At 68.5% G+C, this 57,671-nt stretch carries 42 protein-coding genes (2 of these 42 only partly in view); 16 read left to right on the forward strand and 26 right to left on the reverse strand.

What is annotated here, in order from left to right:
* The 5 genes from POL25_RS33915 to POL25_RS33935 all read right to left on the reverse strand — a co-directional run.
* Positions 1–119 carry the 5' end (the start) of a proteinase inhibitor gene (locus tag POL25_RS33915; protein WP_272090451.1) on the reverse strand. It extends 1,255 nt beyond the left edge of the window, so only the first 119 of its 1,374 coding nucleotides appear in the window; it begins with the start codon at positions 117–119; the stop codon falls past the left edge of the window.
* A 339-nt stretch (positions 120–458) separates the two neighbouring features.
* A complete protein-coding gene (locus POL25_RS33920) occupies positions 459–1,223 on the reverse strand; it encodes a hypothetical protein (protein ID WP_272090452.1) in 765 nt (254 codons plus the stop codon).
* A 48-nt stretch (positions 1,224–1,271) separates the two neighbouring features.
* Entirely contained in the window at positions 1,272–1,958 is a 687-nt protein-coding gene (locus POL25_RS33925) for a hypothetical protein (RefSeq protein WP_272090453.1), read from the reverse strand.
* Entirely contained in the window at positions 1,955–3,064 is a 1,110-nt protein-coding gene (aroC, locus tag POL25_RS33930) for a chorismate synthase (RefSeq protein ID WP_272090454.1), read from the reverse strand. Before aroC ends, POL25_RS33925 begins: the two co-directional genes overlap by 4 nt.
* A 36-nt stretch (positions 3,065–3,100) precedes the next feature.
* On the reverse strand, positions 3,101–3,949 hold the full coding sequence (locus POL25_RS33935) for an alpha/beta fold hydrolase (protein ID WP_272090455.1): 849 nt from the start codon (positions 3,947–3,949) through the stop codon (positions 3,101–3,103).
* 117 nt (positions 3,950–4,066) lie between these two features.
* Here POL25_RS33935 and POL25_RS44660 point away from each other — a divergent pair, with 117 nt between their 5' ends.
* The 3 genes from POL25_RS44660 (at position 4,067) to POL25_RS33950 (ending at position 5,869) form a co-directional block, all read left to right on the forward strand.
* Positions 4,067–4,300 carry a SlyX family protein gene (locus POL25_RS44660; protein ID WP_272090456.1) on the forward strand — a complete coding sequence of 78 codons (234 nt, stop codon included), beginning with the start codon at positions 4,067–4,069 and terminating at the stop codon, positions 4,298–4,300.
* Between the two features lie 254 nt (positions 4,301–4,554).
* Complete coding sequence (locus POL25_RS33945; protein ID WP_272090457.1) at positions 4,555–5,295, forward strand: helix-turn-helix domain-containing protein; 741 nt, start codon at positions 4,555–4,557, stop codon at positions 5,293–5,295.
* Positions 5,296–5,488: 193 nt separating this feature from the next.
* A complete protein-coding gene (locus POL25_RS33950; RefSeq protein ID WP_272090458.1) occupies positions 5,489–5,869 on the forward strand; it encodes a VOC family protein in 381 nt (126 codons plus the stop codon).
* 306 nt (positions 5,870–6,175) lie between these two features.
* On the opposite strand, the gene POL25_RS33955 is transcribed toward POL25_RS33950, so the two are convergent.
* The gene (locus POL25_RS33955; protein WP_272090459.1) at positions 6,176–6,922 is read right to left on the reverse strand and encodes a PAS domain-containing protein; all 747 of its coding nucleotides are present in this window, start codon (positions 6,920–6,922) and stop codon (positions 6,176–6,178) included.
* Positions 6,923–7,728: 806 nt separating this feature from the next.
* Entirely contained in the window at positions 7,729–8,070 is a 342-nt protein-coding gene (locus POL25_RS33960; RefSeq protein WP_272090460.1) for a hypothetical protein, read from the reverse strand.
* 460 nt (positions 8,071–8,530) lie between these two features.
* On the opposite strand from POL25_RS33960, the gene POL25_RS33965 reads away from it, so the two are divergent.
* Together POL25_RS33965 and POL25_RS33970 are read left to right on the forward strand one after the other, a co-directional pair.
* A complete protein-coding gene (locus POL25_RS33965; RefSeq protein ID WP_272090461.1) occupies positions 8,531–17,815 on the forward strand; it encodes a Tc toxin subunit A-related protein in 9,285 nt (3,094 codons plus the stop codon).
* A gap of 31 nt (positions 17,816–17,846) precedes the next feature.
* Positions 17,847–25,349 (forward strand): SpvB/TcaC N-terminal domain-containing protein, encoded by a 7,503-nt coding sequence (locus tag POL25_RS33970; protein ID WP_272090462.1) that lies wholly within the window; start codon positions 17,847–17,849, stop codon positions 25,347–25,349.
* Positions 25,350–25,867: 518 nt separating this feature from the next.
* Here POL25_RS33970 and POL25_RS33975 read toward each other — a convergent pair.
* The 3 genes from POL25_RS33975 to POL25_RS33985 are packed head-to-tail and all read right to left on the reverse strand — an operon-like array spanning position 25,868 to position 28,055.
* On the reverse strand, positions 25,868–26,029 hold the full coding sequence (locus POL25_RS33975) for a hypothetical protein (RefSeq protein ID WP_272090463.1): 162 nt from the start codon (positions 26,027–26,029) through the stop codon (positions 25,868–25,870).
* A 47-nt stretch (positions 26,030–26,076) separates the two neighbouring features.
* Positions 26,077–27,171 carry an IS66 family transposase gene (gene tnpC / locus POL25_RS33980; protein WP_272090464.1) on the reverse strand — a complete coding sequence of 365 codons (1,095 nt, stop codon included), beginning with the start codon at positions 27,169–27,171 and terminating at the stop codon, positions 26,077–26,079.
* Positions 27,165–28,055, reverse strand: a complete 891-nt coding sequence (locus POL25_RS33985) for a hypothetical protein (protein ID WP_272090465.1) — start codon at positions 28,053–28,055, stop codon at positions 27,165–27,167. The genes tnpC and POL25_RS33985 overlap by 7 nt, the downstream gene beginning before the upstream one ends.
* On the opposite strand from POL25_RS33985, the gene POL25_RS33990 reads away from it, so the two are divergent.
* The 5 genes from POL25_RS33990 to POL25_RS34005 all read left to right on the forward strand — a co-directional run bounded on the left by POL25_RS33990 (position 28,021) and on the right by POL25_RS34005 (position 33,133).
* Positions 28,021–29,166 (forward strand): RHS repeat domain-containing protein, encoded by a 1,146-nt coding sequence (locus POL25_RS33990; protein WP_272090466.1) that lies wholly within the window; start codon positions 28,021–28,023, stop codon positions 29,164–29,166. The genes POL25_RS33985 and POL25_RS33990 overlap by 35 nt on opposite strands.
* Complete coding sequence (locus POL25_RS45070) at positions 29,111–29,581, forward strand: RHS repeat-associated core domain-containing protein (protein ID WP_373372139.1); 471 nt, start codon at positions 29,111–29,113, stop codon at positions 29,579–29,581. Before POL25_RS33990 ends, POL25_RS45070 begins: the two co-directional genes overlap by 56 nt.
* A gap of 563 nt (positions 29,582–30,144) precedes the next feature.
* A complete protein-coding gene (locus POL25_RS33995) occupies positions 30,145–31,527 on the forward strand; it encodes a transposase (RefSeq protein WP_272090467.1) in 1,383 nt (460 codons plus the stop codon).
* Between the two features lie 203 nt (positions 31,528–31,730).
* The gene (locus POL25_RS34000; RefSeq protein WP_272090468.1) at positions 31,731–32,042 is read left to right on the forward strand and encodes a hypothetical protein; all 312 of its coding nucleotides are present in this window, start codon (positions 31,731–31,733) and stop codon (positions 32,040–32,042) included.
* 809 nt (positions 32,043–32,851) lie between these two features.
* Positions 32,852–33,133, forward strand: a complete 282-nt coding sequence (locus POL25_RS34005; RefSeq protein ID WP_272090469.1) for a hypothetical protein — start codon at positions 32,852–32,854, stop codon at positions 33,131–33,133.
* A gap of 174 nt (positions 33,134–33,307) precedes the next feature.
* On the opposite strand, the gene POL25_RS34010 is transcribed toward POL25_RS34005, so the two are convergent.
* The 4 genes from POL25_RS34010 to POL25_RS34025 form a co-directional block, all read right to left on the reverse strand.
* Positions 33,308–34,117: a tRNA(His) guanylyltransferase Thg1 family protein gene (locus POL25_RS34010; RefSeq protein ID WP_272090470.1), complete on the reverse strand. Its 810-nt coding sequence runs from the start codon at positions 34,115–34,117 to the stop codon at positions 33,308–33,310.
* A 107-nt stretch (positions 34,118–34,224) separates the two neighbouring features.
* The gene (locus POL25_RS34015; protein ID WP_373372123.1) at positions 34,225–35,265 is read right to left on the reverse strand and encodes an inorganic phosphate transporter; all 1,041 of its coding nucleotides are present in this window, start codon (positions 35,263–35,265) and stop codon (positions 34,225–34,227) included.
* Positions 35,258–35,896 (reverse strand): DUF47 domain-containing protein, encoded by a 639-nt coding sequence (locus POL25_RS34020; protein ID WP_272090472.1) that lies wholly within the window; start codon positions 35,894–35,896, stop codon positions 35,258–35,260. The genes POL25_RS34015 and POL25_RS34020 overlap by 8 nt, the downstream gene beginning before the upstream one ends.
* Before the next feature lie 515 nt (positions 35,897–36,411).
* Entirely contained in the window at positions 36,412–36,885 is a 474-nt protein-coding gene (locus tag POL25_RS34025) for a hypothetical protein (protein ID WP_272090473.1), read from the reverse strand.
* Between the two features lie 134 nt (positions 36,886–37,019).
* Between POL25_RS34025 and POL25_RS34030 the strand changes: the two genes are divergently transcribed.
* Positions 37,020–37,865 carry a universal stress protein gene (locus POL25_RS34030; RefSeq protein WP_272090474.1) on the forward strand — a complete coding sequence of 282 codons (846 nt, stop codon included), beginning with the start codon at positions 37,020–37,022 and terminating at the stop codon, positions 37,863–37,865.
* Between the two features lie 100 nt (positions 37,866–37,965).
* On the opposite strand, the gene POL25_RS34035 is transcribed toward POL25_RS34030, so the two are convergent.
* Positions 37,966–39,549 (reverse strand): bifunctional 3-(3-hydroxy-phenyl)propionate/3-hydroxycinnamic acid hydroxylase, encoded by a 1,584-nt coding sequence (locus tag POL25_RS34035; RefSeq protein WP_272090475.1) that lies wholly within the window; start codon positions 39,547–39,549, stop codon positions 37,966–37,968.
* A 180-nt stretch (positions 39,550–39,729) separates the two neighbouring features.
* Here POL25_RS34035 and POL25_RS34040 point away from each other — a divergent pair, with 180 nt between their 5' ends.
* On the forward strand, positions 39,730–40,455 hold the full coding sequence (locus tag POL25_RS34040; protein WP_272090476.1) for a head GIN domain-containing protein: 726 nt from the start codon (positions 39,730–39,732) through the stop codon (positions 40,453–40,455).
* On the opposite strand, the gene POL25_RS34045 is transcribed toward POL25_RS34040, so the two are convergent.
* The 3 genes from POL25_RS34045 to POL25_RS34055 all read right to left on the reverse strand — a co-directional run bounded on the left by POL25_RS34045 (position 40,456) and on the right by POL25_RS34055 (position 44,434).
* A complete protein-coding gene (locus POL25_RS34045; protein WP_272090477.1) occupies positions 40,456–41,130 on the reverse strand; it encodes an RNA polymerase sigma factor in 675 nt (224 codons plus the stop codon).
* 98 nt (positions 41,131–41,228) lie between these two features.
* Positions 41,229–41,582 (reverse strand): hypothetical protein, encoded by a 354-nt coding sequence (locus POL25_RS34050; RefSeq protein ID WP_272090478.1) that lies wholly within the window; start codon positions 41,580–41,582, stop codon positions 41,229–41,231.
* Between the two features lie 119 nt (positions 41,583–41,701).
* Complete coding sequence (locus POL25_RS34055; protein WP_272090479.1) at positions 41,702–44,434, reverse strand: serine/threonine-protein kinase; 2,733 nt, start codon at positions 44,432–44,434, stop codon at positions 41,702–41,704.
* A 100-nt stretch (positions 44,435–44,534) separates the two neighbouring features.
* Here POL25_RS34055 and POL25_RS34060 point away from each other — a divergent pair, with 100 nt between their 5' ends.
* On the forward strand, positions 44,535–46,289 hold the full coding sequence (locus POL25_RS34060) for a caspase family protein (RefSeq protein ID WP_272090480.1): 1,755 nt from the start codon (positions 44,535–44,537) through the stop codon (positions 46,287–46,289).
* Entirely contained in the window at positions 46,286–47,170 is an 885-nt protein-coding gene (locus POL25_RS34065) for a CHAT domain-containing protein (RefSeq protein WP_272090481.1), read from the forward strand. Before POL25_RS34060 ends, POL25_RS34065 begins: the two co-directional genes overlap by 4 nt.
* A gap of 139 nt (positions 47,171–47,309) precedes the next feature.
* Here the strand turns inward: POL25_RS34065 and POL25_RS34070 are convergent, their stop codons facing one another.
* The 5 genes from POL25_RS34070 to POL25_RS34090 all read right to left on the reverse strand — a co-directional run bounded on the left by POL25_RS34070 (position 47,310) and on the right by POL25_RS34090 (position 51,035).
* A complete protein-coding gene (locus POL25_RS34070; RefSeq protein ID WP_272090482.1) occupies positions 47,310–48,197 on the reverse strand; it encodes a toxin-antitoxin system YwqK family antitoxin in 888 nt (295 codons plus the stop codon).
* Complete coding sequence (locus POL25_RS34075) at positions 48,197–48,802, reverse strand: hypothetical protein (RefSeq protein ID WP_272090483.1); 606 nt, start codon at positions 48,800–48,802, stop codon at positions 48,197–48,199. The genes POL25_RS34070 and POL25_RS34075 overlap by 1 nt, the downstream gene beginning before the upstream one ends.
* Before the next feature lie 32 nt (positions 48,803–48,834).
* A complete protein-coding gene (locus POL25_RS34080) occupies positions 48,835–49,935 on the reverse strand; it encodes a formylglycine-generating enzyme family protein (RefSeq protein ID WP_272090484.1) in 1,101 nt (366 codons plus the stop codon).
* The gene (locus POL25_RS34085; RefSeq protein ID WP_272090485.1) at positions 49,932–50,750 is read right to left on the reverse strand and encodes a formylglycine-generating enzyme family protein; all 819 of its coding nucleotides are present in this window, start codon (positions 50,748–50,750) and stop codon (positions 49,932–49,934) included. The genes POL25_RS34080 and POL25_RS34085 overlap by 4 nt, the downstream gene beginning before the upstream one ends.
* Positions 50,751–50,831: 81 nt before the next feature.
* Complete coding sequence (locus POL25_RS34090) at positions 50,832–51,035, reverse strand: YjzC family protein (RefSeq protein ID WP_272090486.1); 204 nt, start codon at positions 51,033–51,035, stop codon at positions 50,832–50,834.
* A 583-nt stretch (positions 51,036–51,618) separates the two neighbouring features.
* Between POL25_RS34090 and POL25_RS34095 the strand changes: the two genes are divergently transcribed.
* On the forward strand, positions 51,619–51,870 hold the full coding sequence (locus POL25_RS34095) for a hypothetical protein (protein WP_272090487.1): 252 nt from the start codon (positions 51,619–51,621) through the stop codon (positions 51,868–51,870).
* 160 nt (positions 51,871–52,030) lie between these two features.
* Here POL25_RS34095 and POL25_RS34100 read toward each other — a convergent pair whose 3' ends face one another.
* On the reverse strand, positions 52,031–54,592 hold the full coding sequence (locus POL25_RS34100) for a helix-turn-helix domain-containing protein (RefSeq protein WP_272090489.1): 2,562 nt from the start codon (positions 54,590–54,592) through the stop codon (positions 52,031–52,033).
* Between the two features lie 87 nt (positions 54,593–54,679).
* Between POL25_RS34100 and POL25_RS34105 the strand changes: the two genes are divergently transcribed.
* Complete coding sequence (locus tag POL25_RS34105; protein ID WP_272090490.1) at positions 54,680–55,255, forward strand: 2OG-Fe(II) oxygenase; 576 nt, start codon at positions 54,680–54,682, stop codon at positions 55,253–55,255.
* Positions 55,256–55,491: 236 nt separating this feature from the next.
* On the opposite strand, the gene POL25_RS34110 is transcribed toward POL25_RS34105, so the two are convergent.
* The gene (locus POL25_RS34110; protein ID WP_272090491.1) at positions 55,492–57,264 is read right to left on the reverse strand and encodes a monovalent cation:proton antiporter-2 (CPA2) family protein; all 1,773 of its coding nucleotides are present in this window, start codon (positions 57,262–57,264) and stop codon (positions 55,492–55,494) included.
* Positions 57,265–57,529: 265 nt separating this feature from the next.
* Positions 57,530–57,671, reverse strand: partial view of a hypothetical protein gene (locus POL25_RS34115; RefSeq protein ID WP_272090492.1) — the final stretch only. 266 nt of this gene lie beyond the right edge of the window; 142 of the gene's 408 nt are visible here — the last part of the coding sequence; its start codon lies off the right edge, out of view; its stop codon occupies positions 57,530–57,532.

Genomic DNA, 57,671 nt, shown 5'->3' on the forward strand with positions numbered 1-57,671 from the left:
TGCCCCAGCACCGTCTCCGGAATCAGCGGGTCCCCGCTCCGATTGCAGCCCCCGGCCACCAGCGTGAGCGGCGCAAAAACGAGCAACTGCAGGGACCAGGTCGAGCGGAGCGGCAGCATGGTGCTCGAGTGTGATAAAGGTTTGTTCAGGAGTCAAGGCGCGTTCAGGACGTTTGATAGGTAAAAATGATACGAATTCTAGCCGCTTTTGCGCACTATCGAGCAGGCGCGTACAAAGCATGAACAACCCGCCTGCAAGCGCCTCAGGCTTCCATGATCCAGTTCCTCCCGCCCCGCCACCCCCGTCGTTTCTATTGTCGAGTCGGCCGTGCTTCGAGCCGGGCCTCGCGCGATCGTGCCACCGGATTCATGTCTCTTCGGACAGGCCATCGACGAGTCGCTCGACGGCCTCGACCAGGGATCTCGCGAATCACACCATCGCCGCACCCTCGTGGCGAATCACTCCACCAGCGTGCGCACCACCGCTCGCTGCTTCACCTCGCACGTGAACGTCTCCACCACCGTGCTCCCCCGCAGCGCGCCGCTCCCGGGCGTCGACCACCAGTCAGCCTCCGCCAGCCAGGCGAGCACCGCCGGCCTCTCGCTCTCCGGCAGCGCGGCCGCGGCTTCGCCGGCGCAACTGCTGAACCCCTTGGCCCAGCCGCGGTGGATCGTACAAAGGTTGCACCAATGGGCCCACAGCCGCGGGCTCTCGCGCAGGCCCTGCAGCAGCGCGCGAATCGTGGCACTGGACACCGTCGACGTCCCCTCCACGGTCGGCGTCGTGATGCGCACCGTGCCGCCGGCAGCGAGCCCGCGGCGCGCCAGCAGACCGCTGGCGGGCGCCCCCGCCGGCGGCTTGTGATTGCGCGGGTTCTCGCCGAGCGCCGTCCCGATCTGCTGGACGTACGCCATCCCCAGGGGCCGCGCTGGCAGATACCCGGGCCCCTCCGCTGCCGCCGCGACGGCCGTCTGCGCCGTCCCCGACAGCGCGGGCGACACCTCGCGGAACAGCGCGCGCAACTCGGCGTCGCGGCCCCGTTGCAGGCTTGCGAGGTCCAGCCCCACGCGAAACTCGAGCGCGCTCCGAGCCTCGGCGTCGAGCCGCGCCGGGTCGCGTGCCAGGCGAGCGGCGACCAACTCGGAGATCACCGAGCCCGCCCCGGTCACCGCCCAGATCCACACCCCATACTCGCGCGCCGGCAGGGCCTCGTGCTCGATCACCCCATCCGAATACCACGACTCACCGGCAGCTCGTACCGATGCGCGCGCCTAACCCATGAAGCGCAGCGGATCGTCGGGCCGCTCCGCCTGGCTGCGCAGCGCCCCCTTGCGCTGCGAAGCGATCGCTGCCCGCGTGCGGTCGACCAGGCTCGCCGGCACCCGGATCTTCGAGAGCTTGCCGGTCAGCACCACCCCGCCGGTCAGCAGATCGCGACGGACCCGCTGCACCGCCGAGAATTGCAGCCGCTGCGGCTCTCCGCGGCGCGGCACCTCGAGCACCGCCGTATCGGTGACCAGGATCGCCCGCTGGCTGAATTGCTCGCGCACCAGCCACAGCAGCATCGGCGACAGCAGCACCGCGATCGGCCGCCACAGATCGGCGAACGGTTGGTCCCAGAACTCCGGCGCCAGCAGGCTCGCCACCAGCAGCACCGCCGCGCTGATGCCCCCGATCCACGCCAGCGGCCGCAGGTCGAAGCCTGCCTTCGCGTCCCACCACACCAGCGCCTCGCCGAGCCGCAGGTGCCGCGCGATCTCCAGCGGCGCCGTCCCCGGCGACGGCGGGGCCCCGGGCGCCAGCACACGTGGCCCTCCGGGCATGTCCATATAGACAGGTTCTTGCACCGCCTCGGGCGGCAGATCGTACACCAGCGGCCCCGGCGGCAGCGCCGGCCGCTCGCCCCCGGAGACCACCCGGAACGCCCGTCGGCGCGCCTCGGGGGACTCGTCCGTCATCGCCGCAGCCCGTCCATCGTCGCCAGGCGGGCCCGCAGCATGTGGTCGCACAGGACCAGCGCGGCCATCGCCTCGACCATCGGCACCGCCCGCGGCAGCACGCACGGGTCATGGCGCCCGCGGGCCTGGAACGTCACCGCCTCGCCGGCGCGATTGACCGTCTGCTGCGGCTGGAAGATCGTCGCCACCGGCTTGAACGCGACCGCCAGGCGGATCGCCTCGCCGTTGCTGATCCCGCCCTGGATCCCGCCTGAATGATTGGTGACCGTCCGGACCTGCCCGCGCTCGTCCTTGACGAATGGGTCGTTGTGCTGCGACCCGCGCAGCCTGGTCGACGCGAACCCGTCGCCGACCTCGAAGCCGCGGCTGGCCGGCAGGCTCATCATCGCCTTTGCCAGGTCCGCCGTCAGCTTGTCGAACACCGGCGCGCCCCAGCCCGCCGGCACCCCGCGCACCACGCAGCGGACCACCCCGCCGACCGTGTCGCCCTGCTTGCGCGCCGCCTCGATCACCGCCGTCATGTCCTCTGCGACATGTCCCTCGGGACAGCGAACCGCGCTGGCGTCGACCTGCGCGCGCGTCAACGTCGCCTCGTCGACCGCGGGCAGCACCACGTCGCCGACGGCCGCCACCCACGCCACGATCTCGATCCCGTGCAGCGCCGCCAGCAGGTCCTCCGCCAGCGTCCCCGCCGCCACCCGGCCGACCGTCTCGCGCGCCGACGCCCGCCCGCCGCCGGCCACCGCCCGCAGCCCGTAGCGCGCGTCGTACGTGTAATCCGCGTGCGACGGCCGGTACAGCGCCGCCAGGTCGTCGTAGTGGTGGCTGCGCGCGTCGCTGTTGCCGACCATCATCATGATCGGCGTGCCGAGCGTCAGCCCCGTCTCCGGCTCGAGCCCGCTGTACACCTGGACCGCGTCGGCCTCCTGGCGCGCCGAGGTCAGCTTGCCCTGGCCCGGCCGCCGGCGCGCCATCTGCTCGGCGATCCGCGCGTGCGGGAACGGATGCCCCGCCGGACAGCCGTCGACGACCACCCCGAGCCCCCCGCCGTGTGACTCGCCGAAGGTCGTGACCCGAAAGACATGTCCGAAGGTGTTGCCGCTCATGGTGTCCCCAAGAACATGTCCTTCACGCCAGGAAACTCAGACCAGGAACTCTTGCACGAGCGCGCGCCAGCGCTCGGCCGCCTCGATGGCGACGGTGTGACCGACCTCGGGCAGCACCACCGCGCGGGCCGGCCCCGCGAACGCCCCTGCCAGCGCCTCCAGCTCGCCCGCGGGCGCCAGGCGGTCGAGCGCCCCCGCCAGCAGCAGCGTCGGCGCCTGGACCCGCGGCGCCAGCTGCAGCGGCGTCCACGGCGAGTCCGGGGTGTCGTTCAACGTCTGTGCGAACAGGGCGGAGATCCCCGCGTACGTGTTGCGCTGGACCGTCGCCCTGACGAACGCCTCCAGCACCGCCTCGTTGGCCTCGAGGTAACGCGGCCCGAGCGTATCGCCCAGGCTCACCCACGCCAGCGCCTCGAGGTCGCCGGTGCGCAGCGACTCCTGCCACGCGCGGACGATGACGCGTCCGAGCACCCCCCGCCCCGCGCTCACGCCCGACAGCACCAGCCGCCGCACCCGCTCGGGCCGCTCCGCCGCGATCGTCAGCGCCACCCGCCCGCCGAACGAGAACCCGCACAGGTCGACCGGCTCCGTCACCCCGAGCGCGTCCAGCAGCCGCTCGAAATCACCGACGTGCACCGGCGGCGACACATCGGCCACGTCGAGCCGCGTCTGCCCCTGCCCGCGCGCCTCGTACACGATCACCGGCCGCTGCCCCGACAGCGGCCGCACCTGCCCGCCCCAGCTCGACAGCGTCTGCGTCATCCCGCCGAGGATCACCAGCGGCGGAGCCGCCCCGTCCTCCGGCCCCGCGCGCCGATCGACCCGGACCTGACCGACCAGGCCTGCACCGGCCACGGGATCGAGGATGTCGACGAACTCCGGCACGCGCGCCACGAGCCTAAGGCCCCGCGCCGGGGGATTCAACCCACCCGCACCCGCGCGCGCGCACGGCCGCACCCGCCCCCGCTTGCACGCGCCGCGCGCCCCGCGTATCCCCACGCCGTGCCCGCCCCCGACGCCGACATCACCAGGCTCGAACAGCGAATCACCGAGCTCGAGGTCAAGCTCGCCTTCCAGGAGCGCACCATCGACGACCTCGACGCCGTCCTCCGCCGCTTCACCGCCACCGTCGAGGGCATGCAGCGCGAGCTGTCCCGCCTCCGCGGCGACCTCGCGGACGACTCCCCCCCGAGCACCGCCGACGTGCTCGCCGCCCTCGACGACGAGACCGAGTGATTCTCACCAGCCGCCCGCGAGTGATTCTCACCCGCCGCCCGCGAGTCCGTCCCGTCACCCCTCCGCGAGTGATTCTCACCGCTCGCGAGCGTTTCTCGCCCGCCGCCCGCGAGTCCGCCTCGTCCCCCCTCCGCGAGTGAGTCTCACCGCTCGCGAGCGATTCCCGCCCGCCGCCCACGAGTCCGTCTCGTTCCCCTCCGCGAGTGAGTCTCGCCCGCGAGCTCGAGCCGCCCGACCCGCTACACTCGCAAACAGTGTACCGCGAGCACCCAGCCCCGCCCGAGCTCGCGGACCTCGTCGACGCCTTCTGGACCCGCACCGTCGACGCCCCCCAGCACGACCGCAGCTACCGCGTCCTCCCTGACGGCTGCATCGACGTGATCGTGCACCTCGTCGGCGCCCCGCGGATCGAGGTCGTCGGCACCATGACGCGCGCCCTCCTCGTCCCCGACACCGCCTCCGACATCGTCGCCGTCCGCTTCCGCCCCGGGGCCGCGCGCGCCTTCTTCACCGTGCCTGCCGACGCCCTCACCGACGCCCGCGTCCCCGTCGATGCGCTCGGCTGGCCTGCCGCCGCGCTCCTCGACGTCCTCGCCACCCTGCCCGACGCCCGCGCCCGCGTCCACCACCTCGCCCGCGTGCTGCTCGCGCATCGCCGCCACCCCCTCGACCCGCTCGTCGCCCGCGCCACCCGGGCCCTCGCCCAGACGCGACCTCCCAGCATCGCCGAGCTCGCCGACACTCTCGGCATCACCCGCCAGTCGCTCGCTCGCCGTGTGCGCCAGGCCGTCGGCGTCGGCCCCAAAGAGCTCGCCCGCGTCTTGCGCCTGCAACGAGCCGCCCTGGCCCTGCGCGCCGCCCCGCGCGACCACGCCGCCCTCGCCTGCGAGCTCGGCTACCACGACCAGGCCCACTTCATCCACGAGATGCGCGCCCTCGGCGGCCTCACCCCCGGCGCCTACGCCCGCACCCTGGCGCCGACCGACCCCTCGTGACCCCGCCATCACCTGTCCCCTCGGACAGCTCACTCGCGTCGCCCCATCACCTGTCCCCTCGGACAGCCTACTCGCGCCGCCGTCACCCCGCCACCCCGTTCTCCAGGCCCCCCGGACAGCCCTCTCCCGCGGCCGCACGCCCCGCGCACCATTTTTACAATCCCCGCCGCGCCCCCTGTGGCATCCCTCGGCCGTGCAGATCCATCGCATCACCCCCGTCCTCGTGGTCGAGTCCGTCGAGCAGTGCCTGCCCTTCTGGACCGACCGCCTCGGCTTCGAGAAGACCGCCGAGGTCCCCCACGAAGGTCGGCTCGGCTTCGTCATCCTCACCGCCGGCCGCACCGAGGTCATGCTGCAGAGCATCGCCTCGGTGCGCGACGACTTCGCCGGCAACGACGAAGGCCCGCACCGCGCCTCCCTCTTCATCGAGGTCGACGACCTCCCCGCCCTCCAGCGCGCCCTCGGCGACTGGCCCCGCCTCGTCGACCAACGCGACACTTTTTACGGCACCCGCGAGACCATCGTCCGCGACCCCGCCGGCAACGACCTCGTGTTCGCCCAGAAGCTCGCCTGAGCCTCGCCGCACCTCGAAGTGCCAGCATTCACCCGCAGACCGCCCCACATTGCGGGCAGGCGGTCTCCGGGCTCTGCCGCATCTCGGTCCTCCGCAGCGCGACCCCATCACCCGCTCACTCCCGCAACGCAATCGTCTCCGCGAGCAGCACCTGACAGCGGACGCCCACCAGCCTCATGTGTGCCTCCGAGGCGTGCCCCCGCGCGCCGCGCGATCCCTGCTCCGCAATCGCCTCTGCAGCGCCACCCTCGCAGCGGACGCCCGCCAGCCCCGCTCGCCTCCGACGCGTGCCCCGCGATCACCGGCTCACGCGCGCAACGCGAACGCGATCCCGTCCGCCAGCGTCGCCAGCGTTGCGATCCCGCTCAGGTCCACGCCGAGCGTCACAAGCGTCTGCGCCACCTCCGGGCTGATGCCCGTCAGCACCACGCGCGCCCCCACCAGTCGCGTCGCACCGGCCGCCTGGACCAGCGCGCGCGCCACCTCCGTATCCATCACGCGGATGCCCGTGATGTCGAGGATCGCCGTGTGCGCTCGATGTTCGCCGATCCCGTGCAGCAGATTGTCGACGATCTGACTCGCCCGCTCCGCATCGATCGCCCCCACCAGCGGCACCGCCAGCACCCCCGCCGCGATTGGCAGCAGCGGCGTCGAGAGCTCGCGCAGCGCCTCGCGCTGGGCCGCGATCATGCGCTGCTGCTCCAGCTCTTGCAGCTTGCGGTCGGTGATGTCGGTCATGAACCCCCCGATCCCGATCACCTTCCCTGACTCGTCGTACACCGGCAGTTTCACCGCCGAGAAGTGCCTACGCCCCTTCGGCGTCACCACCTCTTCCTCGTAAGCCAGCGGCACCCCGCTCTCCATCACCTTCAGCTCGTCCGCGCGGACCTGCTCCACGAACTCGGGCGGCATGATCACCTCGTCCCCGCGCCCGTACATGTCCGCCAGCGTCTTCCCGCTGTCGCGCGCGAACGTGTGATTGATGAATTGGTAGCGGAACTCCGTGTCCTTGAGAAACACGAGGCTGGGCACGCTGTTGACCAGCGCCAGCACCCGCTCGAGCGTCGCCTGCGGATCGGGCTCGCGGAGCCCCTCTTCTCCCGCGCGCGTCCCCTCGTCCGATCGGTCAGCCATGACACCCCTCCCGGGCCCTCAGTCCTACGCCAGCGACCGCGACGGAGCAAGCGCGCCAAGAGCGACCTCCCGCTCACGCGCCGACCGCCGACAAGAACACCGCTCCGCTTCAGCAGCCCCCCGAGGCGCAATCACCGTAACCGCGCGAACCCGCGCCGCTACCATCAATCCACATGTCGCCGATGACATGGCCGCGTTCCCCGCAACCTGCAATCGAGGTCGCCACGATTCACGGCCATTGACCTGAGAAGCGACGCACGCGCCCGCTCCGCACCGCACATTGCTGTAGCCGGGCCACCATCACCCGAGTCGCGATGCACGCGTCGCTTCCCCGCTCGAAGCGGGCAACCGAGCTCATCGATAACCCACTCGCCAGTCGCTTCATGGAAGGCACACCGGAATAGCGACAGCTACCCGGGACACGAGAACCCGGTCGCCAGCGCCGCAGACAACTCGAGCTCGTAACCCTCGCGAGTCATACTCGCCCTCGACCCCACGGCGCCCATCGGCGATGCCCCCAACCCGCATCGGGGGCACGGCCGTCGCTCACATGGGCGTTTCGAGCTCGCTGCGCGCCCTGCCGCGCCGACGCGATGATTCGCATTGGTGCGCCCCCCGACCCGTCTGATGCATCTCCGTCCCTACCCCATGCCGCCGTTCATCTCCCGTCCGACGATGAACGACCCGCCTGCCCCTCTTATTCCCGGCCTTCGACGCCTCGGACGTCACGGCACGTCGTGCTCGTACCCGAAGAAGTAGTGCCGCCCGCTGTTGAACGGCGTCTCGAGCACCATCGCTTCCAGCGGCCCGAACGCGATGCCGTTGGGGTACGTGACATGGCTGAAAAAGACCCCCGGTTCGAACACACGATTGAACGCGACCCGATCTGGCCCACGGCGGAGCCGCCCCGTGACCACCTGGCTGCCCTCGTTGACGAGCGTCCACGCCGTCAGCACGAATATCTTGCCCGCGGGAACCTCGTACACGGTCTGAATCGGTGTGGCTCCTGACTCGAAATAGATGTTTCGCAGCTCACCGGCGGTGACACAGCAATTCTCTGAAGGCATCGCGTCTCCTTTCATCCATCGGCTCGATGCGCGACCATCTGCGCTCGACACGCCGTGACCTTAACATGCCGCCACTCCCCACGCAATGCTTGTATCCGTCCACCACCACGCGCCCACCACGTTGTCTGAAGTTTGGCGACATAGCCCACCCAACTACGATTGGGGCCATCCATTTCTCTCTTCGTGGCCTCTATCGAGACCTGGTCCCATTCGTGCAACTCGCGCACTCCCTCGATCGGAGCCCTGAATGCTTCAGCAGCACCCGAGATTGCCCGACGGTCCACGCAACGCCCTCTAGAGTGGTTCTCTTCCGCCGCCGGCCGCTCTCGCACCAGCGACTCATCGCGCATCTCGGGCGAATTCAGACCTTGCCGACGGCTCGATCGAGATGCTATAGCCGTGCATCGACGAAAACGGGGTTCCTGCGGGGAGCCCGCGGTTAGGTGTACTGACCCTCTGAATGGGTCTGAAGGATGTATTGCGTATGACGAATGCGATCCGTGGGAAGGTCACGAGTTCCGGCAGTGGATATAGCCCCCTCACCAATGTGAGGGTGGAGATGGCGTTGGATGTCGGCCTGGAATTCGAACCTCGGCCGGCAGTAGGCCGTTCGTCGGGAGATCTCCCGCCCGGGATGGCGATGACCACATCCACCGGATTCTTTGCGATCCCTCTGGCCGATGAAACAGTCGAGACCCTCCTCGGCGACCGCCGCCACCGGGAAGTGTTATTCCGCGTCTACGACGACCAGGGGATCGTCATCGGCACACAGACGGTCTACGTCTCCCGTGCGTTGGTTCGCGGCAACCAGTCTGTCCACCTCACCGCCAACCCTACCTACACCCCCGTCACCGGGGCACCGATGTTCTCGGTCAGCGGCTTCGTGACGCAGGCCGACGGCATCCCGGTGATCGGGGCGAGCATCAAGGTCTACAAGAGGAAGCTGCGCGGCGAGGACGAAGTCGGCACAGGCACCAGCGGCTCCGACGGCCGGTTCATGATCCGCTATCCCGGCACTGCGGGCGGTCACTCCGATTTCGGAGACTTCACCATCTATGTCGAAGCCAACGCGATCGATGCGATCACCTCCGACTTCTGCAACCCGCCCGCCGACCTCACCGTCCGTCTGGTCCCGAACAACGCCCGTTACGTCGGAAAATCAAACTACGACCGCGACTACGCCATCCTGAGTGATCTGCTCCACTCCATTACCTTTGACGAGCTCAAACCTGATGACGTCCGATTCATGCAATGCCGGACCGAGCTCGATCGCTCAGTCGTCACCACGATGGCGCGCGCGCATGCCCTGAGTGAGAAGTACCCCACGCTCTCGCCCCAGGTCTTCGTCGCGTTCGCCCACGCAGGTATCCCTCTCTCGACCACCTCGGTCACCGGCCTCTCCGCGACCGAGATCACGCAGGCCATCACCCAGGCCGTCGCGGACAACGTGGTGCCGCCGACGCTGACGGCACAAATCCCTACGATCATCACAGAGCTCGGCGACGCTCGCGTCGATCGCGTCGTCCCAGAGGATGGCGAGTCATCCACTCCGGTCGGTGCGATCCTCATCGCGGCCGGGCTGCCTGAAGGTAAGCCCCGTGACTTCGCCCGTGCGTACGGGGCACACACCGGCACCGCAGAGCTGTTCTGGCAAGAACTACGGGTGCGCGACGGCTTTGACGACGCCCTCGTCGATAAGATCCAGTTTGCGCTACAAGTCGGCTCCATCTCCGGCGGCCATGAGCCATTGATCACGTACCTCGACGGTAAGCGCACCGCGGGCGATTTCAGCCGCGCCGCAGACCTCGCGCGACTGAGCGAAGATGAGTGGGTAACCGTGCTGGGGGAGACCGTCGGCAGCGGCCCTGTACACACACCCGACGGCGTTCCAGGCGACACCACCACCGCGCAACGGGAGAACTACGCCGCCGCGATGGCCCGTATGCTCGCGGATCTCTACCCCTCGGCGCATCTCGCCACCCGTCTTCCGGCAGGGTCGGTGACCTCCGACATCCCCAGGTTCCTGTCGAACAACCCGGACTTCAGCTTCGACCGCACGCACGTCAAATCGTTCTTGACGGACGCAAACGAGGTGCCGGAGCCGGGCCCTGAATTCAACGCCTTGCGGGAGGATCTGCTCAAGGTCCAGCGCGTCTTTGCAATGTCGCCCCGCTACGGCCGCACCGAGACCGCCGTCGCCCTGCTCTCCGAAGGCGTTACATCCGCCGCGCAGATCCGCAGCATGGGCTACGCCGCTTTCAAGGCTCAGTTCAGCGCCTCCCTGGACGCCAGGACCCTCGACGCGACCTATCAGAAGGCCGAGAAGATCGCCACCACCGCGGTCAACTCATGGCTGTTCACGCGGCCGGAGATGCACTTCCCGCCGCTCGCCGCCGTTCCGACGCCCCGCTCCAGCAATCCGGAAATTCAAGCCAAGCTGGACAGCCGCGACTACTGCGCCTGCCCCCCGTGCGAATCGGTGCTCGGGCCTGCGGCCTACTTCCTCGACATCATGCAATTCCTCTACCGGCGAACGCCGTCGGGTCCAGGCATCATGTTCTGGCTCGCCTCGCATCGCCCGGAACTGCTGTTCGTCGACCTGAGCTGCGAGAACTCCGACACGCCGCTCCCGACGCTGGACCTCATCAACGAGGTGCTGGAGTCGCGAGCCCACGGCCTCCTCGGTGTCTCCGGCTCGCCGAACAACGACCGCCAGACCGCGTGGAGCGCGGACGACCTGCTCGTCTATCCCGAGAACATCCACCTCGGCGTATACGCGAAGCTCGCCGACCCGGCCAAGGCCTGCTTCCCGCTCAACCTCCCGTTCGACCTGCCTCACGCAGAGGCCAAAGCGTACCTGCAGGCGATGGGCACCTCTCGCCTGGAGATCCAGGACGCGCTCGAGTGGTTTCAGGACCTCGACGCTCATCAAGCGTACCGGGTCGACGAGCGCCTCAACCTGGCTCCGGGCGCCGGCAACATCGTCCGCTTCGCCACCCTGCACGACGAGGACCTCGAGACCCTCTGGGGCTTCGCCCTCGGCGACGCGACGTGGCTCACCAAAATCAACAAGGTCGAGACCTTCCTCGAGCGGACCGGCCTCACCTTCGACGAGCTCAAGGAATTGCTGCTGACCCGGGACCTCGCCGGTAACGTCGAGATCTGGTTCGACACACCCTGCAGCTTGAAGAACGCGAAATTCGTCGACTCCGCCAACACGGAGAACAATGGCCTGACCTGGATCCGCCTGGAGATGCTGCAGAGCTTCCTCCGGCTCAAGCGCTCGCTCGGTTGGACCATCCCGGAGCTCGACGCGACGACCCGCGCGCTGTCCCTCCCCTTCATCTCCTCAGGCATGGACGGGCTCTCCAGCTTCCTGCGCTTGCGACAGCGCTTTCCGCAACTGCCCCTGCACGAGCTCCTCTCGTGGTTCGGCCCTCTCGACCGTATCAGCTACGGCGAAGGTAAGCCCTCGTACTACGACCAAGTCGTACGCCCGCGCGTGCTCCATCCGGCCTTCATCACCCTTGACGGAAGCACCACCCTCGGAGCGGTCAAGGACGAATTGCTTGCGGTGCTCCGCGTCGACGAAGCCTCGCTCGACGTGATCTACACCGCCACGGGTCTCACCGACGCCTCGGATCTCGACCACGCCAACCTCTCCAAGCTCTACCGTGTCGCTTCGATCGCGGCCGCAGTCGGGCTTTCGGTGCCCGACCTCGTCACCCTCACGAAGTACACGCCGAACCTCAATGCCGTACCGGGCGCCTTCGCGGGAACGCCGAGCGCGCTCGTCCGCGAGCTCATCGAGGTCGCCCTGGCCGTGAAGGCTTCCGGCTTCGCGGTCCCCGAGCTCGATTGGGTCCTTCGACACACCAACGCTCACACCTTCCACAGCGACGACATCAGCGTGATGCGGGTCCTGATCGGGCTCATCGTCGCGCTCCAGCAGGCCGAGAGCGCTCACAAGCAAAGCCTGCCGCCGGACCACCTGCCTCTGCTCGAGCAGATCGAGGCGATGTTGGTGCGCCCGCTGCCCCCCGAGCAGATCCGCGACGCGATGAGGTTCATCCGCAAGGAGACGAATCCGCTCCCCACGGATTATCAGGCCGTGCGCCGGGCGCTCCTGTTCTTCCTGCCTGATAGCAGCTCCGCTGCCGAGGAATTCGACACGAGCTTCGAGGAAGCCGAGAGCGTGGAGGCACGCGCCGAGCTCCTCGTCCCGGAGTTGAAGGCCTGGCTCCGTCGCCAGGTTCTGGAACGCGTCGTCGTCCAGCAGCTGTCCGTCGCTTGCTCGCTCGACGTGGCCGAGACCGACACCCTGTTGCGCAAGTTCGACGCGGGGAGCGCACTTACCACATTCACTTCGGATGTCTTCTTCGCCAAGGACTCGTTCGACTCCGACGCGGACGCACCGCTGGTCCAGGAGCGGACGTTCCCGCGGATCTTTCTCAGCCGAAGCGCGGTCTGGCCGGCGGCCGAGGTGTATCGCGGGCTCCTCAAGGTCGCCCGGATCTCGACTCGCTTCCGGTTGGGTCCCGATCTGCTCCGCTGGTTGCTGCTGCAGACCGACGCGCAGGTCGACCTCCCGAACCTCGTCAGTCTCAAGTCTGCCCTCGTCGGCTCCGCTCTGTACGACGGCTACGCCGGCTGGAATTGGCTGCGCCGCGCCGTCCGTCTGCGAGACTCGCTGCTGGCCGACAGCTCCGTCCTCACCGATATCCTGACGAAATGCTTCGCCACGAGCGGATTCGACAAGGCTCTCGCCCTCGAGACTCTCGCGCTGTCGGCCGGGTGGGATCTTACCCTCCTCCAGGCCTTCGAAGCCTCCGAAGCCATCACCCAGCTTGAACTCAAGCGCCTCGACCCCATCGAGGGGTTCGCCGCGGCCTTCCGGCTGTCCGCTCGGCTCGGTGTGCATCCTTCCACCTTGCGTGACTGGGCCAAGCAGCCGATCGACAGCGACAAGGCCGCCGCGATCCGCAGCGCAGCCCGGGCGAAGTTCGACGGACCCGCGTGGACCGGCGTGGCGCGGCCGATCCGTGACCGCCTGCGCGTGCAGCAGCGCGACGCTCTCGCCGACTTCATCGTGCACAAGCAGAGCCTCAAGAGCCGTGAGGATCTGTTCGGGCTGCTGCTCATGGACGTCGACATGGCGCCGTGCAACCGCACGACCCGCCTGCTGTTCACCACCGCGGCCGTGCAGCTGTTCGTCCAGCGCGCCCTGATGGGCCTCGTCGAGAACGTCATCCTGTCCGACGAGGACGCCGCCGAGTGGGCGTGGATGAAGCGCTACCGCGTCTGGGAGGCGAACCGGAAGATCTTCCTCTACCCCGAGAACTGGGTCCTGCCCGAACTTCGTGACGACAAGACACACCTGTTCAAGCAGTTCGAGGAAGCCCTGAGCCAGACCGAGATCGACGAGGCAGCCGTCGAGCGGGCCTTCGTCCGCTACCTGGAGGGGCTCCGCGACATCTCCCATCTCCAGCCGAGCGGCATGTTTCACGAGGTGGAAGCCGGCGTCCTCGAGCGCATGCACATCTTCGCCCACAGCCACGCCGACCCCTCCAAGCTGTTCTACCGACGACGCGAGAACAACGCCTACTGGACCGCGTGGGAGGAGCTCCCCTTCCAGGTCGACCACCAGGGCGTCCTCCCCATGGTCCTGAACCGCCGCCTCATGCTCGTCTGGCCGCACATCGACGTCCGGACGAAGCAGAAGCCGGAGATCGACAACAACGCGACGACCGTGCCTAAAACCACCGAACTCCCCGAGGTCAGTCTCCACTGGGTCGAGCGCATGAATGACGCATGGAGCGGCGTCTTCGTCTCTGATGACCGCGTGCTGCTCGACGTCTACCGACACGATGTGAACGATTTCACGGTTCACAGGTCGGACCTCCGGCTCTTCTCGGAGTTCATCGGTCGCGATGTTCTCATCTGGGCCACGGCGCCGAGTCTCTTGACCGACAAGCACTTGACCGCCCGTTTCACTCATATGCCATGCAGACAGACATTCCGCTCGATCGGAAAATGGCCCAGCAAAAAGCCGAAGACCAGGATCTCGGTAGAGAATGCTGACAACAGGTGGAGTTTTCAACATGTGTCGGTTCATCCGAAGACCATCAATTCTTCGCACGGACTCAAACTCCAGGGTCCGAACGGAGGGTATCGCCCGCCAGTCCTGAAGTGCCAGGATAAACTTTCGACCGTGCTGTTCCCGGCGCAACAGGCATTTCAAGACGTCACCCGGCCGTTCATCTTCGCCGACGAGGATGTCGCCCTGTATATCGATCATTTCGACCCTGGACACAGCGACGCTTCCCCCGACGCTCATCTCCTGAAGGGAGGCGGCCCTCACGGTCTCATCCCTTATTTCGGGGCCGCTGGGGTCACGACCGAGTACCAGCCGCCCCCGGTAGACACGGATGTGATCGACGAACTCTCCGGCGGCGACAACATCATCACGAAAAGTACCTGGACCTCGGACGACTGGGAAAACGGCTACGTCGCTGTCCCCTTCTATCACCCGTACGCCTGCCTCTTCATCGAGCGAGTGCGCCGGTTCGGCGTGGGTGGCCTCCTGGATCCGATCGTCGCTGCGCAGATCGGCAATGGCTCGTTGCTCTACCAGGCCATCGATCGTCCGTTGAAGGATGGTCACGACTACTTCGACGGCGTCACGACTCTGGAGACGCCCCTGCCCACCGCGACCATCGACTTCTCGGACCGCGGCGCCTACAGCGTCTACAACTGGGAGATCTTCTTCCACATCCCGATGCTCGTCGCCGACCGCCTCATGGCCGAGCGTCGCTTCGCCGAAGCTCAGCGCTGGCTCGGCTTCGTCTTCAACCCGCTGCGCAAGCCCACGGCGCTCGAGGATGACAAGGTGCATTTCTGGGGCTTGAAGCCGTTCCGCGAGGCCTCGGAGAATCACTCCATCGATTGGCTGCTGCAGCTCCTCCACTACGAGGGTTCGGACCCCGATCTCAAGGCGAAGAAAGCGGACATGCTCGTCCAGATCGAGCGCTCGCGGACCAATCCGTTCCGTCCGCACGACCTCGCACGGTCCCGGCCGACCGCCTACATGCGCTCGGTGGTGATGAAGTACCTCGACAACCTCATCGCCTGGGGTGACGACCTGTTCCGCCAGGACACGCGCGAGAGCACCCAGGAAGCGGCGCAGCTCTACATCCTCGCCTTGCAGATCCTCGGCCGCCAGCCGCGGAAACTCGATGACGAAGATCGGTCCGACAAAAACTGGAGCGAGGCCCAGGAGTCGATCGACGACTTCTCGAACTTCCTGGTCGAGCTCGAGAACGAGATGACCGGCATCAGCGGGAAGGATTCCATGATCCCGCACGACATGATGGCTCAGGCCGATTATCAGGCCAACTACATCGATGATTACAAATTCGTCTACGTCAATTCTCCCGTCTCGCAGTCGATCGTGAGCGAACCGCCGACCTTCACGCCCTGCCAGCCGATGTCCTCGCTGAACGCGTTCGCAGCCGGCCCCGACGACGGTCCGACGAACACCCGGCTCTACTTCTGCATCCCCCCGAACGACAAGCTCCTCGGCTACTGGGACACCGTCGCCGACCGGCTGTTCAAGCTGCGCAACTGCCTCAACATCGACGGGATCCGCCGCGACCTCTCTCTCTACGACCCTCCGATCGACCCGGCCCTGCTGGCCCGCGCGGTCGCCCAGGGCATCGATATCGGCACCGCGATCAGCAACCTCTACGCCCCGCTGCCTCATTACCGTTTCCTGCCCCACCTCTCGATCGCCAAGGACTTCGCCGCTCAGGTCAGCAACCTCGGCGCAGCCCTCTTGCAAGCGCTGGAGAAGCGCGATGCAGAGGCGCTGGCCATCCTGCGCAGCACCCAGGAGGTCGACCTCCTCAAGCTCGTCCGTGGCGTCAAGGAGCAGGCCATCCGCGAGGCGGAGGAGAACCTGGAGGCCCTGCGGAGGAGCCGCGCCGTCGCGGCGCACCGCGAGCAGCACTACAGCTCGCGCCAGTACATGAACGGTTTGGAGACCCGGGAGGTCGCGCTCTCCCTCGAGGCCTCCAACGACGAACAGGCGGCCGCCAAGCACCACCGCAGCGCGGCGAGGCTGGTCGCGCTGGTTCCGGGTGTGTCGGTGGGCTTCAGCGGCGCCTGGCCCACGGTCTCCTTCTCCAGCGGCGGCTCCGCCTTCGCCTGGCCGCAGCAGAAACAGGGCGACGACCGGGCCACGGACGCGCAGGCGAAGAGCCGCGAGGCCGCCCGCACCGCTACCCAGGCGTCATACGTCCGGCGTAAAGAGGAGTGGGACTTCCAGGCTGCGCAGGCGGCTGCCGACATGCTGCAGATCGACGCCCAGATCACCGCCGCGGAGATCCGCAAGCAGATGGCCGAGCTCGAGCTGGGCAACCACATCAAGCAAGCCGAGCAGGCCGCCGAGACGCTGGAGTTCATGCGATCGAAGTTCTCCAACGCCGAGCTCTACTCCTGGATGAGCAGCGAGATCGGCAAGGTCTACCACCTCGCCTATCAGCTCGCGCTCGACCTCGCCCGCCGCGCCGAACGCTGCTACCGCTACGAGCTCGCGGTCCAGGCGGATACGCCCGAATTCGTCCAGTTCGGCCACTGGGATAACCGGCGCCAGGGCCTCTTGGCCGGTGAAAGGCTCGCCCACGACATTCGCCGCATGGAGGCCGCTTTCTACGAGCACAACGTCCGCGAGTACGAGCTCACCAAGCGGATCTCCCTGGCCAGCCTCGACCCCGTGGCCCTGATCGCTCTGAGGAAGACCGGCGCCTGCCACTTCAACCTCCCGTCGGTCATCTTCGACCTCGATCACGCGACTCATTACCTGCGCCGCATCAAACTGGTCGGAGTCTCGATGCCGGCCGTCACTGGTCCTTACACCAACATCGGCGCCACGTTGACGTACGAGTCCGGTGAGATTCGCTACACCGCGGACGGCGTAATGGAAGCGGGGACCGGTGCATCACAGGCTGTCGCCATCAGCGTCAACCAGGAGGATACTGGTCTGTTCGAGCCGAACCTCCGCGACGAGCGATACCTGCCGTTCGAAGGGCGCGCGCTCGAGGACAGCAAGTGGCGCCTCGCTCTACCCGAGAAGCTGCGACAGTTCGACTACGAGACCATCTCGGATGTCATATTGACGGTGCGCTACACGGCACGGGAGGGCGGCTCGACGACCTTCGACCTCGTGAATCCGGGGCTGCAGGGCGCCCTGGACAACTTGACGCGCGAGGAATCGAGCGGGAACCTCGCGGGGCAGGTCCAGATCTTCAGCGCCCGGGCGGAGTTCCCGGAGGCATGGCGAGCCTTCGTCGCCGACGGAGCCAACGGCGAAGCCATCCTCGACCTCGATCTCGGGGAACAGCGCTTCCCTCACCCGCAGTCCCCCCTCGGCACGCGAACCATCCAGGGCGTCCTGCTCTTCGCGCGCTGGGCCTCCCACGAGGACATCGCGCCCGCTCCGGACTCCCCGATCTTCGAAGACTCCGTGCTCAAGGCCGGAAACACGCCGATCGGCGCTCCGTTCAGCTTCACCAACTTCCACGATGGAGAGCCCGGCGAGGGCGGCAAGCACAACTATCTCTGGCAGGCCGTCCCTAATCTCACACCGCCGCAAGCGCTCGGCGCCTGGAGCCTCACGGTTCCGGGTTGGTCCGGGGGACATGCTCCCGAGGATCTCATCATCGTCGTCGCACACAAGGTGAGCTGATTCAATCCAGCGGGCGGGGGAGGGTGAAATCATGGCAATGAAGCGCGACAACGACACTTCGGGCGGCCGCATGACCAATCCATCGGCCACCCAGAAGAGCGGCAACCAACCGACCGAAAGCGCGGCCCGCCCGAGCGGCCACCGAGCGGGCCCAGGGCCCTCGCCCGCCGTCTCGAGCAAGCCTCAAGAAACCCGCGAGGCCAGCCCCGGCGCCGCTGCTTCCGCCGGCACTGGCCAGCAAAACTCGCAATCACCCGCCCCCGCCGCCCCCAACCCCTCCGAGCTCGCCCCCTCGATCTCCCTCCCCAAGGGTGGCGGTGCTCTCAAGAACATCGGCGACAAGTTCGAGGCCAACGCCTTCAGCGGCAGCGGCGGTATGAGCATTCCGATCGCCGTCTCGCCGGGCCGCGGCCTCGCCCCGACCCTCGCTCTCGGCTACAGCACCGGCGCCGGCAATGGCCCCTTCGGCATGGGCTGGCAGCTCTCCGTCGCCTCGATCTCCCGCAAGACCGACAAGGGCCTCCCGACCTACGACGACGCCGCCGAGGCCGACACCTTCCTCATCTCCGACGCCGAGGACCTCGTCCCTCTGCTCGAAGAGGACGGCGGCGAGTGGACCCGCAAGGTCTTCACCCAGGAAGGCCACCGCGTCCACGCCTATCGTCCGCGCGTCGAGGCCGGCTTCGCCCGCATCGAGCGCTGGGTCCACCTCGGCACCGGCGACGTCCACTGGCGCACCTGGTCGCGCGACAACGTGCGCAGCACCTACGGCAGCGCTCCGACCAGCCGAATCGCCGACCCCGCCGACCCTGCTCGCGTCTTCACCTGGCTCATCGACCAGACCAGCGACGACCGCGGCAACATCGTCCGCTTCGAATACAAGCAGGAGGACCTCGACGACGTCGACCTCGAGAGCCTCGAGGAGCACGAGCGCCTCGCCGTCACCCAGGCCCAGGCCCAGCGTTACCTCAAGCGCATCTATTACGGCAACGCTACCCCCTACGTCGCCGACGATTGGCACTTCGAGGTCCTCCTCGACTACGGCGAGCACGACCCCCACGGCACCGAGACCGGCACCTGGCCGGCGCGCCCCGACACCTTCTCCAACTTCCGCGCCTGCTTCGACGTCCGCACCCGGCGGCTGTGCCGGCGGATCCTCATGCTCCACCACTTCGAGGAGTTGCCCGTCGATCCGTACCTCGTCGCCGCCACCGAGCTCACCTATTCCGAGAACCCGACCGCCACCCTCCTGACCGCCGCCAGGCACCGGGGCTATGTCTATTCCAGCGGCGCGTATTCCAACAAGACCTACCCCCCCGTCGAGTTCACCTACAGCACCGCCCAGATCGATCCGACCCTCCGCCTCGTCGACAACGACACATTAAAAGATGTCCCCGGCGCGCTGGGTGGTCGCTTCGAACTCGTCGACCTCGACGGCGAGGGCTTGCCCGGCCTCCTCACCGAGCAGGCCGGTCACTGGTATTACAAGCGCAACGAAGGCAACGGCACCTTCGGCCCCCTGCGCAGCCTCCCGAGCCTCCCGAGCAACGCCCGCCTCGGCAGCCAGCGCCTCCTCGACCTCGACGGCGACGGCGCCCTCAGCCTCGCCAGCTTCTCCGGCCCCGCGCCCGGCTTCTACGAGCGCCCGCTGCCGACCTGCGGCGCCGCTGCCGAGGACTGGCGACCGTTCCGCAGCTTCCGCGCCGTCCCCAACATCGACCTCAACGCTCCCAACGTCCAGCTCCTCGACATCAACGGAGATGGTCTCGCCGACATCCTCGTCTGCGAGGACAACCGCTTCATCTGGTACCCCTCCGAAGGTCACGACGGTTACGGCGAGCCCCGCGTCCTCTCGCGTCCCCGCGACGAGCGCGTCGGCCCCCAGCTGATCTGGACCGACCCGCAGCAGGCCATCTATTTCACCGACATGACCGGTGACGGCCTCGCCGACATCGTCCGCGTCCGCAACGGCTCCGTCGTCTACTGGCCCAACCTCGGCTACGGCCGCTTCGGCCGCCAGATCGGCATGCGCGGCGCCCCCGTGTTCGACCGCCCCGACCGCTTCCGCGCCGATCGCCTGCGGATCGGCGACATCGACGGCAGCGGCACCACCGACCTCGTCTACGTCCGCCAGGACGGCGCCCGCCTGTGGCACAACCAATCCGGCAACAGTTTTTCAAACGCCGTCCAGGTCGACATCCCGCCGGTCGACAGCCTCTCCTCCGTCCAGCTCGCCGACATCCTCGGAAAGGGCACCGCCGCCCTCGTCTGGTCGACCGACCTGCCGCATCGCCAGGGCACGCATATCGCCTTTGTCGACCTCATGTCGGCCGGCAAGCCCTACTTGATGCTTTCTTCAAAGAACAATATGGGCGCCGAGACCCGGGTCGAATATGCCCCATCGACCAGGTTCTATCTCGAGGATCGCGCCGCTGGCCGGCCCTGGAAGACCCGCCTCCCGTTCCCCACCCACGTCATCGAGCGCGTCGAGGTCCGCGATCACGTCACCGGCCACACCTTCGTCCAAAAGTATCGCTATCACCACGGCTACTTCGATGGCCCCGAGCGCGAGTTCCGTGGCTTCGGCATGGTCGAGACCGAGGACACCGAGTCCTGGGCCGACTACAACGCGCCCAAGCTGTTCCCCACCGGCCACCAGATCGTCGGCGAGGAATTGCACAGCCCGCCGGTCCTCACCAGGACCTGGTACCACACCGGCGCCTACCTCGGCGGCACCAGCCTCGCACACTGCTACAGCGACGAGTACTACAGCGACAAAACCCTCGAGAACCCGGCCGGGATCGCCATCGATCTGCACGAGACCCTGATCCCCGCCGGCCTCACCCCGGTCGAGAACCGCGAGGCCGTACGAGCCCTCCGTGGCCGTCCCCTGCGCGTCGAGGTCTACGGCCTCGACGGCAGCCCCGCCCAGGCCCACCCGTACAGCGTCGCCGAGAGCAACTTCGCCGTCCGCCTGCTGCAGCCCCGCGACGGCGACCAGCACGCCGTCTTCCTCGTCCACGACCGCGAGTCGCTCTCCTATCATTATGAGCGCGATCCATCCGAACCGCGGGTCTCGCACTCGGCCGTGCTCGAGGTCGACGATTTCGGCAACCCGGTCCGGTCGGTCAGCGTCGCCTACAAGAAGCCCGTCCTCCTCGGTTCTGAAGCCGAGCAGCTCGTCACCAGCGTCGTCCTCACCGAATCCGACCTCCTCAACGTCGACGACCAGCCCGACAGCTATCGCCTCGGCGTCCCGGTCGAGCTGCGTTCCTACGAGCTCCACGGCCTCGCAGGCGACCCTTCCGACCCCTTCACCCACGCCGAGCTGCTCGCCCACGCCGACGCCGCCACCGAGCTGCCCTATCACGGACTCGTCACCCCCGGCGCCAAGAAGCGGCTGCTCTCGCGCGCCCAGGTCTATTATTATTCCGACAACCTCGCCGCGCGCCTGTCCCTCGGGCAATGTGGTCTCCGCGCCCTGCCCTACGAGACCCTGACCCTCGCCTTCACCCAGGCCCACCTCGACCTCGTCTTCACGAACGGCGAGCTCACCGGCCTCGACCTCGAAACCGAGGGCGGCTACCGCGAGGACGGCGGCCGCTGGTGGCGCCCGAGCGGCCGCGTCCTCTTCGACGCCGCCCACTTCTACCGCGTCACCGAGTCCCGCGACATCTTCGGCAACGCCACGACCTTCACCCACGACGCCCACAGCCTCCTGATCGAGGCCGCCGAGGACGCCCTCGGCAATACCATCAGCGCCCACAACGACTACCGCCTCCTCGCCCCCGACCTCGTCACCGACCCCAACGGCAATCGTCAGGCCGTCGCCTTCGACGCCCTCGGCATGGTCATCAAGACGGCCGTCATGGGCAAGGTCAGCGACAGCGACGGCGACACACTGACCGACCCGACCGTGGAGATCGAGTACGACCTCACCGTCATCCCGTCGGTCGTCCACACGATCGTCCGCGAGAACCACGGCGCCGGCAACCTGGCCTTCCAGCACAGCTACGCCTACTCCGGCGGCCTCGGCCAGGTCGTCCTACAAAAGGCCCAGGCCGAGCCCGGCCTCGCGCCCAAGCGCGACGGCAGCGGCGACCTCGTGTTCGACGGCGGCGACCTCGTGTTCGAGGACACGTCTCCAAATCCGCGCTGGGTCGGCAACGGCCGCGTCATCGTCGACAACAAGGGCAACCCCGTCAAGCAGTACGAGCCCTTCTTCGACTCGAGCCCCGCGTACACCGACGAACAGGAGCTCGTCGAATGGGGTGTCACTCCGTTCATCCACTACGACCCCGTCGGTCGCATGATCCGCACCGACCTGCCCGATGGGACTTTTATTAGAGTCGCCTTCACGCCGTGGCAGCAGGTCGCGCACGACGCCAACGACAACGTCCTCGCCAGCGACTGGTACGCCGAGCGCGACGCCCTGGTCGGAGGCACGCCGCACAACGACGGCGAGAAGTACGCCGCCCTGCACACCGAGCCCCACGACGGCACCCCCACCGTCACGCTGCTCGACAACCTCGGCCGCCCCTTCCTCGTCATCGCCGACAACGGCCTCGACGAGAACGACGACCCGCTGAAGTTCGAGACGCGCACCAACCTCGACATCGAGGGCAACACCCTCGAGGTCGAGGACGCCCGGGGCAACACCGCCGAGACCAACACCTTCGCGCCCGGCGGTCTCCAGCTCAAGACCCACAGCCTTGATGCCGGCACCCGTCTCGCCCTGCCCAACGCCCTCGGCGCCCCGCTGCGCGCCTGGGACAGCCGCGACAACGTGCGCCGCTGGACCTACGACGTCCTGAGCCGCCCGACGCATGCCTATCTCGCGCACGCGGCCGACCCCGAGGTCCTCCAGCAGCGCATCGTCTACGGCGAGAGCCTCGGCGTCACCGCCGACACCACCAACCACCTCGGCCAAGTCTACCGCGTTTATGACAGCGCCGGCGTCCTCACCAGCGTCGAGTACGACTTCAAGGGCAACCTCCTCACCACCGAACGCCGCCTCGCCGAAGACTACACCACCGCGCCCGACTGGATCGACCTCGCCCCCGAGACCGACCCGGCCCTCATCCACGCCGCCGCCGCGCCCCTGCTCGAGGCCGAGACCTTCACGACATCCTGGACCTACGACGCCCTCAGCCGCGTCCGCACCCAGACCACGCCCGACGACAGCGTCACCACCCAGGCCTTCGGCGTCGGCGGCATGCTGCAGTCCGTCGCCGTCAACGTCCGCGGCGCCGTCGCAGCCACGGACATCGTCACCAACATCGACTACAACGCCCGCGGCCAGCGCCTCCTCATCGCGTACGGCAACGGCTCGTCCACTGATTACGCGTACGATCCTCTCAACTTTCGCGTCACTCGCATTCACACCACTCGCCCCAACCCCGATCCCGACCTTCGCACCGTCCAGGACCTGCGCTACCACTACGACCCCTCCGGCAACATCGCCCGGATCCGCGACCAGGCTCAGCAGGGCGTCTTCTTCGACAACGCCTACGCCGATCCCACCCAGTCCTTCGTCTACGACGGCCTCTACCGCCTCATCTCCGCCACGGGCCGCGAGCACGCCACCCTCACCATGCCCACCGCCGAGGGTTTCGCGCCCATTGCGCACCCGCAGGACATCCAGGCCCAGCGCAACTACACCCAGCGATACACCTACGACCCGGTCGGCAACATCCTGCGGATGAAGCACGAGTCCGGCATGTCAGTTGTCTGGGAGCGCGGTTACGCCTACCATCTCGGAGGAAACCGGCTGCAGGCCACCAGCGACCCCCTCGACGACATCGACGACCCGCTGAGCTACACCGTCCCTTACACGCACGACGCCCACGGCAACATGACCGCCATGCCCGCCATCCCCGGGGGCCTCACCTGGGACCACGACGATCGCCTGCAGAGCAGCGATTCCATCGGCGGCGGCACGACCTACTACGTCTACGACGGCGCCGGCCAGCGCGTCCGCAAGGTCCACGTCAACCTCTCGGGCTCCACCAGCAAGCAGCGCCTCTACTTCGGTAGCTGGGAGACCTACCGCGAGCACAAGAACATCAACACGACCAACGACCTTGACCTCGAGCGCGAGACCCTCCACGTCCACGACGACCACGGCCGCGTCTGCCTCATCGAGACCAAGACCGTCGACACGGGCGCCCCCGTCGTCACCCCCGCCAACGTCGCACGCTACCAGTACTCCAACCACCTCGGCACCGCCAACCTCGAACTCGACGAGGACGCCGACGTCATCAGCTACGAGGAGTTTCATCCCTACGGCACGAGCAGCTACCGGGCCGCGAACAGCGCCATCGAAGTCAGCGAAAAGCGCTACCGCTACACGGGTCAAGAGCGCGACGAAGAAACCGGCCTCGCCTACCATGGCGCGCGCTACTACGCCCCCTGGCTAGCGAGATGGACGGCCTCTGACCCGATTGGGTTGGGTGGAGGGATGAATAGGTACGCGTATGTGTGGGGAAATCCAGTAAGGCTGGTGGATCTGGAGGGCACCACGCCTAGCGAGCGAGGATATGTAGAGCGATTCTTTGACTGGGTCCTCCCCAAGAGCGTTCAAGTCAATGTCAATGCGCCATCGGCCCCGCCTCCCTCCGATCTGGGGGGTGCAGCAAGGCGAAACTTGGGGTGGCAGAGCTCGCCTGAACGGGGCCCGCACCCCGGTGACAGTGCTTGGGGGATGGGAAGGCATCAGTCTCCGCCAAGTCGGCATGAGGCGATAGCGAGGAGTCTGGCCCTGAGCCCGCTCGACGCAATCGATGCGTTTGTCAACACGCCCCATGAAATTGGGGTGGCATTGGATGGCGTGAACAGAGGAGATGCCAGAGCTGCCGTCCTTGGAGGTCTTGGAGCTGTCACCGGAGGTTTGGTTGCAGCGGGTGCTGGCGGCATCATGAGAAACATTCGCCTTCCACGCGGCCTTTCCAAAGGAAATGTATCCGGAGGCAAGAGGAGCGCCGACGTCGTCCCAGCCGGAGTTGCCGATAATGCGGAAGTGAAGGGCTCCGGAGCGTCCGATCCCCAGCGGGCGACTCTAAGCAAAAAGCACCCCACGCCTGCGGAACCGAAGTCGGTTACGCCTTTTTCACCCGAGAAGCTGAATCGAATAGTGGCTGCGCTCGCAAAACGCAATCCTCCTACTCGATTCGTACAAGGTGACGCGGCTAAAGCTTCCCTTAAGAAAGAGGGAGCCGCCGCGATGTATAGCCCCATGGAGGGCGGGCCTGGCGGCACCGTCTTTCTCCGCGACAACCCCTCCGCCCCTGAAGTCGTGGAGGAACTGATTCATTTGGGGCAGGCTCGGTCGATTGCACGTCAAGAGGGGCAATGGCGAAACTTTACGTACGAGGAGGTCCCAATTGTTGAGATTGAGGCGCAGCGCAAGTTGATCCAACTCGGCCGGACTCTGCGTTGGACCAAATACGAAGAGCAAATTACCAAGGCCAATCTGGTAGATTGGCGCGCCCTCGCGAGGCAGGATAAGCAGGCCGCAAAGGCAGGGAAGCCATGACAATGGTGACAAGGATCAAAATTCTGAACGCAGAGCGTGAGGAGAACAATGGCCGCGTCGAGTGGTCGGTATGGCTAACCCGTATCGAGGGGGGGGACATTCGGAGCGGCATGAAGTTTAGAGATTCTTCCGGAGAGATCTGGGTTCTGGGCAACATTTACACCTTTCCAGCTCGCATGCTGCGCGTATATCCTGGCGGCAGAGCCTACACAATGTTGCCTGCAACTAGGAACGCAGTTCTCCAGAAAGGAGACGTTCTGGCCTTAGTTCCTCCTGACGCGTTCTCGCCCGCGGAGTGACGATCAGGAACGCGATGGCCCGAGGCCGAGATCCAGGGGTTCCGAAGCTGACCGAGGTACTCACCGACCTCGACCAATGGCGGGAGATGTCTGAACGCTGGAAGAGCGGCGCGTCGGAGACTGACATCACGGGATAGAGAGCCTTGGCTCGCCGTCCTGTCGTGCTCACGCTCGCTCGTGATGTCTCGACGGCCGATGCAGCCGCGAGAGAGCGACCGGTCACAGCGGCTCGATGGTCACGTGCGCGACGCCGAGGCGGAGGAGGCCGGCGCCGAGGCGGCGCTCGATCACCCGCGCGGGGTCCGGGACGCCGGCCTGGGTGAACTGCAGGCGGATGCGGTGGATGCTCAGGTGGAGGTAGCCGGCGTCGACCTTGAGCATCGTATCCGTCCGATTGACTGCGTCTCGCTCGACCCGGGGCGGGTCGGCTACACCGAGAGCGGATGCTTGCCCAGCGCGATACGGCGGAAGACGTTGGCGTCGAGCCGCTGCTGAGCCTCTGGCTTCTGGAGCGTCTCGCGCCAGGAGACGGGGGCGAGCTCGAGGATGCGGGAGCGCGGCCACGAGGGCAGCAGACAGAGGAGGTCGCGGAGGTAGCCGAGCGGCTCGATGGCGTGCATCTGGCAGCTTGCGAGCAGGGACACGAAGACGGTGTTGGCACGTGCGCCGTCGTCGCTGCCGACGAAGAGCCAGTTCTTGCGGCCCACGGCCTCGCGGCGGAGCGCGCGCTCGGAGATGTTGTTGTCGAGCGGCAGCCGTCCGTCGTCGAGGAAGCGGCGCAGGGCCGCCCGCTGGTTGCGAGCGTAGGTCAGCGCGGCGGCCAGCGGCGAGCCGTCGAGGGCGACCTCGGCCTGCGCGTCGCACCACGCGAAGAAGGCGTCGACGATCGGCGCCGAGACCTTCCGGCGCACCGATTCGCGCTTCTTGCGAGCCTCCTCGGCGAGCTTCTCCTCGTTTTTGAAGAGCTTGCGGATCAGCCCGAGCGCGTGCCTCGCCAGCTCCGGTTCGGTGCCCAGCGCCTTATAATAGTAGCGCCGACAGTGGGCCCAGCACGCGACCTCGACGACGCTGCCACGGGCGTAGAGGTGATCGTAGACCGAGTGCGCGTCGGCGACGAGGTAGCCCTCGTAGCCCGCGAGCAGGCGATCGACGGCCTCGCTGTCGTGCTTGTGCGAGAATCGATACAGCACGTGCCGGCCGGGCGCGACCAGCACCCAGAAGTGAGCCCGCTGGCACTGCTCGGACGCCTGCACGAGCACCCCCGTCGCGTCGACGCAGAGGTAGGGCGACCGGAAGGCGTCGGCCAGCATCGCCTCGACCAGCGGTTCGACGAGATCGGCGAGCTGTTGGGGCCAGCTGCAGATCGTCTGGCGCGAGAGCACGAGGCCCTCGCGGGCGTAGATCGCCTCCTGGCGGTGGCTCGGCATGTGGTCCTGCCAGCGCTGGACGATCGTGTGCGCAAGGAGCCCGGGGCCGGCCAGGCCGCGCTCGATCGGCCGCTCCGGCGGCGGCGCGATCACCACGGTCGGGCTCGCGGCTGTCTTTTGGGCCAGTAGCCGGTCCAGTTGTCCTCGGCCTTGGGCTCGGACAGCGCGAGGTGCCACTTGACGTCCCGATCGCCACGCGCGTAACCCTCGACATCGAGGGTTACAGCCTCGTCGTCACCGACGCCAACGAGAACACCGCCGAGACCAACACCTTCGCCCCCGGCGGCCTGCAGCTCAAGACCGAGAGCCAGGACGCCGGCACCCGCTGGGCCCTCCCCAACGCTCTCGGCGCCCCGCTGCGCGCCTGGGACAGCCGCGACAACATCCGCCGCTGGGCCTACGACGACCTCAACTGCCCCACTCACGCCTATCTCAAACACGACATCGACGACGAGGTCCTCCAGCAGCGCATCGTCTACGGCGAGAGCCTCGGCGCCAGCGCCGACGATACCAACCACCTCGGCCAAGTCTACCGCGTTTATGACAGCGCCGGCGTCCTCACCAGCATCGAGTACGACTTCAAGGGCAACCTCCTCACCACCGAACGCCGCCTCGCCGAAGACTACACCACCGCGCCCGACTGGATCGACCTCGCCCCCGAGACCGACCCGGCCCTCATCCACGCCGCCGCCGCGCCCCTGCTCGAGGCCGAGACCTTCACGACATCCTGGACCTACGACGCCCTCAGCCGCGTCCGCACCCAGACCACGCCCGATGCCAGCGTCACCACCCAGACCTTCGGCCTCGGCGGCATGCTGGAGTCCGTCGCCGTCAACGTCCGCGGCGCCCTGACTGCGACCGACATCGTCACCAACATCGACTACAACGCCCGCGGACAGCGCCTCCTCATTGAGTACGGCAACGGCTCGTCCACAGATTACGAGTATGACCCCAGGAACTTCCGCGTCACTCGCATTCACACCACTCGCCCCCGACCCCGACCCCGACCTGCGCGCCGTCCAGGACCTGCGCTACCACTACGATCCCGTCGGCAACATTGCCCGGATCCGCGACGAAGCCCAGCAGGGTGTCTTCTTCGACAACGCATACGCCGACCCCACCCAGTCGTTCCGCTACGACCCGTCCTACCGCCTCATCTCCGCCACGGGCCGCGAGCACGCCACGCTCACCATGCCCACCGCCGAGGGTTTCGCGCCCATTGCGCGCCCCCAAGACATCCAGGCCCAGCGCAGCTACACCCAGAAATACACCTACGACTCGGTCGGCAACATCCTGCGGATGAAGCACGAGTCCGGCATGTCGGTTGTCTGGGAGCGCGGTTACGCCTACCATCTCGGAGGAAACCGGCTGCAGGCCACCAGCGATCCCCTCGACGACATCGACGACCCGCTGAACTACACCGTCCCCTACACGCACGACGCCCACGGCAACATGACCGCCATGCCCGCCATCCCCGGGGGCCTCACCTGGGACCACGACGATCGCCTGCAGAGCAGCGATTCCATCGGCGGCGGCACGACCTACTACGTCTACGACGGCTCCGGCCAGCGCGTCCGCAAGGTCCACGTCAACCTTTCGGGCTCCACCAGCAAGCAACGCCTCTACTTCGGCAGCTGGGAGGCCTACCGCGAACACAAGAACATCAACACGACGAACGATCTCGAGCTCGAGCGCGAGACCCTCCACGTCCACGACGACCACGGCCGGATCTGCCTCATCGAGACCAAGACCGTCGACGCCGGCACCCCCGTCGTCACCCCGGCCAACGTCGCCCGCTACCAGTACAGCAACCACCTCGGCACCGCCAACCTCGAGCTCGACGACGACGCCGAGGTCATCAGCTACGAGGAGTTCCACCCTTACGGCACCAGCAGCTACCGCGCCGCCAACAGCGCCATCGAGGTCAGCGCCAAACGCTACCGCTACACGGGCCAGGAGCGCGATGAAGAGACCGGCCTCGCACGGCGCCCGCTATTACGCCCCCTGGCTAGCGAGATGGACAGCCGCCGACCCGATCGGCCTCGGTGGAGGTCCGAACCGATATTTGTACGTCAAATGTGCTCCCACTAGATTTGTCGATCCGACTGGCACGATAGAGCGCCCGAGTACAGCTGAGATTCAGCAGTACGAAAAGGACGCGGCCGAACACAATTCAGCTGTGCAGGCATGGCATGCCGAACTGGCCACGTCTGACTCGAGCCAACAAACTGCGGCCCGGCTTGATCGGGAGAGGATCTCGCTTGTTGATCGGGAGAACGTGTTATTGGATCGATGGCAGGATTTGGCAATTCGAAATGTGCTCGCAGACTTGGAGGACATGCGCACCCGGGAGTATAATGAAGGCAATGGAGACTCTTGGACGCTCGCCGGACGTACGGTGACTCGGCTCAATGGTGCGTTGAACTTCGCAGCGGGTGTTGCTGCGATGTATGGAACCGCTGGGTTGCCTTACTACTTGAAGCAGACTTTGCTCAAGCGAGCCTGACACAAGCAATTACCGGCGACATGGCCAGCACGGGACTTCGCGCAGGGACTAAGATTATTTCGACAGGGTTATTCGGAGGTAGTGAGCAAGAGGGAGAGACACACGGAGACATCGTTGAGCTGCTGTTTCCGTTGGGCCTTGGTGTCTTCCAGGCGGGTCGCCGAATTGGCGCAGCGCCTCCCAACAGCCCCCCCTCTCGCGGGCTTCCTTCGGGGGCGCGCGGTAGCTCTGCTGGCGGCGCAGATAAGGGAGGACGAAAGGTCTACCGGCACCTGAACCCGGATGACGTAGAGAACCTCGCTGCGGGGCGTGGCCTTTCTCCGAAGGGTACTCAGACGGATATCAGCGCGCACATCGAAGGCCAGCCAACTGGAAATATCTCGGCCTCCCTAACGCCAGAGGCAGCGGCACGCTTTGATTCGGGCAATGGCCTGGTGGAGATCGACGTGGACCTAGCAGCCCGTGGTGGAAGTCGCGGTAACCACGCTGCGAGGAATCTAGCGAACAGCAGAGCGGCGTGCGATATCGCGCGCCGCTCGGGAAGCTGATAAAGTGGCTCTGCCATGGCGATGGGGCACGACAACGGGGAGCAGCCGACGCTGTTCATCACCTATGACAAGCTGCAGGGGCTCGGGCACCCGTTCTATGAAGCGCTCGACAAGCTGTTACGGAAGCACGGCTTCGACCGCTTCGCGGAGAAGCAGTGCCAGCAGTTCTACGCCGAGGTGATGGGCCGACCGGGCCTCGCGCCGGGGGTGTACTTCCGGTGCCTGCTGATCGGTTACTTCGAGGGGATCGGCAGCGAGCGGGGCATCGCCTGGCGGATCGCTGACTCGCTGAGCCTGCGGCGGTTTTTGGGGCTCGGCCTGGAGAAGCAGCCGCCCGATCACTCGACGATCTCGCGGACGCGACGCCGGCTGAGCATTGACGTGCACGAGCGAGTCTTTACGCGGGTGCTCGAGCTGGTGGCGGAGCATGGCCTGCTGCGCGGCAAGACGCTGGGGATCGACGCGACGACGCTCGAGGCGAACGCGGCGCTGCGCTCGATTGTTCGCCGCGACGACCGACGCGCGTATAAGGAGTACTTGACCGACCTGGCGGAGGCCGAGGGGATCGAGGAACCGACGCGCGAGGACCTGGCGCGGCTCGACCGCAAGCGGCCGAAGAAGGGCTCGAACGACGAGTGGGTGCACCCGCACGATCCCGAGGCCCAGATCATGAAGATGAAGAACGGCAGCACCCACCTCGCGCACAAGCACGAGCAGGCAGTCGACCTCGAGACCGGGGCGATCGTCGGGGTGACGGTGCACGGCGGCGCTGCGGGCGACACGAAAACCCTCGAAAAGACGCTGGAGGTCGCCGACGCCAATCTCGCGGAGGTACGCCAGGTGGGCTCGGAGAAGGCCAGGGAGCAGATCGCCGAGCGCGTCGAGGAGGTCGTCGCCGACAAGGGCTACCACAGCAACGACGTGATGACCTCTCTCGAGGGGGTCGACGTGCGCAGCTATATTCCGGAGCCCGCGCGAGGTCGTCGGCGGTGGGAGGGCAAGCAGGCCGAGCGCGACGCGGTCAGCCGGAACCGCCGCCGCATGAAACGGAGCAAGGGCAAGGAGCTGCAGAAGAAGCGCAGCGAGCTGGTCGAACGGCCCTTCGCACACATGCTCGACTCCGGCGGCATGCGCAGGGTCCACGTGCGGGGTCACGACAATATCCTCAAGCGACTGGTCATCCACGCCGCCGGATTCAACTTGAGTCTGATCATGCGAATGGTCCACGGAATCGGGAAACCGAGGGCCCTCCAGGGCCTTCGGGCCGCACTTTCTGCCGTACTCGTGGCCGTCCTCACGCTCCTGCGGTGGCTCGGAGCACTCTTCGGGCGCGGCTCGCAGCAATTTCCGCCGAAGGCTCGACCTCCCGAGTGCTTCGCTTACCCGAGGCTCACCTGAGCGATTTCGTCCCAACGACTTCTGCCTCGGGCTGCTAGCGATCGCAGGAGGCGCGAAGTTCATCGATCACAACAACGTACTCCAAGCCGCCAAGCGAAGTGGGAACTCCACCACCCTGCGAGACGCGAGGCGGGCACAGGAGGTCCTGTTTCGTGTCTTGATTCCATTCAATGCGATACGTCAGGTTAGATGAGGAGACGAAAATGCCTGCACTGAGCGAACACGTGAACGTTTGGCGATCGGCACTGAACATTCTTGCCGCAAAGGGTTACCAAGTTTGGGTGCAAGACGACGGCGAGACGTTTTGCGCAGAGCGTGACGGCTGGGATTTTATGGCCGACAGTCCGGTTTCTTTGCTCGGTCTAGTGTCCATGCTTGAACACCAAAGCCCCGAGCATTACGAAGAATACTGGTGGCGAACGCCTGGCAAGCTCGATGTTTCCAAACTGCCGTCCGAGCCGAAACCTTATGTATCGGTGGTCAAAGGTCCGAGGCAACGAGGACCTGCGGAATAGATAGTAGGGCGGCGCGTCATGGCAAACTTCGAGCACCGCCTCGTCGAGGGCTACACCGCCGGATCGACCTCGCTGGCGAGACCGACCCGGCCCTCATGCACACCGCGGCCGTATCAGGTCGTGCCGCAAAAAGTCCGGCCGAGCCCCCAAGCCCGACGGCACGGCGACCTCGTGTTCGACGGCGACGACATCGTGTTCGCGGACACCAGCCCAACCTCCGCCTGGTCGGCAGCGACCGCTTCATCGGCGACAACAAGGCAACCCCGTCAAGCAGTACGAGCCCTTCTTCGACTGGGGCCCCGCGGACACCGACGAGCGTGAGCCCGTCCGCGCCGAACCGCCACCCGCGGCGCCGCGCCGGTTGTCTGGGAGCGCGGTTATGCCTACCATCTCGGAGGAACTGGCTGCAGGCCACCAGCGCCCCCTCGACGACATCGACGACCCGCTGAGCTCCACCGTCCCCTACACCACGACGCCCACGGCAACATGACCGCCATGCCCACCATCCCCGGGGTCCTGGGACCACGACGATCGCCTGCAGAGCAGCGAGTCCATCGGCGGCGGCAACAATCGACTCGCGTCGAGCCTCGTGAGACGCGCCGTCAGCTGTACCCCTGCGAGCTCGAGCCAGGCCTATCGGATTTGGCCCCTACCGACATTCTTTGGGCATAGCCCAATGGCCACTTAGTAGTAGCACCACGACTGTCTCCGATTCCGAACACGCCAGGCTATAATGCACCGGATTTGGAGCTTCGAGGAGATTTCAGATCCTTCTTTCCGGGGGGCAGCAAACCCCCAAAAGGTCCCTGATGACACCGCTCGTTTTCCCACCAGAGTTGAATTTCGTGTGCGCCATGTTCGAGCGTTACGGCGCCTCGACAAAAGAAGAGGTCCATCGCCTGCTCAATTCTGCAGGCGTGGACGAGCTCGATGCAGTGACGGCAGTTTCGATTCGCCTCCTCGAAAGCGCGGGCGAAGGAATGTTTGCCATGTACCGCTTCGCCGAACAGATGGAGAATCAAGGAGATTACGATTCAGCCCAGAGAATCCGTGCGTTCACCGAACGCATCATGCCTGTTGTGGTGGGATAATTCTTTGCCCAGCACGGTAGATCCCGGGTCGTCCGGATCTCCCGCACAGATCCCCGAGCGCATCCCCCACCGACAGCCCGGCGAGGGACAGGCGGGCGCGGGACATCCTTACCTCGTGATCGGCGGGCAGCGAGACCATGCCCGCATCCTACCCGCCGCAGCCACGACTGTCACCTACGCGACCGTCTCGGCCTCCGCCCCTTCGAACAGCACCGCCACGCGGTTGCGAACCTTCGCCAGCGGCGGCAGCTCCAGCGCCACGTAGTCCGTCCGCTCGATCATCAGGTCTGGGTTTCTCCGCGCCTCGTGCCTCGGCGGCAGCTTCTCCAGCTCCTCCGAATCAAACCTCCGCAGCGACTTCCGCCGCTGCACGTACGTCCCGCGCTTGAAGAACTCGGGGTAGTCGTTCCACTCGACCCCCTTGTCGCGCAGCATCGCCTGCATCTCGGCGCCGTTCTTGTTGTCGAGCTGCTTGTGGCTGTAGTGGGCTCGTGCCGCCATGGCGACCGAGTTTTTGACCGCGTCGAACTCACGCCACAGGAACGTATTGGCCGCCTCGTCGAGCGAAGGCAGGTTCCACACCCGCGCGTCGAAGTGCGGCAGCTTCTCCCCGTACTCCCCCGGCAAGAACTCCGGCAGCCTCTTATTGAAGTACGCGGTCGTCAGGCTCGCCAGCACCGACACCAACTTCGAAATACGCCCGTCGAAGATGATCTGGCTGTCGGCCGTCGGCGTGTACCAGGCCAACGTGATCTCGTCGGACTGCGTGTAGCCGCACGCCGCGTTGGTCTCGCGCACCAGGAACTTCACCGTCTCGATCATCAGCTGCGACAGCCGGCGATCGAACGGCCGCTCGAGCCCGTGCGTGAATTTTGAAAAGGAGCGGCCATCGATGCGCGCGACGATCGGCAGCAGCGGCATGCACTTCCGGCCGGCCTCTGCCATCTCGTACATCTTCATCCGGTCCCCGAGCTCGTCCGTCATGCGCGCCTCCTTTGCGACGAGGAGGCTCGCACGAGCGCCACACACAATCAAAGAGGCGAGCCCGCGCGCCTGCGCGCCGACTCGCCTCCATCCACGCTGCGGATACTTCAGGCGTTGTCGCCGAAGATCGCGCGCAGGCCGTACAGCGACAGGAACGCGAAGCCGGCGCTCGCCGGGATCGTCAGCACCCACGCCAGCACGATGTTGCCGGCCACGCCCCAGCGGACGGCCGACAGGCGCTTGCTCGCGCCCACGCCCATGATGCACGCGCTGATGCAGTGCGTCGTCGACACCGGCACGCCCATCGCGCTCGCGGTGAGGATCGTCGCCGTCCCGGCCGTCTCGGCGGCGAAGCCCTGCAGCGGCGTGATGCGGATGATCTTCGTGCCCATCGTCTTGATGATGCGCTTGCCGCCTGCCATCGTGCCGAGGCCGATCGCCGCCGCGCACGAGAACACCACCCACGTCGGCACGCCCTTGTCGACCGGCAGCATCGACTCGGGCAGCCCGGTGTAGCCGGCGGCCATGAACGACACCAGCGCGAGCGTGATGATGCCCATCGCCTTCTGCGCGTCGTTCGAGCCGTGCGAGAACGCCATCATGCAGGCCGAGATCAGCTGCAGCCGCCGTGACCCGCGCTGGACCGAGACCGGCTTGAACGACCGCACGATCCACAGCAGCGCGATCATGAAAAGGAACGCGATCGTGAAGCCCGCCAGCGGCGACAGCACCAGCGGGATCAGCACCTTGCCGGTCAGCGTGCCCCAGTTGAAGGCCGACATGCCGGCGTGAGCCACGACCGCGCCGGCGAGCCCGCCGATCAGCGCGTGCGACGAGCTCGACGGGATGCCGTACCACCACGTCAGCAGGTTCCAGATGCAGGCGCCGATCAGCGCCGCCAGCACCACCACCTGGGTGACGATCATCGGATCGGCGAAGCCGGAGGCGATAGTCTTGGCGACCGCGGTGCCGGTGATGGCGCCGATGAAGTTGAGGATGCCGGCGAGGATGACCGCGGTGCGGACCGGCAGCACGCCGGTCGAGACGACGGTAGCGATCGCGTTGGCGGCGTCGTGGAAGCCGTTGATGTAGTCGAACACCAGCGCGACCACGATCACCAGGATCAAGAGCGTCAGCATGCTAACCATGCTTCACCGCCAGGTTCTTGAGCCGCTCGGCGACCGTCTCGCACTTGTCGATCGCCTTCTCGAGGTCCTCCAGGACCTCCTTGTCGCGCAGCAGCACCTTGGCGTCGATCGCCGGGTCGTGGAACAGCTGCCCGACGGCGTTGCGGAAGATCCGGTCGGCCTCCTTCTCGTGCTGCTTGATCACCCGGCCGACCGCGATCAGCTTGGCGTACTCGTGGCGGCGCAGCGCCGGCAGCTCGGCCTTGAGCAGCTCGGCCATCACCACCAGGATGTTCATCAGCTCGATCATCGGCGGCGACGGCTCCGGCACCGCGTACAGCTCGAAGGTCCGGCCCGTCAGGTTGATAAGGTCGACGATGTCGTCGATCGACGCCGCCAGCAGCTGGATGTCCTCGCGGTCGATCGGCGTCACGAACACCCGAGCCAGCTGCTCTTCGATCTCGTAGACGATCGCATCTGCCTGGTGCTCGAGCTCCTGCACTGTCTCGCGCACCTTCTCGGCCGACACGCCGCGCGCGAAGTCGGCGAGCGCGCGGGCGGCCTGCTCGAGCAGCTCGCTCTGCCGCTCGATCAGCCCGTAAAACACATCCTCCCGCGGAAGGAGCCAACGGATGACGTCCTGCAGTGCCATGGGGTGCTTCTCCGCGCGGGAACCTAGCCGGCCTCTGCCGGCGAGTCCATCGCTTGCTCGCGCATTTTGCGCATGCGCGACGCCTCTGTAACATGCCCGTCACAACGAAGGCGTAGAGGGCCGCCGCTGCTCATGCATCGCGGTCTCGCCTCGCCCGCGTGAGGTACCACCAGCCAGCGATCGTCCCGCGAAGGCCCAGCGCCGCGAGCGCGAAGCCCACCGGTCGCGCCGCTTGTCGCCGAGTTCCGAAGATCCCGAGTCCGCGATGCAGGAGCCTCGCCACGCGATTCGAGGTGCCCGAGCGGCGTCCATAACGAGGCCTCCCACGAGGTGACCGCGACGATCGGCCGCGTGCGCGTCGAGATCGCCTGCCTCCGTCACGACGCCGATCGTCACCAGCCTCGGCCTCTCGATCGTCTGCAGATCTCGCACTCGAGAGCGCGTCCGGTCGCTCGCTGTTCCGCGTCGCCCTGCCGCTGGCCTCGCTCCCCGGCGCTCGCTCGCGTCGACACCTCTCACGTCGGCGGCGGCTCGGCGTCTCGCGCCGTCTGGGCGCAGTTGCGGACGCAGGTCCAGCGATCGCCGGCGCCGAGCTGCTTGTCGGCGTGACAGACATCGACGCACGCCGACAGGCGGTCCAGCGACTCGGGCGTCAGCGTCGCGTCGGCCGCCCGCGCCCGCCGCTTGCAGCGCTTGCCGCACGGCCGCGAATCACCGCACTCGTGAAGACACCGCGCCGCGCCGTCGAAGGCCGCGTCGACGGCCGTGGGCGTGACCTTGAAGGCCACGTCGCAGTTGCGGCGGCAGGTGATCGCGTCGCCGGGCGCGAGCGCTTGCCCGGTGCAATCGTCGTAACAGGCGGACAGCCCGCCGCGGTCGCCGCTGGCGTTGTGCTTGCTCTCCTCGAGCTTCGGCGGCGAATGCTCGCGGACCATGTCGCAGGCAGTGAGAGCGAGCAGGACGGCGGTGGAACGAGCGACGATCGACATACCTCATTCATGGCGAGATCTTCGGCCCGGCGACCGCGAAACTCCTGCGCGTCGCCGCATCCCGGACGCGCTCGCCGGCCGTGTGACCGCAATGTCACCACCCTCGCCGCGGCGCGCGTGATATCCCGACGCTGATGTCACGAGCAAGCCCATGGATCGTCGCCCTCGATCTCCGCGACCGCAGCCGCGGCGCCCTCGCGTTCGCTGGCTGGCTCGGCGGCGCCGGCGAATCGGTGATCGGCGCCCACGTGCTCGAGCCATGGAGCCGGCCTCACGTGCGCAGCGAGGTCGAGGCCGACCTCGGCCGCGCCGTCGCCCGCGCGACGCATGCGCTCGGCTGCCCTCCGCCCGCGCAGATCGTCACGGAAGAGGCCGAGACCGCCGAGGCCGGGCTGGCGCGACTCGCCGTCGGCGCCGCCGGCCTCGTCGTCGGTCGCGTCGCCAGCGATCCGCGCCGCGCCCTGTCGCGCCTCGGCCCGGTCGCGCGCCGGCTGCTGCGTCAGCTGCCCGCGCCGACCGTCGTCGTCCCGCCGACGCTGGTCGCCGTCGCGGCCGGACCGATCCTCCTCGCCACCGACTTCGAGCCCGCCAGCGACGAGGCCGCCGTGTTCGCCCGGGGCCTCGCCAGCCGCCTCGGCCGCGCGCTCGAGCTCGTCCATGTCGGCGAGGATTTTTACGAGGAGGACGACGAGGTCCGCGACCCCGTGTGGCTGCGGGCGCGCGACGCCTACCGCGCCGAGGTCGCGCTGGACAGCGAGCGCTGGGCCGCCGCGCACGGCCTCGCCGCCACGCCGAGGCACCTGCGCTTCGGCGACGCGGTGCTCGAGCTGGCCGACCTCGCCGAGGCCCGCGACGCCGCCCTCGTGGTCGTCGGCTCGCGCCGCCTCGGCCTCCCGGCCCGCTTCTTCCTCAGCAGCACCGCCTCCGCCCTGGCCGGCCTGGCCGCCTGCCCGGTCGCCGTGGTCCCGCCGCGCGACTGACTCATATAAACTGTCTCTCGAGGCATGTCCTCGAGGACATTCTCCTATGAGCATGTCTCGAAGGGCATTTCCTAAAGAACATGTCTTTTGCGACATGTACTCAGGACGCCAGCCCCGGCGGATCGCGCAGCGCCGCGGCCAGGTCGCGGCCGAGGCTCGCGGCCGCGTGCGCCGGCCCGGCCGCGAACACGTGGCGGTCGGGCCGGACGATCGCCAGCGCGGCCCGGTGCTGACGGAACCACGACGCCAGCCGGTCGTCCGCGTCGGCCATCTCGATCAGCCCCGGCTCGCCCGTCCCCGGGCCCACGAGGATGAACCGCGGGTTCACCCCATCTAAAAAGCCTTCGCGATTGACCGTGCGTGGATCGGCCGCGAGCCCGACCACCGCGAAGCCCGGCCCCAGCAATTCATCCGACCGCCCCGCCGCGCCCCGAACCTGCGGAAAATAGGTCCCCTCGGCGCCGCCACGCGGGCGCTTGCCGCCGGCGATGAAGCCTGCGCGGTGCAGCGGCGGCGGCTTGAACTCGAAGTCACAGATGAACCGGCGCACCCGATCGATCTGCTGCAGCGCACGGAACATCGCGTCGCGCGCGGACGCCAACCACGGCGCGCGCGTCAGGAACACGTGGCCCATGCGCACGCTGGCGGCGATCATCGCCTGCGTGTGCGCCCGCCGCTCGACCTCGTAGGTCGCCAGCAGCCGGGCATCCGCCGTGCCGGCCAGCACCGCGGCCAGCTTCCACGCCAGGTTGGCCACGTCGCGCAGGCCCGACACCAGCCCCTGGCCCATGAACGGCGGCATCTGGTGGGCCGCGTCGCCGACGAGGAACACCCGCCCCACCTGCCAGCGCTCGGCCACGTGCTTGCCGAACCCGTAGATCGTGGCGCGCGTGATGCGATAGCGATCGGGGTCGACGAACGGGGCCACCAATGTTCGTACCACCTCGGGTCGCTCGAGTGTCGCCGCCGTCTCGCCGCGGTGGATCATGCGTTCGATGCGGAGCTCGCCGGCCGGTCCTAGCGCGACGAAGGTCGGCCGCGCCGGGTCGCACACGAAGCGGGTGCTCGGCACCCGCAGCGCCGCCGGCTCCGCGTAGCCCGAGATCGCCAGCCACGGCTCCGCGTAGCGCGACCCTGGCATCGCCACGCCCAGCGACCGGCGCACCGTGCTGCGCGCCCCGTCGCAGCCGAGCACGTAGCGGGCCGTCAGCGTCGCCGGACCCGACGCGCCACGCAGCGCCAGCGTCACCGCCTCGGCGCCCGCTCGCAGCCCCGTCACCTCGCAGCCGCGGCGCAGCGTCACCCACGGGAACCGACGCATGCCCGCGCGCAGCGTCGCCTCGAGCGCCGGCTGATGAAAGAAGTGTAGCGGGCTGTAGCCCGAGCCGAAATCGAGGCGAGCCAGCCACACCTGCGCGAACGGCCGCCCGGCCACCCCCGTGTAATCGACCTGGTCCACCGCGATCATGTCCGCCAGCAGCCGATCGACGAGCCCGATCTGCTGGAAGATCCGCAGCGCCTCGTCGTCGCAGCTGAACGCCCGCGACTGGCCGTGATCGTCCGTATCGCGCTCCAGCACCACGCAGCGCAGCCCCGCCTGGCCCAGGAAATTGGCCGCCACCGCCCCCACGGGCCCGCAGCCGACGATGGCGACGTCACACTCGTCGGCGTGGGGCGAGGGCATGGCGCGAGGGCCCGCATCATCGCCGAGGATCTTGCGTGCGTCGAGGTGGCGCCCGACTGCCATGATTCATCCCTGCCACGAATCACTCGAGATCGATCGTCGTTGAACGATCGTCAACAGCGCGCTTTCGCCCGGCGGGCGCGCGGTGACACTTCTCGGCCGGCGCGGTGTTGCACCGCCATGCCGCTCCGCGCCCGCTGCACTCGCCTCGCCGCCCTGCTCGTCCTCCCGTCCGCGCTCCTCGCCGGCGGCTGCATCCCGCTGGTCGGCGACGGCGACCTCGAGGTCCGCGAGCGCGAGGTCTCGGGCTTCGACGCGGTCGTCAACGACACCGCGCTCGACGTCGAGGTCACTCTCGGCGCGGCCGAGAGCGTGCGCGTGATGTGCGACGCCAACCTGCTCGATCGCGTCGAGACCGCCGTCCGGGACGGCGTCCTGCACATCGGCCGCGCCGGCCTGCTGCCGCTGCGACCGCGCGCCGGCTGCCGCGTCGAGGTCGACGCCGAGCACCTGCGCGCGCTGCGAAACAGCGGCTCCGGCGACCTGCGGACCATCGGCGTCGCCACCGAGCTGGTCGACATCCGCCAGAAGGGCTCGGGCTCGATCACCGTCGACGAACTGCAGGTCGCGCACCTCGAGGTCCGCGCGACCGGCTCCGGCAGCGTCGACCTCGCCGGCGAGAGCGACGACGTCGCCTACATCAACACCGGCTCCGGCACGATCCACGCCCGCGAGCTGACGGCCGCCACGGCCCTGGCCCGCAGCACCGGCTCGGGCGGGCTCGATCTCCACGCCAGCGAGCTCGTCGACGCCGAGCTGCTCGGCTCCGGCGACATTCACGTGTGGGGCTCGCCCGCCGATCGCCACGCCCGCACCACCGGCTCGGGCGCGGTCGTGTTCCACTGATCAGAGGTTCCGCGGGTTCTTGTCGTCGACGTGTTGGCGGATCTCCCGCATCCACGCGTCGAAGTCCGCGTCGCCCAGCGTGTGCCCCGGCTGGACCCGCGCCCACTCGCGCCGCAGCGCCTCCTTCGCCACGCGCAGGCGCCCGGCCACCGTCTCGCGCGACTTCAGCTTCAGCACGTCCTGGATCTCCGGCTCGGTGAGGTCGTTCCAGTAACGCAGCTCGAGCACCGTCTGGGCGTTGATCGTCAGCCGGCGCAGACACTCGAACAGCATGCGCGCCTGCTCGTTGGCGAACACGAACGAGGACATCGCGGGCAGGCCGGTGTCGACGACGGCGTGGATCTCCGGGTCGAACGAATCGAAGTCGCGCCGCCGACGCTCCTGAAGGTGGCGACAGAGGACGCGATAGGCGATCGCAAACAGGTACCCGCGGAAGCTGCACTCGCCGCGGAAGTTGTCCCGCGACTTGACGCACTCGAGGAAGGTCCGGTTGGTCAGGTCCTGGTAGTGCGACTCGTCCTTGCTGAGGAAGAACCGCCGCAGCCGCGCGTAGTGGCGCTTCAGCAGGAGGTTGCCGGCGCGGGCATCACCCGCGCACCAGCGGTCGAACAGGGGGCGGTCGTCGTCTGCCACGGGGGTTCGGGTCTCGGAGGTCGTCGTCGTCGTCGTGAGCATCGCGCAGGGCTCCTGGACGGCGCGAAGGCCGTCCAGAAGCGTGGTGCGCCGACCGGGGGCGGACGATCACCTCCGGTCGTGATTTTTTTCGCCGCGGTCTACACCCCGAAGGCGGCCCGCCGGACCGGGTCGGGCTTGGTCGCCTCCTTCTTGGTGCTGACCCGGATCGTCGCCGCGGTGCCGGTGGTCTCGGCGATCAGCACGAAGGTCGTCTCGGTCTCGCGGTCGGGCAGCAAGAACGACAGGTACTGGCTGGTGTTGGAGGTCGACCAGGTCGGCGACTCGAGCCGCAGGGTGTGCCCGGCCGGATGCTGCGCGTACACGTAGGTCCCGCAGGCGACCTCGAGCTGGTTCACCGCGCTGCCGAACGTCAGCGCGGCCTGGTCTTCGTTCAAGTCGGGGTTGCCGGGGGCAGTGAAGATCACGTTCAAGGTGGTCGGTGTCGTGTGCATGGGCATCCTTGCGCACGAGGCCCGTCGTCGATGGTTTTGACGGTGGCCTCGAGGGTTTTCGGTGGGAGATGGGCTCTGCGACTCGGTAGTGCCGACGGGCGAGCGATCCGGTCACGCGCTCACGAACATTCTCGCCGGATGGCCGCGGCGGCCTGCCGCAGCTCGGCGATGCCCCGGTCATACGCGTGGACCGCGGCGATGTCACCCGCGAGCCCGTCGAGCTCTTCGGCGTAAGCCTGGCGGTCAGGGCAGGCCGCGTTCGCCATGTCCACGCCGCGATCCAGCATCAATCGCACTGCGGCGTCCGGGCGGCCACCCTCGAGCGCAGCACCGGCCGCGTTGTGGAGGTTCTGCGAATAGACCCAGCCGCGAGCGCCGGCTGCCTCGAGCACCGCCGCGCTCTCGAGAAAGTGCGCCTCGGCCGTCTCGTGCTGCTTGCGGCGTGACGCGACCAATCCCCGCAACGCCCACATGTCCGCGGTCTCGCGCGGATCGACCTCCGACAGGTGTTTCATCCCCTCGAACACCTCGCGCAGCGCCTCATCGGCGCAGTCGATGCACTCCGCCCAGACCGCGAAGCTGGCGTACGTCCGGCTGCGGCGGTGAGCGGCGCGCAGATCCCAGTCGCCCTGGCGATAGCGGTCGCGCACACGCTCGAGCTCGCCGACGCATTCTTCCAGCCCGCGCGGATCTCTGGCGACGAAATCCAGCATGTACTCGCATTCCATCTCGGCCAGCCCGGCCCTGCTCTCGACCGTTTGCGGGTGATCCTCTCCGAGCGCGGCCTGGCGGATCTGCACCGCACGCAGGTAGTGCTCGCGGGCCTCGTCGAACTGAGCGCCGCGCTCGCGACCGCTCAGCGTCCGCGAGAGGTTGGCGAGACTGAGGCCGAGGTTGTGGTGCGACTTGGAGGTAGTGGGATGCTCCGCGCCGAAGAGGGCCTCGCGCTGAGCGAGCCCCTCGAGGTGCTGCGCCGCCGCCTTCGCGTGCTCGCCCTGGCCATCGAGCCGCAGTCCCTCGGCCTCCGCGAACTCGGCCTCGAAGCGGCGGCGGATCGGCGAATCGGTCGGCAGTGCCGTCATCGTCGAGCGGATCCACGGGGCCTGCAGCGCCGCCTCGCCGTGCTCGCCGAGATCGAAGGCGAGGCTCTTGAGCCGGAGGGTCGAAGCGCGCGCGAAGGTGTCGTAGTCACCGGCCTCCACGGCCAGCAGCGCCCCCGCCTGTAGCCGGTCGAGCGCTTCCCGCGACGACCTCGCGGACGCGTCGAGCCAGCCCGTCAGGTAGACGGCTCGCGCGTGCGCGGCCTTGTATGGGCTGCTGGCGTCGAGCGCCACCCCGGTCCGCGCGCCCGCCCCCGCGTAGTCTCCGGCGACGATCCGCAGCTCGAGGCGGTCGAGGTAGTCGCGCAACCAGTCCGGCGTGCCCGTCAACGACGAAGCCTCCGGCCGCTCGCACGCCGCCGGCAAATCGAGGCCGCCGAGCACGTCGAGCATGCGCGTGACGCTCTCGCGGTCGGGTTTGGCGTACAGCGCGACCACCCCCGCGAATCGCTCGAGCTGGCGCGAGAGACATGCCTCTCGGGCCTCGTTCGGTATGGTGCAGAGCCCCGCGCGAGCCTTGGTCCAGGCCTCGCCGTAGCGGTCGGCGAAGCCCTGCAGCGATTCGCTGGCCCTGGCTCCGAACGGCAGCTCGAGGCCGGTGATGGCGGTGTCGACCTCGGCCCGCCTCGCCTCGTCCCACACCGCCGCGAATTGCTCGCGCCCCTGCGACACGCACCGCTCCTGCGTCGCGGCCTGGGCCACCCACGTGAACCCGAGGACCGCCGCCGCCGCCGCTGCGCTGGCCACGATCGCCAGCGTCCGCCGCGGACGAGCCGTGAGCGCCGCCAGCAGGGCCGCCATGTCGGGGAACCGCGCCGCCGGGTCGTCCGCCAGCCCGCGCTGCAGCGCCCGCACCAGCGGCGCCCGCACCTTGCCGCGGATCGCCAGAGCGTTCACGCCGGCGCGCGGCATGCGACCGAACAGCGCCAGGTGCAGCGCCACACAAAAGCTGTACTGATCGCTGCGGGCCGTCGCGCGCCCGCGGGCGCACTCCGGGGCGATGTATCCCTCGGTCCCGAGGCGATGCTCCGCGTCGGTGAGCGGCGCGCGGGCCTCCGACGCGCCTGTCTCCGGCTCGGTCTCGCTGGCATTGCTGACCGGCTCCACGGTGATGAGCGCGAGGCCGAAGTCGCCGAGGACCGCGCCGAAGTAGCTGTCGATGAACACGTTCTCGGCCTTGAAGTCGCGGTGCACGATCCCCGCCTGGTGGGCCGCATGCAGCCCGCGCCCGGCCGCCACGAACTTCTCGACGATCTCCTGCCAGCGCCGAGGACGTGCGAGCCACTTGTGCAACGAATCGCCGGGCTTGATCTCCATCACCAGGTACGCCGCGCCCTCGAACATCCCGGCGTCGTGCACGCGGACCACGTTCGGGTGCTCGAGTCGGGCCAGCGCCTGCGCCTCGCGCATCAATCGCTCGTTCTGCGTCCGACTGCGGAGCTCGGGGCCGAGGCGGATCAGCTTGAGCGCCACCTTGCGATTGAGCCTCGGATCGTACACCGCATAAACATCGGCCTGTCCGCCGGTGCCGAGCTGGTGAAGCACCGTGAATGGACCGATCTTCATGCCCGGCTCCAACGAACTCGGCGCGCCCATTGGCCTCTGCTCCCGTATTCCCTCCGGTTCGGGCTCGAGCGGCTGCTCCGGCTGGCTCACAGCGTCATCCGCGAGACGCAGTATCCGTAATGTCTCCGCGAGCTCCGCCTCGATATGCGGCGGGGCCGGGGGCTCGTCGGCGGAGTCGTCGGACATGGCTGCCATCGTAGTGACCTGGACCCGGCCGATCGATCACTCCCAGGCGCCGAGAGGGAAAGCTCGCCGGTCGGCCGGCCGCTCATGGTACCATGGCCTCGTGCTGGCACTCCTGATCGGCGCCCCGACCCGGGGGCTCGAGGGCGTGGATGTCGACCTCGCCGACATGGCCGCCCTCGTGCGCGCTCGCGGGGGCGAGCCCGTCGTCCTGCCGCGCGCCACCTTGCCGGCGGTGCGCCAGGCCCTCGCCGACCTCCTCGGCCGCTGCGGCCGCGACGACGCCGTCCTCCTCTATCTCACCGGCCACGGCAGCGCGATCCTCAACACCGAACACGACAGCCGCGCCCTCACCCCTGCGCCCGAACGCCTGACCTACTTCGCCACCGTCGCCACCGACGGCGAAGACGCCTGTCTCTTCGACCTCGAGCTCTCGCTGTGGTGCGCCCGCCTGGCCGGCAAGACCCGCAACGTCACGGCGATCCTCGATTGTTGCCACTCGGGCACGCTCGTCCGCGGCGACCACGACAGCGTCGACGACACCGCCGCCCCCATGGCCGCCTTCCTCGCCTGGCGGGCCGCCCATCAAGACGAGATCGACGCCCTCGACGTCGAGGCTCACCCCGACGTCGTCCGCCTCGCGGCCGGCGGCATCAACGGCCGCGGCATCGCCCACGCGCACGGTAGCGCCCTCACCCGGGCCTTGCTCGCCGAGCTGCCCGCCGCCCGCGACGCCTCGTGGGTCGCCCTGTTCGCCGGCATCGAAATGCACCTAGCCCAGGCCGGCCTCCGGCAGCACCCGCGCCTGTCCGGCCCGGTCCGCCGCCGCCCCTTCGACCTCACCGAGGCCCTGCCGCCCGGCGCCGTCCCGGTGCGACGCGAGCACGGCCGGATCGTCCTCGCCGCCGGCCAGCAGCACGGCGTGCGCCGCGGCGACCTGTTCCTCCTCGACAGCGACCCGACCCGCGTGCACCACGTCGACGACCTCGCGCCGACCCATGCCGTGCTCCACCCGCGGGACATCGACATGTCCCTCGGGACATCCTCCCACGACCTGTCCTTCAGGACATCATCAACCGCCGCGCCCGACATGTCTCTCGGGCCAGCCTCCTTCGCCGTGCCGCTGCACCTCTACGGCCACGGCGGCATCGCCCTCGTGGGCCCACGCGAGCACACCGAGCCCCTGTCGCGCGCCCTCCGCTCCGCCGGTTGGTCCGTCGACCCGCGTGACCGCTCCGCCCCCCTCGCCACCCTCGAGTGCAGCGAGAGCGCGATCGTCGTCCATACCGACGAAGCTCGCCTCGTCGCCGACGACCTCCCCGGCTGCTTCGCCATTCTTCAGCGGCTGGCCCGCAGCGCGCGCCTGCAGCACCTCGGCGCCGGCAGTCTCCGCTCGCTCGGGGTCCGGGCCAGCTGGGGCCGCGTCCGCGCCGGCGTGCTCGAGGCCCTCCCGCCGCGTGAAGCCGAGCTCGCCGACGACACCCCCGTGTTCGTGCGCCTCGAGAACACCGCCGCCGGTCGCCGCTTCGTCAGCGTGTTCTGGCTCGCCGACGACGGTCACGCCGCCCTGCTGTCACGCTCGCAGTCGATGGGCATCGAGCTCCCGCCGCGCACCACCCACCTCCTCGGCGCTCGCCCCTTCGCTCGCGCCGCCCGCGGCGTCCTCCTGCCGCGTCGCCCGCTCGCCCCCGGGGAGCGCCGCCACGAGCGCCTCGTCATCGTCGCCAGCGAGCACCGCCAGGAGCTGTGGAGCTTCGAATCGTCTGACCCCGCTGGCACCTCGTACCGCACCGCACCCGGCGTCCACGTCGAGGTCTTCGCATTCACCGCCCGCGCCGCCGCAACGCCCCCGTCATGAGCCAGTCGATCCAACCCCTCCATCAATTCCTGCTCGATCGCTTCACCGCCTCCGAGCTGCGGCAGATCGTCACTTTTCATTACCCCGACGTCGGCCCGCGGCTGCCCGGCGAATCGATGTCCCACGCCGAGCTTTGCATGCAGCTGTGCACCGCGCTCGATCGCCTCGGTCTGATCGATGGTACCCTGTTCGCCCTGCTCGAGCGCGAGCGGCCGCGCTTCCGCCCCGAGATCGATCGGCTCCGCCGCCACTTCGACGCCGCCGATAGCGGCCACGCAGCCTCCGTCTCCACCAGCGATCAACTGCTGGTCGCGTTCGTCGCCGCCAACCCGCTGCGGCTGCCCGCGCTGCGCCTCGCCGAAGAGGCCAAGGCCATCGAGGACAAGCTGCGCGGCACCAGCAACCGCTTCCGTTTCCAGTGGTCCTGGGGCGCCGGCCCCGACGACCTGCTCGACGCCGTCGTCGCCGCCTCGCCCGACGTGCTGCACTTCGCCGGCCACGGCGGCAAGAACGGCGCGCTGCTGCTTCAGACCGCCGACGGCGCCACGCACCCGGTCTTGCCCGAAGCCCTTGCCAGCCTCATCGCCGCCCGCCCGCGACGCCCGCGCCTCGTCGTCCTGAATTGCTGCTACAGCGCCATCCTCGCCAACGCCCTGCGTCCTCACGTCGACGCCGTGGTCGGCATGCGCGACGAGGTCGACGACGACGCGGCGCGCCAGTTCGCCGTCCAGCTCTACCGCGCGCTCGCCCAGCGCGACAGCCTCACCACCGCCTTCGACACCGCCCGCGCCGCCCTGCAGGTCCACAACCTCCCCGCCGATCATCTCCCGCAGCTCTCGCTGCGCAACAGCGTCGACCCGGCCCGCTACCGCCTGTTCTGAGCCCGACTCGCCCGCTTCGACGCGAGCAGACGCGGCAGCACACTGCGGTGATGAGCATAGCGAGAGCCGCTCGTCTCATCCCACGCGCCGCCGCCGACCATCACGAAGAGCGCTCCCAGCCCCGCCGCCGCGACACTGCTCAACACGCGCAACCCTGTCCCTTGTGACAGGTCTTGTTGCGAGCGATGCAGCTGTCTCCGCACGGCTGCCCCGTCGAGCAATAGCGACAGCAGTACCGTTCCCCTTCCGCTTCAACTTCGCTAGCCGCCTCCCGCGCGGCCTCTCGGTTCGCTCTTCGCACCTCCGCTTCGCGCCTCGCATGTGCCAGTCGGACTGCCTTCGCCTCCTCACGCTCGCGCATCCGAGCGCGGGCCTCGTGCTGCGCCAGCAACTTGCGATCGCGCTGCGCCTGTTCGGCTGTCGCCCCCGGGTCGACGAAGATCGGCTCCGCCGGAATTCGCCCTGGCCCGACGCACAGGTGCGGCCCACACACCTGCCGTCGCTCGCCGTGCTCGCTGTCGACATAATTCAAGACCGACTCGGCCAGCGCCGCCGCCTCCTTCGCCTCGGCCCCGAGCTCGACCAAGAATCCCTGCACGACAGCCCGACGCCGCACCGCCGCCTCCGGCGCCCCGATGGGCAACACCAGCTCGTGAAGGCGCCCCTGCGGCGAGGGCAACGACCAGTACCACCACACCCCGGTGCGCACCCCCGCCGCATACGTCCCGCGCTCGCTGCGATCGCCTCGCTCATCGAAGAAGGTACACCGCCCGTCGCGCACCCCCTCGCGGTATTGACATTCTTCGCGCTTCACCCCGGAGATCGCATCATAAACCACGCCCCATCCGTGGCGCACGACCTCTCCGTCGGCCCGCGTCTTGCCACAGAAGTACCCCGACCCATGCGGCGGCGCCTGTCCGTACCAGCTCGCGCCTTCAGGGCAGGGCGCAGACTCGGCTGCGAGAGCGGGCAAGCTCAGGACCGTCGCCGCGATCAGCCCCAGAAACCATCGATCGAGCCGTCGCATCAGAACCTCACCTCCCAGCCGAGCCCACCCGCTAGTCGCAGCACCACGGCGCGTGCTCGATTGCGCTGCCGCACGCCCGCTAGCGCCACGCTCCCCCCCACGATCGCCAGCACCCCCGCAGTCACCGCCAGCCCGATCGCCAGCCCTCGATAGAGCCGCACCTCACCGCGAAGGCCACCCGTGTCCTCCAGCGGCAGGCCATACGTCTGCGCGGTCTCGTTCCTCGTCTCGGCCATCGACAGCCGCTCCTCGCGCTGCCCCTGCAAGTGCCACGAATACAGACTGCCCGCCGCCGACGCCGCCGCGCACCCGAGTACGAGCATGCCACCCCTGATCAGCGGCTTGCCATCGGGCCCCGCGGGCTGCGACGTCTCCGGCTCGACCCGCCGCGCACCCGACCTCGCCGGAGGCGGTGCATCGAGAGACGGCTCGCGGCTCGCAAACACCGGCGCCGGCGGCTGCACCGGCGCTGGCGGCGGTAACGGAGGCGGCGGCGCCGACCACTCCGAACCGTCCGCCGACGGCACATCGATACGCGAGCGATCGATCTCCGGTGGCCGCGTCTCCGCCGCGAACGGATCCGCCGCCGGATCGACACCGACCATGAGGGCAACCATGCAGTTCAAGACCCCATGCATCAGGACGCGTCCTCCACCGCGAGATCGCTGGCGCAGCGGAACCCGACGTCCGGCATCCGCTTGTGATCGAGAACCTTTGTCGTCTCGTCGTCACAACGATCGGGTGCCAAGAATTTCTTGTCGTACGACAGCCAGCTCCCACCGCACGCGATCGCCCCGTCGCCCCGCAGCACGAACTCCTGCGCGTTACCGAACAGGTCCGCCACCCCGAGGCGCGACGGGAACCAGTCACGGAACGAACCGACGGGCGCGAGGTGGCTGAACGCGTCCTCGTGCTTGAACACGAACGGCGGCACGTTGGCCGACTTGAGACACTCCGCGCCGCACAGGTTCATCAGCTTTATGAATTCGCCGACGCGCCGGTAGTCGATGTCCATCACCGCGGCGATCTTGCGCTCGCTAGCGGTTGGCAGCCGGCGCCCCTGCTGTTCACAAAAGATGCGAGCCTCGGCGGCCGTGATCTGCACCACCGGGTAGTCACTCCACCGCGGATCTGGCACCGCTGGGTCGCAGTGCTGGGCATACGTCGCATCGAGTTGGTCGTGGACCCCGCCGTGCCTGACCGGCGGACACGTCAATCCGTAGCGCCCGCGCGAGACCTCGTGGACGTCGAGGCAGAACGACCGCTCCCCGCGATAGAGCCGCGGATCCGGCACCACGAGGACCATGTCCTCCGGGCAGGGCGCAGGAGGCTTCGCCGCCTCCTCCGCAGTAACCACCGCTTCGCCCGGGAGCACCATCGACTCGGGATCGATCGCTCGCCCGCCGAGGAGCCCCTGTTCATACATCACCACGCCGCCCAGCCCCATCGCCCCCAGCATCACCGCCGGCAGCCATCGCCGCGCGCTCCGCAGCTCGGCGATGTCACGCCCTCGCCGCGGCCGCTCAGCCTTCAGCGCCGCCTTCAGCGACGCGTCGTCGATGTGCCCGTGCCGCTCGAACGCCGCCGCGATCTCCGCCGTGAGCACCAGGTGGGAGTCCTCCCAGCGAATGCCGTCGTGGATCTCCTTGTAATGCAGCATCATGAACCGCCGCAGCTCGTCCTTGGCGAAGATCGAGCACAGCAGATCCGCCATGCTGGCTGTGTCGGGACGCTTCATCGCTGCGCATCCCCTGTCGCGGCTGCCGCGGCGCAGCGGAACCCGACCTCTGCGCTCCGGGCCTCACGGGCGTGCTCACGCCCGGCGAAGGCCGTTCGCAGCTCTTCCTCTGCGAACGTGGCGAAGCCCCCGCCTCGCGCCGAGCAGCGCGGCTCCGCCGTCGTGCACGCGACCCACTCCCACACGTTGCCCGCCATGTCATGCAGCCCCGAAAGCGACGGCGTGTACGACCCAACATCGCGCGGCTCACCGTAGCGATCGTCGGCCGCGCGCGGCATGTTGAGCCACGCCGCCGTCGGCTTGTGATTCCCGCCCGGATACTTGAATGCCGCCAGTGCGCCTCGCGCCGCCCACTTCCACTCGACGTGAGTCGGCAGCCGCTTGCCGTGGAACTCGCAGAACTCCTGCGCCTCGTCGATCGCCACGCAATTGATCGGCCGCTGCGGCGCCTTGCCCCGGCGCGACCACGTGCAGCGCTCCTTCCCGATCGGCTCCGACGCGCTCACGTGCCCGAGCTGCCGTTGCAGCCGCTCGCCGTCCGTCGCGGCCAGCTGCTGCACGTACGCGTGGAACTCGCCCACCGTCACCTCGTGCGTGTCGAGACAGAATCTCCGCAACGGCCGCGCCGCGAACGTCCCGCCGTCGATCAGCGCCATGCCCGGCTTGCACGGCGAAGCCGCGCTCACCGGCTTCGCCGGCCTCGACTTACGCTCCGGCAACGGCCGGTTGTACTCGTCCCTGAATTCATCGATGAGCGGCGGCACCCAGCTCATCGTCAGCGCCCGTAGCACGATCAACCAGATCGTCATCGCCATCCTCCACCAGCGCCGGCACTCTACCACGGGCCCCGGAGCCGCGAGCGACGACGATGACGACCTGGCCCGATGTACAGGTGACTACTGTAGGCGGAGCAGCTTCCAGTACGCCCCGCGCCCCGTCGAGCGGATCGGCGGGAACTCCTCCCCGGTCTCCAGCGAGATCTCTCGCTCCTCCTGCGTCGGCTGCTTCCCTGTCGGCCCGTCGGTGTAGCCGTCGAAGACGTACTCCCCACTCGCCTTGCACTTGTCACTCGTCTTGAATCGATCGCCCACGTTGGCCATTTCGTCTCTCCTCGCCTTTGTGGTTCTTGCGACCGCCGCCATCGATCACCCGCGTTCGACGCTGCCATGACCGATGTTCACTCACGCCATGCGCGTGACGGTTTCGTCCGCAGACGACACGCATTGCAGTTCGGCTCGCTGCCCCCGCGCCTTGACAGCCCAGCATGGTGCGAGTAATGTCGATACGGCCCCAGCGATGGGGTCAGCCATGCGCTTCTGATCCACGAGTCTTCGAGCACACCGACGCGGCGCCCTCACCGGGCTCGCCAGCCGCGGTTTGTGTCGATTTCTCCCGCTTTGCGGCGCCATGCGCCGACGAGCGATATGCGTCGCGCATGCGACCATAGTTCGGCACACCGGGGCTCTCGGTACTCGGAGGGCGATACCTCGTCCGGCGCGAACGCGCCGCGGGGCTGCGGGTCTGCGGATTCACTCTCGGGTGATTCGCCAGGCCGCGGGTGATCGTCGTCCATCGCGCCCTTCGGGGGCGCGCGCCGGGCCGCGTCGTCCTTTCATCATTCCCGCACCGGCGCGCGGGTTCGTTTACGTCTGTCCTTTTGGACAGGCTCGTAGGATCGCGTCCATGCCCAAAATCTCCTTCGCTCCCAAGACCAACCCTGACATCACCACCCCCGAGCCGCACACCGACCCCGAGCCGCGACCCGGGCGCGAGCACACCGGCCCGCTCTCATGGGTCCTGGGTGGCGCCCCCACCGCGCGTCCGGCCCCCGCGCCCGGTCGCCAGGAGCCGCGGCGCGAGCCGGCGCACAATCGCCAGCCCGTGGGCGCCGACGTCCGCCGCCGGCGCAACCCGTCGTCGCGCTTCCGCGGCTGAACCGCGCCACCCACCGGCGAGCTCGGCCGACGCAGCCGAGCTCGCCTGACGATCGCCTCACCGTCCGCGGCGAGGCGCCTTCATTGCACATGTCCTCGGGGACATCTCGCGCACCTTCTCGCCCAACCGCGAAATGATGCCACATGTCCCCGCGGACATCTTACTTTTCCGCGCGCTCCAGCGCCGCCCGCGTCGCCGCCAGCTGCGGATGCTGCAGCGCCGCCCGCAGCGTCGCCGCCTGCGCCAGCAGCTCGCGCCCGCCCGTCCCTCTCGCCAGCCCCGCCAGGTGCAGCGCATCGGCCAGCCCCCACGCATAGCTCGGCCGCCCGCGCGCGGCCGTCAGCGCCTGCGCGGTCGCCTCTTCGATCCCGCGCTCCGCCGCCAGCGCGCGCGTCAGCCCCAGATTACTGAACTCGACCACGAACAGCCCGAACCCGCACGTCTCGGCCAGCATCCGCCCCTCGTGGATCACCCGCGCCGCGTCGGCCAGGCGGCGCTCGGCCAGGCAGATCTGCGCCTCGAGGGCGTGGCAGCGCAGCACCACCTCCACCTCGCCCGACGCCGTCGTCCACGCCCGCGCGTGGCCCAGGTGCACGCTCGCGCGGTCCGGATCCGGCTCCTCCTCCGCCAGCGCCAGCGCCCCGAGGATCGTCTCCGCGTGCGCGCGATGCCCCGCCCACCCGAGCTCGTGAAGCCCTTCTAAATTACCCTCGATCTCCGCCCGCGCCGCCGCCCCTCGACCCAGCCCCAGCGCGTGCTCGGCCGCCCAGAACGAGCGGCGCGCGAACGGCCGGTCCCCCATCGCTCGCGCCTTTTCAAAGCACGCCTCCGCCTCGCCCACGCGCCCCAGGTCGTGCAGCACCCGGGCCTGCAGCGCCAGCCCGCGCGCCACGTCGCCTGGCGCCTCTGCGCGGCTCGCCACCTCCACCGCCGCCTCCGTCAGCGCCAGCGCCTCCGACAGCGCCCCCGCCAACCGCTCCGTATAGGCCAGCGCGCGCAGGCTCGTCGTCAACCCCTCGAGGTTGCCGGCCTCGCGCACCAGCGCCCCGTGGATCCGGTAACAGCGGCTCGCCTGCGCCAGATCGCCGAGCGCCCCCGCGTAGAGCCCCCAGTCGTACACCAGCCGCGCCCGCCGACCCGGCTCGAGCGCCGCCGTCATGCGCGCTGGATCGCCGCCTGGCGCGAACTCGCGGACGATCCGCGCCCCGCGGCTCATCGCCCCGAGCTGCAGCCCCAGGTGCGAGAACCCGCCCAGGCTGCGGAAGTAGATCGACGCCGCCTCGCCCGTCCGGCCCGCGCGCAGCGTGTGCAGCAGCAGCGCCTCGTACGTCTCGAGCCGCTCGTCCGCGTGCGGCCCCGGGCGATGCACATCGAGCCGCGCGATCAAGTGCGCGCGCTCCACCTCGTGGATCGCCGCCGGCGGCGCGCCCAGCAGCGAGCGAAAATACTCCGCCACGAACGGGTGCGCCGTGTAGCGCCCCGGCCCCGCCCGGGCCACCAACCCCAACCGCTCCAGCCGCGCCACAATCGGCCCGATCGCCGCCGCGTCGCGCCCTGCCAGCGCCCCCGCGACCGCCCCGCCTGCGCTCGCCAGGCGCGCCAGCAGTTCCACGTCCGCCCCCGCCGGGAACAGCGCCAGACGAGCCACCAGATCGCGCTCCTCGGGGCCCAGCGCCGCGGCGTAGGCCGCCAGCACCGCCAGCAAGCGCCGCGCCTGCACATCGTCGCGCGCCGCCGGCTCGAGCGCGATCGCCTGCGCTCGCTCGCCGTCGCCGCCGAGGAACATCCCCGCGTACGACCCCAGCATCGCCACCGACAGCGCGTGCCCGCCGACCCGATCGACCAGCGGCCGCAGCGGCGTCTTCGCGCTCAGCCCCCAGTGCTCGAGCAGCGTCGAGCCCTCTGCCGGCGACAGCCCGCCCAGGCGCAGCGTCGTCAACCCGGCCCCGTCCCACGCCTGCAGGTCCGTCGGCTCGAACCGCGAAGTCAGCACCACCCGCGCCGCCCCCAGCCCGCGCGCCGCGCTCATCAGCAGCCGTCGCAGCGACCCGTCGGCGATCCGTCCGTACGTCGAGTCCTCGCGCCCGCTGCCCTGCAGCACCTCGATCCCGTCGATCACCAGCACGTGCGGCGGCCCCGAGGCCAGCGCCTCTTGCAGCCGCTGCGGCCGCTCTCCCGCCGGCACCTCCGCGCCCTCCGCGAAGTAGCGCGTCGCCGCCGCGAAGAACGCCTCCACCCGCGTGTCGTCATAAAAACTCCACACCAGCAGCCCGCCCGCGTGCGGCCCCTCGCCCAGCTCCGCGATCATGCGCTCGACCAGCGCCGTCTTGCCCGCCCCGCCGATCGCCACCACCGCGATCACGCCCCGCGTCGGCGCGCGCAGCAGCGCCAGCGCCTCCTCGCGACCGACGAAGTGGCGCGCTCGCGGCAGCGTGTGCGCGTGGCACGGCCGCCAGCCCGCGGGCGCCGGCGCCGGCTCCGTCGCCCGCGCCTCGATCACCAGCTCGCTCTCCGCGATCCCCAGCTCGCGGCTCAGCGCCGCCAGCAGCCGGCGCCGGCTGGCGTTACGGACCACGAAGCCCTCCGCCGCCTCGTTGACCGCCCCCGACTCGTAGCGCCGGTACGTCCGCACATCGACCCCGACCGCCGCCGCGGCTGCCTCTTGGGTCAGGTTCAGCTCGGTGCGGACCCGCGCGAGCAGCTCGTGATGGAAACGGAGCACGGCCGGAGCGCCATCCTAGCCGGTCTTGCCCGGTTCTGCCCGGCCGCGATCCTCGTCCTGCGGGCCTCGCGGGCGCACCGTCTCGACATGAGCACGCCGAGCAAGACCCCGATCCTCGCCGACAACGTCTTCACCGTCCGCGATTTCTGCACTCCTGACGAGTGCGCCGCCTGGCTCCGGCTCGCGCACGACGTCGGCTTCGCGGAGGCCCCGATCACCACCGCGCGCGGCTTCGTGATGGCCCCGGAGATCCGCAACAACACCCGGGTGATCCGCGACGACCTCGAGCTCGCGCATGGGCTGTGGCAGCGGCTGGCCCCGTTCGTGCCCGCGCGCCGCCACGGCTGGCAGGCCGTCGGCCTCAACGAGCGGCTCCGCTTCTACCGCTACGAGCCCGGCCAGTACTTCCGCTGGCACCACGACGGCGCCTTCCACCGCAGCCTCCACGAGCAGAGCCTCCTCACCGTCATGCTCTACCTCGACGCCGAGTTCACCGGCGGCAGCACCGAGTTCGAACACGCCGGCGAGGTCGTCCGCGTCGCCCCCGAGCGCGGCATGGTCCTCGTGTTCGACCACCCCCTCTGCCACCAGGGCGCCCCGGTGCGCAGCGGCGTCAAGCACGTCCTCCGCACCGACGTCATGTACCGCCGCGACGATGCATGACCCGAAGGACATGCCCAACAGGCCATGTCCAATACAACATGCCCTAAACGACATGTCCCCGAGTTCATCCCCCGGACCTCCGCCCATCGAACAAACCGCCCGAGCCGTTCGCCCCGGCGGCTCTGTTTTCGAATCAACGCCGGACACGGATGCCTGCCCCTCGGCGAACATCGGCCCTGCTTCGATCGCTTCACCGCGCCCGCGGGCGAGCCTCGGCCGCGCCCGTCAGCGGAAGCTCACCGCGGTCGCTGGCGCGCGTCGGCGTCGAACAGCCGCTCGAGGTCCGCGCTGAACTTCTTCGCCGACGCGATCAGGGCCGCCTCGTCGTGGCGGATCGCGTACTGCTCGTTCAGCACCTGCTCGTCGTGCTCGCGGAACGTCTTCACGTACTCGCGGGCGTCGCTCGGCGTCACCCCCAGCTCCTCGAGCGAGCGGTGCGCCGCGTCCAGGCTCGAAAGGAACATCTCGCGCACGATCACGTGGGCCCCGTGGGCCCTCAGGCGGAACGCGTGCGACCGGTTGCGCGCGCGGGCCACGATCCGCAGCTCCGGGAAGTTGCGGCGGACCGTCTCGACCGTGCGCATCGACGCCTCGACGTCGTCGATCGCCACCACGATGAGGCGCGCCTTGTCGGCCTTGGCCGCGCGCAGCAGGTCGATGCGGGCCGCGTCGCCGTAGTAGATCTCGTTGCCGAACCGGCGCAGGAAGTCCACCTGCGTCGTATCGATCTCGAGCGCCGTGAACGGGACCCGCGTCATTCGCAGCACTCGCCCGACGATCTGGCCGAAGCGGCCGAAGCCCGCGATGATGACCGGGTTCTCCTCGTCGATCGCGTCGAACTCGCGCCGGTTCTGGGCCGCGCGGCGCGCGGAGATCCGGTCGCGGGCGATCAGCAGCAGCGGCGTCACCATCATCGACATCGTCACTGCCACCACCAGCAGATCGATCACCTCCGGCGCCACCAGCCCGGCCGGCCCCGCCACTCCGAACAGCACGAACGCGAACTCGCCGCCCTGCGACAGCGCGATCGCCAGGCTCGAAGCTGACCCGAAGGACATCTTCGCCACCCGCCCGATCACCAGCAGCGCCAGCCCCTTGACCCCCACCAGCCCGAGCACGATCGCCAGCACCGCCAGCGGCTGCGCCGCGATGATCCCGAGGTCGGCCGACATCCCCACCGCCACGAAGAACAGCCCGAGCAGCAGCCCCTTGAACGGCTCGATGTCGGCCTCGAGCTCGTGGCGGTACTCGCTGTCGGCCAGCAGCACCCCGGCGAGGAACGCCCCCAGCGCCGCCTCGAGGTGGACCAGCTCCATCAGCAGCGCCGTCCCGATCACCACCAGCAGCGCCCACGCCGACGACAGCTCGTTGCTGCGCGTCGAGAGCACCCAGCGGAACAGCGGCCGTAGCAGCATGCGCCCGCCCAGCACCAGCCCGGCGATCACCGCCGCCGCGATCGCCAGCGACATCCATGGCCCTTGCGTCGCGTCCGACCCCTCGCCGCTGCTCGTCAGCAGCGGAATCGCCGCCAGCACCGGGATCGCCGCCAGATCCTGGAACAGCAGGATCTTGAACGACGCCCGCCCGTGCGGCGCCGTCAGCTCGAGCCGCTCGCCCAGCACCTGCAGCACGAACGCCGTCGACGACAGCGACAGCGCGAACCCGACCACCAGCGCCCCGGCCGGCGGCAGCCCCAGCAGCCACCCCCCCAGCGCCAGCAGCAGCGACGTCACCATCACCTGCGCCGACCCGAGCCCGAACACCCCCGCCCGCATCTCCCACAGCCGCTTCGGCTGCAGCTCGAGCCCGATCACGAACAGCAGCAGCACCACCCCGAATTCCGCCACGTGGAGCGTGTCCTCGACGTGCTCCACCAGCCCCAGCCCGGACGGCCCGATCGCCGCCCCTGCCGCCAGGTAGCCCAGCACCGAGCCGAGCCCGAGGCGCTTGAACAGCGGGACCACCACCACCGCGGCGGCCAGAAAAATCGCAGATTGAGCGAGCTGCACCGGCCCCGAACATACCCTGCGACGGGCCTCCGCTGACGCCCGCTTTTCGGCCGCACCGCCCGCCGACCCCGCCCCCGCGGTCACCCGCTCGAACGAAGCGCCCGGAGCTCTCCCCTCGGCCCTTTCGAATCTCTCGTCACCGGTCCCTCGCGAGCGAGTGACTCGCCCGACCTACCGCATCCCTCACTCGCGCGCGTCCGGAGCACCCCATGGCTCGAGCATCCTCCCCCGCGGCGACCCGTCAGCAAACGCGGCCATGCTTTCACTACGAGTCGTGGTCGGTGCCCACGCACCCGCAGTCCCATCGACAGACCTCGTCCTTCTTGGGACCGCACTCTCCATCGATGTTCTCGACCAGATCGTGCAGGACCCAGTACTGGTCGCAGTTCTCGGCCTTGTTGCCGCAG

The sequence above is a fragment of the Nannocystis bainbridge genome, from assembly GCF_028368995.1.
Classification (GTDB): Bacteria; Myxococcota_A; Polyangia; order Nannocystales; family Nannocystaceae; genus Nannocystis; species Nannocystis bainbridge.

Coding starts and splice junctions, on each gene's coding strand:
- POL25_RS33925 (WP_272090453.1), bottom strand. CDS start 1,958: ATGACGGACGAGTCCCCCGAGGCGCGCCGACGGGCGTTCCGGGTGGTC.
- aroC (WP_272090454.1), bottom strand. CDS start 3,064: ATGAGCGGCAACACCTTCGGACATGTCTTTCGGGTCACGACCTTCGGC.
- POL25_RS33960 (WP_272090460.1), bottom strand. CDS start 8,070: ATGCCTTCAGAGAATTGCTGTGTCACCGCCGGTGAGCTGCGAAACATC.
- POL25_RS33965 (WP_272090461.1), top strand. CDS start 8,531: ATGGGTCTGAAGGATGTATTGCGTATGACGAATGCGATCCGTGGGAAG.
- POL25_RS33970 (WP_272090462.1), top strand. CDS start 17,847: ATGGCAATGAAGCGCGACAACGACACTTCGGGCGGCCGCATGACCAAT.
- POL25_RS33975 (WP_272090463.1), bottom strand. CDS start 26,029: ATGCTCAAGGTCGACGCCGGCTACCTCCACCTGAGCATCCACCGCATC.
- POL25_RS33990 (WP_272090466.1), top strand. CDS start 28,021: ATGACCCCAGGAACTTCCGCGTCACTCGCATTCACACCACTCGCCCCC.
- POL25_RS33995 (WP_272090467.1), top strand. CDS start 30,145: ATGGCGATGGGGCACGACAACGGGGAGCAGCCGACGCTGTTCATCACC.
- POL25_RS34000 (WP_272090468.1), top strand. CDS start 31,731: ATGCCTGCACTGAGCGAACACGTGAACGTTTGGCGATCGGCACTGAAC.
- POL25_RS34005 (WP_272090469.1), top strand. CDS start 32,852: ATGACACCGCTCGTTTTCCCACCAGAGTTGAATTTCGTGTGCGCCATG.
- POL25_RS34010 (WP_272090470.1), bottom strand. CDS start 34,117: ATGACGGACGAGCTCGGGGACCGGATGAAGATGTACGAGATGGCAGAG.
- POL25_RS34015 (WP_373372123.1), bottom strand. CDS start 35,265: ATGGTTAGCATGCTGACGCTCTTGATCCTGGTGATCGTGGTCGCGCTG.
- POL25_RS34020 (WP_272090472.1), bottom strand. CDS start 35,896: ATGGCACTGCAGGACGTCATCCGTTGGCTCCTTCCGCGGGAGGATGTG.
- POL25_RS34025 (WP_272090473.1), bottom strand. CDS start 36,885: ATGTCGATCGTCGCTCGTTCCACCGCCGTCCTGCTCGCTCTCACTGCC.
- POL25_RS34030 (WP_272090474.1), top strand. CDS start 37,020: ATGTCACGAGCAAGCCCATGGATCGTCGCCCTCGATCTCCGCGACCGC.
- POL25_RS34035 (WP_272090475.1), bottom strand. CDS start 39,549: ATGCCCTCGCCCCACGCCGACGAGTGTGACGTCGCCATCGTCGGCTGC.
- POL25_RS34040 (WP_272090476.1), top strand. CDS start 39,730: ATGCCGCTCCGCGCCCGCTGCACTCGCCTCGCCGCCCTGCTCGTCCTC.
- POL25_RS34045 (WP_272090477.1), bottom strand. CDS start 41,130: ATGCTCACGACGACGACGACGACCTCCGAGACCCGAACCCCCGTGGCA.
- POL25_RS34050 (WP_272090478.1), bottom strand. CDS start 41,582: ATGCACACGACACCGACCACCTTGAACGTGATCTTCACTGCCCCCGGC.
- POL25_RS34055 (WP_272090479.1), bottom strand. CDS start 44,434: ATGTCCGACGACTCCGCCGACGAGCCCCCGGCCCCGCCGCATATCGAG.
- POL25_RS34065 (WP_272090481.1), top strand. CDS start 46,286: ATGAGCCAGTCGATCCAACCCCTCCATCAATTCCTGCTCGATCGCTTC.
- POL25_RS34070 (WP_272090482.1), bottom strand. CDS start 48,197: ATGCGACGGCTCGATCGATGGTTTCTGGGGCTGATCGCGGCGACGGTC.
- POL25_RS34075 (WP_272090483.1), bottom strand. CDS start 48,802: ATGGTCGGTGTCGATCCGGCGGCGGATCCGTTCGCGGCGGAGACGCGG.
- POL25_RS34080 (WP_272090484.1), bottom strand. CDS start 49,935: ATGAAGCGTCCCGACACAGCCAGCATGGCGGATCTGCTGTGCTCGATC.
- POL25_RS34085 (WP_272090485.1), bottom strand. CDS start 50,750: ATGGCGATGACGATCTGGTTGATCGTGCTACGGGCGCTGACGATGAGC.
- POL25_RS34090 (WP_272090486.1), bottom strand. CDS start 51,035: ATGGCCAACGTGGGCGATCGATTCAAGACGAGTGACAAGTGCAAGGCG.
- POL25_RS34095 (WP_272090487.1), top strand. CDS start 51,619: ATGCCCAAAATCTCCTTCGCTCCCAAGACCAACCCTGACATCACCACC.
- POL25_RS34105 (WP_272090490.1), top strand. CDS start 54,680: ATGAGCACGCCGAGCAAGACCCCGATCCTCGCCGACAACGTCTTCACC.